Origin of the sequence: Methylobacterium sp. Leaf94 (assembly GCF_001426045.1) — a bacterium.
GTDB lineage: Bacteria > Pseudomonadota > Alphaproteobacteria > Rhizobiales > Beijerinckiaceae > Methylobacterium.
Genome location: NZ_LMRM01000023.1, coordinates 117,467 through 173,438 on the forward strand (window position 1 = coordinate 117,467; position 55,972 = coordinate 173,438).

Annotated in this window: 48 protein-coding genes (1 of these 48 only partly in view); 22 read left to right on the forward strand and 26 right to left on the reverse strand. The window is 72.4% G+C overall.

Going from position 1 to position 55,972, the window contains the following annotated elements; genetic code table 11:
• From ASG63_RS13510 to ASG63_RS13520, 3 genes are all read left to right on the forward strand, one after another.
• Positions 1-27, forward strand: the final stretch of a protein-coding gene (locus ASG63_RS13510) for a sensor histidine kinase (RefSeq protein WP_056217019.1). Its footprint begins 1,914 nt before the window's first position; only the last 27 of its 1,941 coding nucleotides appear in the window; its start codon lies off the left edge, out of view; it ends in the stop codon at positions 25-27.
• Positions 28-116: 89 nt separating this feature from the next.
• Complete coding sequence (locus ASG63_RS13515) at positions 117-845, forward strand: peptidoglycan-binding domain-containing protein (RefSeq protein ID WP_056217021.1); 729 nt, start codon at positions 117-119, stop codon at positions 843-845.
• Between the two features lie 31 nt (positions 846-876).
• A complete protein-coding gene (locus tag ASG63_RS13520) occupies positions 877-1,218 on the forward strand; it encodes a DUF1491 family protein (RefSeq protein WP_056217024.1) in 342 nt (113 codons plus the stop codon).
• Between the two features lie 32 nt (positions 1,219-1,250).
• On the opposite strand, the gene ASG63_RS13525 is transcribed toward ASG63_RS13520, so the two are convergent.
• The 4 genes from ASG63_RS13525 to ASG63_RS13540 all read right to left on the reverse strand — a co-directional run bounded on the left by ASG63_RS13525 (position 1,251) and on the right by ASG63_RS13540 (position 7,368).
• Positions 1,251-2,375, reverse strand: a complete 1,125-nt coding sequence (locus tag ASG63_RS13525) for a DUF2336 domain-containing protein (protein ID WP_056217028.1) — start codon at positions 2,373-2,375, stop codon at positions 1,251-1,253.
• A 151-nt stretch (positions 2,376-2,526) separates the two neighbouring features.
• Positions 2,527-4,167, reverse strand: a complete 1,641-nt coding sequence (locus ASG63_RS13530; RefSeq protein ID WP_056217032.1) for a heme biosynthesis protein HemY — start codon at positions 4,165-4,167, stop codon at positions 2,527-2,529.
• A 135-nt stretch (positions 4,168-4,302) separates the two neighbouring features.
• Positions 4,303-6,513: a hypothetical protein gene (locus tag ASG63_RS13535; RefSeq protein WP_056217035.1), complete on the reverse strand. Its 2,211-nt coding sequence runs from the start codon at positions 6,511-6,513 to the stop codon at positions 4,303-4,305.
• Between the two features lie 129 nt (positions 6,514-6,642).
• Entirely contained in the window at positions 6,643-7,368 is a 726-nt protein-coding gene (locus ASG63_RS13540) for a uroporphyrinogen-III synthase (protein ID WP_056217038.1), read from the reverse strand.
• A 161-nt stretch (positions 7,369-7,529) separates the two neighbouring features.
• Here ASG63_RS13540 and tsaD point away from each other — a divergent pair, with 161 nt between their 5' ends.
• From tsaD to ASG63_RS13565, 5 genes are read left to right on the forward strand one after another with little or no spacing between them, the layout of a single operon-like run.
• The gene (tsaD, locus tag ASG63_RS13545; protein ID WP_056217040.1) at positions 7,530-8,573 is read left to right on the forward strand and encodes a tRNA (adenosine(37)-N6)-threonylcarbamoyltransferase complex transferase subunit TsaD; all 1,044 of its coding nucleotides are present in this window, start codon (positions 7,530-7,532) and stop codon (positions 8,571-8,573) included.
• The gene (locus ASG63_RS13550; RefSeq protein WP_056217043.1) at positions 8,566-9,444 is read left to right on the forward strand and encodes a GNAT family N-acetyltransferase; all 879 of its coding nucleotides are present in this window, start codon (positions 8,566-8,568) and stop codon (positions 9,442-9,444) included. Before tsaD ends, ASG63_RS13550 begins: the two co-directional genes overlap by 8 nt.
• A complete protein-coding gene (locus ASG63_RS13555; protein ID WP_056217045.1) occupies positions 9,441-10,430 on the forward strand; it encodes an NAD(P)H-dependent glycerol-3-phosphate dehydrogenase in 990 nt (329 codons plus the stop codon). Before ASG63_RS13550 ends, ASG63_RS13555 begins: the two co-directional genes overlap by 4 nt.
• Positions 10,427-10,891, forward strand: coding sequence for an opioid growth factor receptor-related protein (locus tag ASG63_RS13560; protein WP_056217050.1), 465 nt, complete (start codon positions 10,427-10,429; stop codon positions 10,889-10,891). The genes ASG63_RS13555 and ASG63_RS13560 overlap by 4 nt, the downstream gene beginning before the upstream one ends.
• A 48-nt stretch (positions 10,892-10,939) precedes the next feature.
• Complete coding sequence (locus tag ASG63_RS13565; RefSeq protein ID WP_056217054.1) at positions 10,940-11,356, forward strand: EVE domain-containing protein; 417 nt, start codon at positions 10,940-10,942, stop codon at positions 11,354-11,356.
• Positions 11,357-11,368: 12 nt separating this feature from the next.
• Here the strand turns inward: ASG63_RS13565 and ASG63_RS13570 are convergent, their stop codons facing one another.
• Together ASG63_RS13570 and ASG63_RS13575 are read right to left on the reverse strand one after the other, a co-directional pair.
• Positions 11,369-12,028, reverse strand: a complete 660-nt coding sequence (locus tag ASG63_RS13570; RefSeq protein ID WP_056217057.1) for a response regulator — start codon at positions 12,026-12,028, stop codon at positions 11,369-11,371.
• The gene (locus ASG63_RS13575) at positions 12,025-13,509 is read right to left on the reverse strand and encodes an ATP-binding protein (RefSeq protein ID WP_056217060.1); all 1,485 of its coding nucleotides are present in this window, start codon (positions 13,507-13,509) and stop codon (positions 12,025-12,027) included. The genes ASG63_RS13570 and ASG63_RS13575 overlap by 4 nt, the downstream gene beginning before the upstream one ends.
• Before the next feature lie 49 nt (positions 13,510-13,558).
• Between ASG63_RS13575 and ASG63_RS13580 the strand changes: the two genes are divergently transcribed.
• Together ASG63_RS13580 and ASG63_RS13585 are read left to right on the forward strand one after the other, a co-directional pair.
• Entirely contained in the window at positions 13,559-14,503 is a 945-nt protein-coding gene (locus ASG63_RS13580) for a DUF6925 family protein (RefSeq protein ID WP_056217064.1), read from the forward strand.
• Positions 14,504-14,721: 218 nt separating this feature from the next.
• On the forward strand, positions 14,722-15,693 hold the full coding sequence (locus ASG63_RS13585) for a hypothetical protein (RefSeq protein WP_156394189.1): 972 nt from the start codon (positions 14,722-14,724) through the stop codon (positions 15,691-15,693).
• Between the two features lie 101 nt (positions 15,694-15,794).
• On the opposite strand, the gene ASG63_RS13590 is transcribed toward ASG63_RS13585, so the two are convergent.
• Positions 15,795-17,510, reverse strand: coding sequence for a DEAD/DEAH box helicase (locus tag ASG63_RS13590; RefSeq protein ID WP_056217454.1), 1,716 nt, complete (start codon positions 17,508-17,510; stop codon positions 15,795-15,797).
• 248 nt (positions 17,511-17,758) lie between these two features.
• Between ASG63_RS13590 and ASG63_RS13595 the strand changes: the two genes are divergently transcribed.
• On the forward strand, positions 17,759-18,847 hold the full coding sequence (locus ASG63_RS13595) for an NAD(P)/FAD-dependent oxidoreductase (RefSeq protein ID WP_056217072.1): 1,089 nt from the start codon (positions 17,759-17,761) through the stop codon (positions 18,845-18,847).
• Between the two features lie 240 nt (positions 18,848-19,087).
• On the opposite strand, the gene ASG63_RS13600 is transcribed toward ASG63_RS13595, so the two are convergent.
• The 4 genes from ASG63_RS13600 to ASG63_RS24230 all read right to left on the reverse strand — a co-directional run bounded on the left by ASG63_RS13600 (position 19,088) and on the right by ASG63_RS24230 (position 21,157).
• Positions 19,088-19,513 carry a GFA family protein gene (locus tag ASG63_RS13600; protein WP_056217075.1) on the reverse strand — a complete coding sequence of 142 codons (426 nt, stop codon included), beginning with the start codon at positions 19,511-19,513 and terminating at the stop codon, positions 19,088-19,090.
• Between the two features lie 82 nt (positions 19,514-19,595).
• Entirely contained in the window at positions 19,596-20,318 is a 723-nt protein-coding gene (locus ASG63_RS13605) for an FAD-binding oxidoreductase (protein ID WP_056217077.1), read from the reverse strand.
• Positions 20,311-20,916, reverse strand: a complete 606-nt coding sequence (locus ASG63_RS13610) for a sulfite oxidase-like oxidoreductase (RefSeq protein ID WP_056217080.1) — start codon at positions 20,914-20,916, stop codon at positions 20,311-20,313. The genes ASG63_RS13605 and ASG63_RS13610 overlap by 8 nt, the downstream gene beginning before the upstream one ends.
• A 76-nt stretch (positions 20,917-20,992) precedes the next feature.
• The gene (locus tag ASG63_RS24230; protein ID WP_082559306.1) at positions 20,993-21,157 is read right to left on the reverse strand and encodes a YqaE/Pmp3 family membrane protein; all 165 of its coding nucleotides are present in this window, start codon (positions 21,155-21,157) and stop codon (positions 20,993-20,995) included.
• 174 nt (positions 21,158-21,331) lie between these two features.
• On the opposite strand from ASG63_RS24230, the gene ASG63_RS13615 reads away from it, so the two are divergent.
• Both ASG63_RS13615 and ASG63_RS13620 read left to right on the forward strand, forming a co-directional pair.
• Complete coding sequence (locus ASG63_RS13615) at positions 21,332-22,300, forward strand: DUF2336 domain-containing protein (RefSeq protein WP_056217083.1); 969 nt, start codon at positions 21,332-21,334, stop codon at positions 22,298-22,300.
• 13 nt (positions 22,301-22,313) lie between these two features.
• On the forward strand, positions 22,314-23,060 hold the full coding sequence (locus ASG63_RS13620; protein ID WP_056217087.1) for a hypothetical protein: 747 nt from the start codon (positions 22,314-22,316) through the stop codon (positions 23,058-23,060).
• A gap of 61 nt (positions 23,061-23,121) precedes the next feature.
• On the opposite strand, the gene ASG63_RS13625 is transcribed toward ASG63_RS13620, so the two are convergent.
• The 5 genes from ASG63_RS13625 to ASG63_RS13645 all read right to left on the reverse strand — a co-directional run bounded on the left by ASG63_RS13625 (position 23,122) and on the right by ASG63_RS13645 (position 30,541).
• Positions 23,122-24,426: a DUF4167 domain-containing protein gene (locus tag ASG63_RS13625; protein ID WP_056217091.1), complete on the reverse strand. Its 1,305-nt coding sequence runs from the start codon at positions 24,424-24,426 to the stop codon at positions 23,122-23,124.
• A 473-nt stretch (positions 24,427-24,899) separates the two neighbouring features.
• Positions 24,900-25,766 (reverse strand): peptide chain release factor N(5)-glutamine methyltransferase, encoded by an 867-nt coding sequence (gene prmC, locus ASG63_RS13630; protein WP_056217093.1) that lies wholly within the window; start codon positions 25,764-25,766, stop codon positions 24,900-24,902.
• A gap of 23 nt (positions 25,767-25,789) precedes the next feature.
• Complete coding sequence (gene prfA, locus ASG63_RS13635; protein WP_056217096.1) at positions 25,790-26,875, reverse strand: peptide chain release factor 1; 1,086 nt, start codon at positions 26,873-26,875, stop codon at positions 25,790-25,792.
• A 99-nt stretch (positions 26,876-26,974) separates the two neighbouring features.
• Positions 26,975-29,239 (reverse strand): phosphoenolpyruvate--protein phosphotransferase, encoded by a 2,265-nt coding sequence (ptsP, locus tag ASG63_RS13640; RefSeq protein ID WP_056217099.1) that lies wholly within the window; start codon positions 29,237-29,239, stop codon positions 26,975-26,977.
• 66 nt (positions 29,240-29,305) lie between these two features.
• A complete protein-coding gene (locus tag ASG63_RS13645; protein ID WP_056217102.1) occupies positions 29,306-30,541 on the reverse strand; it encodes an aspartate kinase in 1,236 nt (411 codons plus the stop codon).
• 221 nt (positions 30,542-30,762) lie between these two features.
• Between ASG63_RS13645 and ubiG the strand changes: the two genes are divergently transcribed.
• The 3 genes from ubiG to ASG63_RS13660 all read left to right on the forward strand — a co-directional run bounded on the left by ubiG (position 30,763) and on the right by ASG63_RS13660 (position 33,202).
• A complete protein-coding gene (gene ubiG / locus ASG63_RS13650) occupies positions 30,763-31,545 on the forward strand; it encodes a bifunctional 2-polyprenyl-6-hydroxyphenol methylase/3-demethylubiquinol 3-O-methyltransferase UbiG (protein ID WP_056217106.1) in 783 nt (260 codons plus the stop codon).
• A 50-nt stretch (positions 31,546-31,595) separates the two neighbouring features.
• Entirely contained in the window at positions 31,596-32,156 is a 561-nt protein-coding gene (locus tag ASG63_RS13655; RefSeq protein ID WP_056217108.1) for a YbhB/YbcL family Raf kinase inhibitor-like protein, read from the forward strand.
• Between the two features lie 71 nt (positions 32,157-32,227).
• Positions 32,228-33,202 (forward strand): NADPH:quinone oxidoreductase family protein, encoded by a 975-nt coding sequence (locus ASG63_RS13660; RefSeq protein ID WP_056217110.1) that lies wholly within the window; start codon positions 32,228-32,230, stop codon positions 33,200-33,202.
• Positions 33,203-33,287: 85 nt separating this feature from the next.
• Here the strand turns inward: ASG63_RS13660 and ASG63_RS13665 are convergent, their stop codons facing one another.
• The 3 genes from ASG63_RS13665 to ASG63_RS13675 all read right to left on the reverse strand — a co-directional run bounded on the left by ASG63_RS13665 (position 33,288) and on the right by ASG63_RS13675 (position 35,921).
• The gene (locus ASG63_RS13665) at positions 33,288-34,301 is read right to left on the reverse strand and encodes an adenosine kinase (protein ID WP_056217114.1); all 1,014 of its coding nucleotides are present in this window, start codon (positions 34,299-34,301) and stop codon (positions 33,288-33,290) included.
• Positions 34,302-34,591: 290 nt separating this feature from the next.
• A complete protein-coding gene (locus ASG63_RS13670; RefSeq protein ID WP_056217117.1) occupies positions 34,592-34,918 on the reverse strand; it encodes a hypothetical protein in 327 nt (108 codons plus the stop codon).
• Positions 34,919-34,994: 76 nt separating this feature from the next.
• On the reverse strand, positions 34,995-35,921 hold the full coding sequence (locus tag ASG63_RS13675) for a sulfite oxidase heme-binding subunit YedZ (protein WP_056217121.1): 927 nt from the start codon (positions 35,919-35,921) through the stop codon (positions 34,995-34,997).
• A gap of 247 nt (positions 35,922-36,168) precedes the next feature.
• Here ASG63_RS13675 and ligA point away from each other — a divergent pair, with 247 nt between their 5' ends.
• Complete coding sequence (ligA, locus tag ASG63_RS13680) at positions 36,169-38,628, forward strand: NAD-dependent DNA ligase LigA (RefSeq protein WP_056217124.1); 2,460 nt, start codon at positions 36,169-36,171, stop codon at positions 38,626-38,628.
• A 90-nt stretch (positions 38,629-38,718) separates the two neighbouring features.
• Entirely contained in the window at positions 38,719-39,594 is an 876-nt protein-coding gene (locus ASG63_RS13685; protein ID WP_056217127.1) for a 3'-5' exonuclease, read from the forward strand.
• Positions 39,595-39,656: 62 nt separating this feature from the next.
• On the opposite strand, the gene ASG63_RS13690 is transcribed toward ASG63_RS13685, so the two are convergent.
• Positions 39,657-41,861: a 3-hydroxyacyl-CoA dehydrogenase NAD-binding domain-containing protein gene (locus ASG63_RS13690; RefSeq protein WP_056217129.1), complete on the reverse strand. Its 2,205-nt coding sequence runs from the start codon at positions 41,859-41,861 to the stop codon at positions 39,657-39,659.
• Between the two features lie 118 nt (positions 41,862-41,979).
• Between ASG63_RS13690 and ASG63_RS13695 the strand changes: the two genes are divergently transcribed.
• Positions 41,980-42,780, forward strand: coding sequence for an EAL domain-containing protein (locus ASG63_RS13695; protein ID WP_056217457.1), 801 nt, complete (start codon positions 41,980-41,982; stop codon positions 42,778-42,780).
• A 30-nt stretch (positions 42,781-42,810) separates the two neighbouring features.
• On the opposite strand, the gene ASG63_RS13700 is transcribed toward ASG63_RS13695, so the two are convergent.
• The 3 genes from ASG63_RS13700 to ASG63_RS13710 all read right to left on the reverse strand — a co-directional run bounded on the left by ASG63_RS13700 (position 42,811) and on the right by ASG63_RS13710 (position 46,614).
• A complete protein-coding gene (locus ASG63_RS13700; RefSeq protein ID WP_056217132.1) occupies positions 42,811-43,311 on the reverse strand; it encodes a hypothetical protein in 501 nt (166 codons plus the stop codon).
• A gap of 101 nt (positions 43,312-43,412) precedes the next feature.
• On the reverse strand, positions 43,413-44,621 hold the full coding sequence (locus ASG63_RS13705; protein WP_056217135.1) for an acetyl-CoA C-acetyltransferase: 1,209 nt from the start codon (positions 44,619-44,621) through the stop codon (positions 43,413-43,415).
• A gap of 205 nt (positions 44,622-44,826) precedes the next feature.
• Positions 44,827-46,614, reverse strand: coding sequence for an acyl-CoA dehydrogenase C-terminal domain-containing protein (locus ASG63_RS13710; protein ID WP_056217139.1), 1,788 nt, complete (start codon positions 46,612-46,614; stop codon positions 44,827-44,829).
• 284 nt (positions 46,615-46,898) lie between these two features.
• Here ASG63_RS13710 and ASG63_RS13715 point away from each other — a divergent pair, with 284 nt between their 5' ends.
• Positions 46,899-50,258, forward strand: a complete 3,360-nt coding sequence (locus ASG63_RS13715; protein ID WP_056217461.1) for a tetratricopeptide repeat protein — start codon at positions 46,899-46,901, stop codon at positions 50,256-50,258.
• A 162-nt stretch (positions 50,259-50,420) separates the two neighbouring features.
• Entirely contained in the window at positions 50,421-50,858 is a 438-nt protein-coding gene (locus ASG63_RS13720) for a DUF3429 domain-containing protein (RefSeq protein ID WP_056217143.1), read from the forward strand.
• Between the two features lie 129 nt (positions 50,859-50,987).
• Here the strand turns inward: ASG63_RS13720 and pdeM are convergent, their stop codons facing one another.
• Genes pdeM through ASG63_RS13735 form a run of 3 tightly spaced genes read right to left on the reverse strand, consistent with a single transcriptional unit; the run spans position 50,988 to position 55,235 of the window.
• Complete coding sequence (gene pdeM, locus ASG63_RS13725) at positions 50,988-51,701, reverse strand: ligase-associated DNA damage response endonuclease PdeM (protein WP_056217147.1); 714 nt, start codon at positions 51,699-51,701, stop codon at positions 50,988-50,990.
• Between the two features lie 43 nt (positions 51,702-51,744).
• Positions 51,745-54,276: a ligase-associated DNA damage response DEXH box helicase gene (locus ASG63_RS13730; RefSeq protein WP_056217149.1), complete on the reverse strand. Its 2,532-nt coding sequence runs from the start codon at positions 54,274-54,276 to the stop codon at positions 51,745-51,747.
• Entirely contained in the window at positions 54,273-55,235 is a 963-nt protein-coding gene (locus ASG63_RS13735) for an alpha/beta hydrolase (RefSeq protein ID WP_056217153.1), read from the reverse strand. Before ASG63_RS13735 ends, ASG63_RS13730 begins: the two co-directional genes overlap by 4 nt.
• A 332-nt stretch (positions 55,236-55,567) precedes the next feature.
• On the opposite strand from ASG63_RS13735, the gene ASG63_RS13740 reads away from it, so the two are divergent.
• Positions 55,568-55,915 (forward strand): DUF6460 domain-containing protein, encoded by a 348-nt coding sequence (locus ASG63_RS13740; RefSeq protein WP_056217156.1) that lies wholly within the window; start codon positions 55,568-55,570, stop codon positions 55,913-55,915.
• Positions 55,916-55,972 lie beyond the last annotated feature (57 nt).

Below are 55,972 nucleotides of genomic sequence, written 5' to 3' on the forward strand. Positions count from 1 at the left end.
TACGTTCCGCTGCGGCGCGCCGGATGAGTGCGCCGCGATCCTGCCGGCACCGGATCGTCCGGACCCCGCTTCGCGCGGGGCCCGGACACCGTTGCGATCAGCCCTGAGGAGATCGAATGCGCGAGCCGCAAGCACGCCGCGACCAGCGAGAGATCGTCGTTCCGTCCCGCGGCCGCGAGGCCCGGCCCGCTGTCCGGCGACGGCCGGCCCCCGGCCGCTTCGCCGGGCTCGGCGGCTTGGCGGGGTTCGGGGCGCTGGCGGGAGGCGCGGGCCGCGCGGTCCTGCGCCATCCCGGCGAGGCCCTCGGGGTCGCCGTCGTCCTCGGCGCCGTGTCGATGATCTGCCTGAACGCGCTCGGCTACCAGATGGGCCGCCATCCCGCGCCGATCTTCCCCAAGCTCCCGGCCAAGCCGGCCCTCGCCCGGACGGCCGAGGCCCCGAAGCCCGCGGCCCCCGTGGTCGCGAAGGCGGAGGCGGGCAAATCCGACCCGTCCGGCAAGCCCGAGGTGTCCAGCAAGCCCGAGTCCTCGAAGGCGGAGCCGTCCCGGGCGGAGGCGGCGCGCGCGCCGCGGGACGGCATCGGCGAGATCATCCGGGCCGGCGAGCCGGCGGGGGCGGAGACCACCGCCTCGGTGGCGACCCTCGGGGGCCTCTCCATCGCCCAGGCCCAGCGCGCCCTGGTCAAGCTCGGCTACGGGCCGCTGAAGGCCGACGGCCTGATGGGCGCCAGCACCCGGGCGGCGATCGAGAAATTCGAGCGGGACCGCAAGCTTCCGGTGAAAGGCGAGCCCTCGCCGCGGACCTTCCGCGAGCTCGCCACCCGGGCGGGCGCCGCCCGGGGCTGATCCGGCGGGGCGGCGTGCTATAGACCGGCACATGGTACGCCTGCGCTCGGATTTCTGGGTTTCCGCCCATCTTCGCCGCCTCGACATCGAGGGCATCGCCGCGGTGCAGCGCCGCCGCGGCTCCCCCGAGGCGGGGGCGATCTTCGTGAAGGTGGATCGCCTCGACGGCCGGGCCGATCTCTACGGCCCGGCCCCGCAATCCCTCGTGGACACCGAGTCCCACGGCGACCGCCGCTTCGTGGCCCTGCTCAGCGAGGCCCCGCCCGCCGACGTGGAGGTGCGCCTCGGCAAGGAGCTGCGCTTCGACGACGATCTCTGGATCGTCGAGATCGACGATCGCGCCGGACGCCACCGCCTCGATCTCGCCGAATAGGCGGCGTCCCGCGCGGGCTTCGCGGGGCCGGATCAGGTCGCCTGGCGCTGCCGGCTGGGCAGGGGCGTGCGCAGGGGCGGGCGCTCGCTGGCCGTGGCCTGCGCCCGGGGGCGCTGGGCGTCCGGGGCATGGTAGGGCTGGTGACCCGCCTGCGAGGCCCGCTCCGGCGGGGTCCAGGCCAGGATCGCGGCCAGGAGGTCGCGCGCGGCGACCCGCGGGAGGGTCCGGAACAGCTTGACCAGGCTGAACACGCGGTCGACCGACTGCGCCACGGTCTCGTTCAGGGTGAGGTAGATGTAGACCGCCTCCTCCTCGTGCAGGCCGGCGGCGCGCAGGGCGACCGTCAGCAGCTCGTAGCGCAGCGAGGGATCGGGGGTGGTGGCGAGGAAGCCCTTGGGCAGGCCCAGCATCTCGGTGAGGGCGGCCACGAACCCGGCCACGTCGCCCCGGGCGGAGAAGCCGGTGAGCACGGCGCCGGCCTCGCGCGGTGCCGGCGGATTCGGCCGCAGGGCCGCCGTCGCCATCATCGCGTGGCCGATCGCCTCGCGGCGGGTCTCGTCCGCCAGCAGGAACAGCGGCGCCACGTCGGCATGGGCGAGGTCGTGGCGGGCGAGGAGCGTCCGGCCGAGGTCCGGCTGCTTGCGCGCGCGGGCGACGAGGCGGGCCAGCAACTCGCCCTGGAGGGTGGCGGCCGGATTGGCGGCCAGCGCCCGGTCGATGCCGGGATTCTCGCGGGCGATCAGGTCCAGGATGGTGGCGCGGCTGAGATCGTGCCGGCTGGCGATGGCGGGGCCGAGATCGGCGTCCTCGGCGAGGGCGGCCTGGATCATCGCCTGCGTGAGGATGGGAGCCTGGGCGAGGACGGCGTCCCGGGCGCCGCCGCCACGCTCCACCAGGGCGGCGAGGAGGGCGGGCGGCGTGTCGGGAAAGGGCGCGAGCTTGCGGGCGACGATCTCGGCGGTCTCGGCGTCGACGATCGGGATCAGTCCTCCGGCCAGGGAGGCGAAGGCCGCCACGGTCTTCCGGTCCCGGACCGTGGCCGAGAGAAAGTGATCCGTCTGCACCCGAAGGATGACGGGTTTCAGATCGAGGCTGTCGAGACGCGACAACTCGATCAGGCCGGAGAGGTCCGGCGCATCGTCGAAAGATGGGGACATGGCACTTCGGTTACGCAGAACTCGCTGATCGAGAGGATTAGCGGAATTGCGTGAACCGACCTTTAAGGACGGTCGCTTGGGACCGTCCCTGCATGCGCCATGCTGGCCCCGAGCCCGGCGGCGCGACCGGGCTCGGCGACCGGGGTCGCCCTCAGCCGGCGCGGCGGGGCTGGGTGTCGCCGGCCTTCGGCGGGGGAAACACCACCGGGGTCGGCGACTTGGCGGAGAGCGGACCCGAGGCCGCGGCCGGGGACGGGCCGACCGGGGTGGAACCCGACGCGGGGTGCGCGGCCGCGGTCGCCATCCCGGCGGCCACCGGCGCCGTCTCCTTGGCGGCGGACGGGAACAGCACCGTCGCGGGCTTGGGTTCGGCCGCACCATCCGCCCTCGGCGAGGCCACCGTCATCGGCTTCGGCGAGGACGCCGGCGGAGCGGCCGGCATCGGGGCCGCGAGGACGCCCTCGGGGGCCGTTGCGTCCTCGTCGTGCGGCGCCTCGGGGCCGGCGATCAGCTCGGTCGGCGTCTTCCAGACGAAGGCGTCCAGGCGGCCGCTCACCGGCGAAACGGGCGCCCAGGTCTCGGACGCGACGCCGTCGGCGATCCAGAGCGGATCGCGCGGGGCGTGCGCGGCGCGGGAGAGCCATTCGCGGGTCCGGCCCGAACCAGAGCCGTGCTCGGCCTCCTCGATGCGGGCCATGGTCAGGCAGGCGCGGACCGTGGGCCGGTCGGCGAGGAGGGGCGCCAGGGCTTCGCGGGCCTGGCCGAACTCGCGGGCCTCGTAGGCCGCCTGCGCCATGGCGAGGCGGGCCTCCGGGTGCCAGGACGAGATCTTGGCCAGGGTCTCGGCGCGGGCCATGCGGTCGCGCACGGAATCGCCGGTGCGCAGGTTCAGGTAGGTCTTGGCGAGGTCCGGGTGCGGCCCGGCGCGCCAGGCGGCCTCGATGATCTTGGCGCCCTTCCGCAGGTCGCCCCGGCGCACCATCAGGCGCGCGGCGAGCACCGCGGCCGGGACGAGGTCGGGGGCGAGCTTGACCGCCTTGAGCACGCGCTCGGTGGCGGCCTCCGGCTCGCCGGCCTCGCGCTCCTGCGCGGCGGCGGTGAGCAGGACGGCGCGCTGGCGCCGGGCGGTCGACTTGTCGATGAGGCCCAGGGAGGCACGGCGCTCCACGGTCTCGTTGGCCCCGCTCCAGTCGCCGTCGGCGCATTGCGCCTCCAGGACGGCCTCGTTGGCCCAGGTGACGCTAGGGGCCAGGCGGGCGGCTTCGGCGGCGTAGGCGCGGGCGGAGGCGTCGTCCTCGCGGCGGCGGGCCTCGACGAACAGGCCGCGCAGGCCGAGCACGCGGGTCTCGGGGTCGTTGACCATGCGCTGGAAGGCCTGCTCGGCGGCCTCGCGGTCGCCGGAGATCTGGGCGGCCTGGGCCTTGAGCAGCAGCGTCAGCGGCTCGGCGCCGAGCAGGCGCTCGGCGTCGTTGGCGTGGCGGCGGGCGGCGAGGGGATCGCCCGACCCGACGGCGACCATGCCGCGGGACAGGGCCGAGAAGCCCTTGGCCCGGCGCCGGTCGCGCGAGCCGCGCACCAGCGTCTCCGGCAAGGTGATGAAGCCCCGCACGATGGCCCAGATGAAGCCGATCAGGATGGCGGCGATCAGGACGCCGATCAGCCCGATGGCGAGGCTGGTGGCCACCTCGTAGCCGTTCCACACGATGGTGACGGTGCCGGGATGGTCGGCGACCCAGGTCGCGCCATAGGCGGCAACCGCGAGAAGGGCCAGGAAGGCGAGGGCGCGCCACATGGGATCAGAAACTCCTGGGAGTGGCGTCGGCCGGTCCGGCGACACCGAGAGTCGGGGGCAGGAGCGTTGGGCGCTCCCGCGCGAAATCCGGGTGGCCGCGCATCCCGCCGGAGGACAGGGCGCGCGGCCGCGCGCTCAACGGGAGGCGCCGGTTGCGGGCAGGCCCTTGAAGGCGTCGGCGAGCAGGCCCTGGGCCGCGTCGGCGGCGGCGACGCGCGAGGCCAGCTTGGTCCCGAAATCGCCGGCCTCGGCCCGGTCCGCCTCGGGCAGCGCCGCGAAGGCCTCGGCGGCCTCCTTGATCGCGCCGCGGTCGAGGGCGTCCTGCACCTTCGGGGCGGTGTCGGGGGCCGCCGCGCCGGGGGTGCCGCCGGCGGCCGGGGTCTCGACGCGCCGGACCTGGACGATCGACTCGGCCATGCTCATCAGCTTGGTCCCGATGTCGCCGGTCTCGGCCACGGCCTTGGTCTGGGCCGCCCGGCGCTTCGCCGCGATTCGCTCGGCGACGGGGCGGAACTCGGCCGCGAGCGAGCGGGCGGTCGGGGCCCCCTTGTCGGCGAAGGCCGCCACCGCCGTGAGGCGGGCCGGGTCGCCCGGCTCCAGCCCGCGCAGGGCCGCGAGCGCGTCCGCGTAGGGGGCGCCGGTGTTGAGGGCGGTGACGATCCGGTCGGCCGACACGACGCGCAGGGCGGCCTGCAGGGTCGCGGTCTCGGCCCGCTCTGAGACGGCCTTGTCGAGGCCGGCGATCTTGTCGGCCTGGGCCTGGAGCTGGCGCTCCACCGCCTTGGCCGCCTCGGCCGCCTGGGTCTTGTTCGCGTCGACGACCTTCTCGCTCGCCTGGGTCGCGGCCTGGACCGCCTCGGTGGCGGCCTGGACGCGAGCCTCCAGCGACTGCTGCAGGGCGGCCACCTTCTGGCTCAGCGCCTGGGCGGCCTCGGCATTGGCCTTGGTCTTGGCCTCGACGTCGCCCTGGAGGGCGGCGAGCTTCGGAGCGAGATCGGGCTGCGCGGCGGGCTTCGGCGCGGACTCGACCTTGTCCTCGATGGCCTTCAGGCGCTGTTCCAGCGCGGCGAGCTGCGGTCCCGCGGATTGGGTCACCGCCATCCGGGCGTCGCCGCCCTGGTCGCGGCCTGGTTCTTCCTGGAGCGCCGAGACGCGCTGGTCCAGGGCGTCGAGGCGGGCGACGAGATCGGCCGGCACGGCGGCCGGGGCCGAAGCAGCGGTGGGCGCTCCCTCGGCCTGAGCCGGCGCACCGCCCTGGGCCGCGTTCGCCTTCTCGAGGGCCTGGCGCGCCGTCGACACCGCCTCCGGAACGGCCTTGAGGGCGGCCTCGTTCGCGGCGATCCGCTTGTCCAGGCCGGCCACCGCATCCTTCGGGGCGAGGGCGGCGATCCGCTGGTCGAGGGCGGTGATGCGGGCATCCTCGCCCGGGGCCATCAGGCCGCTGCGCGCGACGCCGAACAGGAGGCCGGCCCCCACCACGCCGCCGAGGAGGCCGGCGGTGACGAGGGAGCCGAAGCCGGCCCCGGACGAAGCAGCCGGGGCAGCCGCGGCGGCCGGGGTGATGCGGGGCGTCGTCGGACCACCCGCCTTCGGGAGCTCCGAAGCGGTTTTGGAATCGGACGTCTTGCTTTCAGAGGTCTTGCCGTCGGCCGGCTTGCTCGCCATTCCCCCGGCAGCACCCGCAGCACCCGCAGCACCGGCAGCACCGGCAGGCTTCGCCGGTGGCACGGGGTCCGGCATGCGCTTGGCCTTCAGGTCGATGATCGGGCCATCGGTCACGGACTGGCCCGGACGCGCGCCGGGCTGCGGTCCCGCGAATCCGCCGGAGCGGGGCGACTCGGATTTCCCGGCGTCGGCCTTCGGTGACTCGGCCTTCGAAGCATCGGTTCTGGCAGCGTCAGTCTTCGACGCATCGGGCTTGAGGGCCTCCGGTTTCGGCGCATCGGCCTTGATCGTCTCGGTCTTCGCGGCGCCGACAGCGAGCGGATCGGGGCGGGTTAGGTCCGGCTTGGAGGCATCCGGCTTCACGGCGTCGGCTCTGGGAGCATCGGATTTGACGGTGTCGGCTTTGCCAGCGTCGGGCGTGAGGATCGCGGCCTTGGCGGCTTCCGTCTTCACGGCGTCCGTCTTCGTGCCTTCCGTGACCGGCTCTGCCTTTGCCGGCTCACCTTTCCCCGGCTCACTCTTGCCGAACGTACCCGGCGTGCCGCCGGGCTGACCCGGCTTGGCCGAGGCCTCGACCTTCGGCGGAAGGGAGCCGCCCGGCGTGGCGGGCTTGCCGGGCTCGGCCGGCCGGTTGCCGGTGGGAGAACCCGGGCGGTTGGGGTCGCTGTTGGGTGGTTTCACGGTTCAAGGCTCCCTTCCCGTCTCCCGCCGCCCGACCCGTTCGGCGCATCCGGCGCCCGGTGGGTCGAGGCTGGCGGCGCAGCTTCTTGCGCTCGTCCTAGCACCAGGGCCGCCGCCGGAGCGAGGCCCTTATCGAAATCCTGTTGGCCCGGGGGCCGGCAATCCCGCGAGGAGCGCGTCCTCCCCGGGGCGGTCGGGCACGAAATGGACCGCGACCCCCGCGGTGACCAGGGGCGCGGCGACATCCGCCGACAAGCAGTAATGCGTCAGGTCTCCGAAGGCTCCGCCGAGCCCGGCCGCCGTGGCGAGATCGTGTGCCGCCTGCGCGCTGCGCCGGGAGTAGTGGAGCGCCCCGTCGAGGCGCCGGCCTGCGAGGGCGTCCGCCGCCGCATCGGGCAGCCGCGCCACCCCCCGCGCGGCGTAGAGTTCGCATACCGCGAGGCGGTATCCGGCCGCGATCAGGGAGGCGGCGGGCTCGGCCTTGCGCTCGGCCCCCGCCGCGTGGACGAGGTGCGCGCCCAAGGGCAGGGAGGCCCGGACCAGCCGGGCCAGGGCCCGCGCGTCGCCCTCCGCCTCGCGGACGTCCGCGAAGCCCAGCTCCCGCGCGAGGGCGGCGGTCCGGGCTCCCACCGCGAAGGTCGGGACCGCGCGGAGGCGCGCGCGCTCCGCCGGCGTCAGCGCCGCCGCCGCGTTGGCGCTCGTGAGGATCAGCCCGGCGAAGGTCTCCTCCGGCAGGCGGAATCCCGTCGGTGCGACGGTGAGGACCGGGGCGAGGAGGGGCCGGTGTCCCAGGGCGGCGAGGCGCGCGCCCGTCCGCGCCGCCCCCGGTTCCGGCCGCGCCACCCAGATCCGCATCCCGCTTCGCGCTCCCAGAACCCCGCGCCCATCCATGCCGGTCTCGCCGCCGCTGGCAACCCGTCGTTGCCGCCGGAGGAGGCGGACGATAGGGTGCGGCGCATCCCCCGGGCCACCCCGCACCCTTCCGACGAGGCCCCTTTCGAGATGATCCGCCGTCCATGAACGTCCTCGGCATCGAAACGACCTGCGACGAGACCGCCGCCTCCGTGGTCGCCCCCGGCGAGAACGGGCGCGGGCGCATCCTCTCCAACGAGGTGCTGAGCCAGATCGCCGAGCACGCGGCCTATGGCGGCGTCGTTCCCGAGATTGCGGCCCGCGCCCATGTGGAGGTGCTCGACCGGCTCATCGACCGGGCTTTGGACAGCGCCGGCCTGACCCTGGCCCAGGTCGACGGCATCGCGGTGGCGGCCGGGCCCGGCCTGATCGGCGGCGTGCTCATCGGCCTCGTCACGGCCAAGACCCTGGCGCTGGTGGCGCGCAAGCCCCTGATCGCCGTGAACCACCTGGAGGCGCATGCGCTGACGGCGCGGCTCACCGACGGCATCGGGTTCCCCTACCTTCTGCTCCTCGCCTCCGGCGGGCACACCCAGCTCGTGGCGGTGCGGGGGGTCGGCGATTACGTCCGCCTCGGCACCACCATCGACGACGCCATCGGCGAGGCCTTCGACAAGGTCGCCAAGCTCCTTGGCCTCGGCTATCCGGGCGGCCCCGAGGTCGAGCGCCTGGCCGAGACCGGCGATCCGGAGCGCTTCGCCCTGCCGCGGCCGATGCTGGGGCGGCGTGAGGCCAACTTCTCCCTGTCCGGCCTGAAGACCGCCCTGCGGATCGAGGCGGAGAAGCTGGCGCCGCTCTCCTCCGTCGACGTCGCCGACCTCTGCGCCGGCTTCCAGGCGGCGGTGGTCGACGTGGTGGTCGACCGCCTGCGGGTGGCGATGCGCGACTTCGCCTCCGTGGCCGGCCATCCCACCGCCCTGGTGGCGGCCGGCGGGGTGGCGGCCAACGGCGCGATCCGCCGGGCGCTCACCACCCAGGCCGGCGAGGCGGGCCTCGCCTTCGTGGCGCCGCCCCTGGCCCTGTGCGGCGACAACGGCGCGATGATCGCCTGGGCGGGCATCGAGCGCCTGCGCCTCGGCCTCGTGGACGACCTCACCGCGCCGGCCCGCGCCCGCTGGCCCTTCGCGGAGCCGAAGGCGGTTGCCTGAGGCCGCGCGGCTGCGCTGGCGCGACCTCGTCGAGCGACGCCTGCCCGAGGCGGCCCGCCCGGACTGGCCGGTGCACCGCGACCATTGCTTCGCGCGCATCCTCCTCGACAACACCTGCGGCGGCCCCTGGCGCGAGAGCGTGCCGGCCCCGGCCTGGGCGAACCTGCCCCTCGGCCAGCTCGCGGCCGCCACCGAACTCGGCGAGGCGGTCCTCTTCGGCCGGGCCGACCTGCGCGCGCTGAACCGGCGCTCGTTGGCCCTGCGCGGCAAGCTGCGGAAGGCCGACGCGGTGGCGCCGCCCGAGGGCCTTCGCGACGGAAACCTCCTGTTGCGGCCCTGGCAGGCGGGCGACGAAGCGCGCTTTGCCGCCCTCAACGCCGACCCGGAGGTCATGCGCCACTTCCCCGCCACCAAGGACGCGGCCGCGAGCCGGGCCGAGGCGCGGACCTGTGCCCGGCGCTTCGCGGTGGACGGCTTCGGCCCCTGGGCCGTCACGGTGGAGGGACGCGGGTTCGTCGGGATGATCGGCGGCGCGCGTCTCCTGCGGCCCATGCCGTTCCCGGGCGGCGAGCGGCCGGGCGAGACCGTCGAGATCGGCTGGCGCCTGGCGCGCGAGGCCTGGGGCCACGGGATCGCCACGCGGGGGGCTCGCCTCGCCCTCGCCGACCTGTTCGGCCGCTGCGGCCTCTCCGGGGTCGTCGCCTTCACGGCCGAGGGAAACACGCCCTCGCGCCGGGTGATGGAGCGCCTCGGCATGCGCCCGGAGGGCGGCTTCCCGCATCCGGCCCTGCCGCCGGGGCATCCGCTGCGTCCGCATCTCCTGTATCGTCTGCGGGCGGACCACGTCACATCGCGAGGGACCAGCGCATGAAGCGGATCGGAGTCGTCGGCGGCGGTGCCTGGGGCACGGCGCTGGCCAACGCGGCGGCCGCGGCCGGGCACGACGTGACCCTGTGGCTGCGCGACCCGGAGGCGGCGGCGCGCCTGCAGGACACCCGCGAGAACGCCCGCTACCTGCCCGGCGTGCCCCTGCACCCCCGCATCGCCGTCACCGCCGGAGCTTCCGACCTCGCCGAGGCCGGGACGGTGCTGATGGTGACGCCGGCCCAGACCCTGCGCGGGGTTCTGGCCGACCTGGGCGCCGCCTTCGCGCGCCAAGCCGCCATCGTGCTCTGCGCCAAGGGGATCGAGCGCGGCACCGACGCCTTCATGAGCGAGGTCGCGGCCGAGCAGCTGGGCGCCGCCGCCCCGGTGGCGGTCCTGTCCGGCCCGAGCTTCGCCGCGGACGTCGCCCGCAACCTGCCCACCGCCGTGACGCTCGCGGCGGCGGATGCCGGTCTCGCCGCGCGCCTGGCCGGCACCCTCTCGGGGCCGACGCTCCGGGTCTATCACACCGACGACGTGCGCGGCGTCGAGATCGGCGGGGCCGGCAAGAACGTCCTCGCCATCGCATCGGGCATCGTTGCCGGACGCGGTCTCGGCGAGAGCGCCCGGGCCGCGCTGATCGCCCGGGCCTTCGCCGAACTCATGCGCTTCGCCCGGGCCTATGGCGGCCGGCCGGAGACGCTGATGGGCCTGTCGGGCCTCGGCGACCTGGTGCTCACCGCCTCCTCGCCGCAATCGCGCAACTTCGCCTTCGGCCAGCGCCTCGGCGCGGGGGCCTCGCCCGAGGCGGCCGCCGGCGGCAAGCTGGCGGAGGGCGCCTTCACGGCCGCCGCCCTGGTCGACCTCGCCCGCGCCCGGGGTATCGAGATGCCGGTGGCCGAGGCGGTGGCCGCCATCGTCTCGGGCGGCGCCAGCGTCGACGGCGTCATCGCCGCCCTGCTGGCGCGGCCGCTGCGGGGAGAAGCCGAGTGAGCCAGCACCCCATCCGCGCCTTCCTGACCGGCTCCGGCAACGACGGGGCCGGGCGGCGCCTGAGGGAGATCCTCGCCTTCGACGACGCCCATATCGAGGGCGTGCACGACTTCATCCAATGGTGCTTCCCCCTGCACGAGGCGAGCCTCGCCGTACCGGGTGCGCCGGTGCTGAGCCGGGCCGAGGCCGAGGCGATCCGCGCCGATCCGGCCGCCCTGTCGGGCCTGCGCGCCGCCCTCGGGCGGATGACCCGCTTCTATGCCGAGACCGACGGCTGGCTGCGGCCGCACGACCATAACCATCTACGCATCACCCGCATCCTCTCGGCCCTGTCCGATCTCCTGGGGGCCGAGGCGGCGACTGAGTTCCACGCCTTCGTCACTGCCCGGAACGCGAAGGCCGGCGCCCCGATCAACGCCACGAGCCTGCGCTACTGGGAGGCCGCGCTCCGGGGGGCCTGACGGCCACGCTTGGCCGGTGCTATGGAGCCGGCGTCTCTGGAGAAGCGCATGGCCTATTGGCTCTACAAGTCCGAGCCCTCGACCTGGTCCTGGGAGCAGCAGGTCGCCGCGGGCGGCGCCGGCACGCACTGGAACGGCGTGCGCAACCACGTCGCCAAGAAGCACCTCATGGCGATGGAGGTGGGCGAGCGCGGATTCTTCTACCACTCCAACGAGGGCAAGGCGGTGGTGGGCATCGTCGAGGTGATCCGACCCTACTACCCGGATGATTCCGACGCGACTGGCCGCTTCGGCATGGTCGATCTGCGCGCCGTCGAAGCGCTGCCCCGCCCCGTGACCCTGGAGGCGATCAAGGCCGAGCCGCGCCTCGCCGCCATGGTGCTCGCCAACAATTCCCGCCTCTCGGTCCAGCCCGTGACGGAGGCCGAGTGGGCGGTGGTGCGCGCGATGGGCGGCCTCGGCTGAGCCGCCGTCCGCTCAGCCCTGGCGCTGCGCCTGCGTCACCGCCAGGTGGATCAGCTCCGCGAGGGTGCGCAGGCCGAGCTTCTGGCGCATCATCGAGCAGGCGTTGGTGATGGTCTTGTAGCTCACCGACAGGTCGCTCGCGATGGCGCCGTAGGACTTGCCCTGCGCCAGGCGCTGCAGGATCTGCAGTTCGCGCGGCGTCAGCTGGGTCTCGGGCGTGCGCTTCGGGTCGGTGCGGAGCATCGCGACCTCGGTGGCCAGGCGCGGATCGAGGTAGGGGCGGCCGGACCGGACCCGTTCGAAGGCCTCGAACAGCTCGCCGGAGGCGTGGTCCTTGAGCACGTAGCCGAGGGCTCCGGCCTCCAGGGCCCGCGCGACGATGACCGGATCGTTGTGCATGCTGAAGACGAGGATGCGCACCGCCCGGTTGGCGTCGCGCATCCGCCGGATCAGTTCGAGGCCGGCGAGGCCGCTGCCCTGGAAGGTCAGGTCGCAGATCACCGTCCCGGGACGCAGGCGCAGGAAGCTGCGATAGCCCGCGACCACGCTGGTGGCCTCGATGATCCGCTCGATCCCCGCATCCTCGAGCACCCGCCGGCAGCCCTGGAGTACGATCGGGTGATCGTCGATGACGAGGGTCGGCGCCTCGGTGGTGGTGGCGATCGCGTTCATGCGCTGGGAATCGGACTCGTGTCGACGTCCCGCTCATCATCGAGCGGAATCATGATCCGGACAACCGCGCCGGGCTGATCGTTGTCAAGCATGAACGTGCCCCCGAGGGCTTCCACACGCTCCCGCATCCCCGAAAGACCGAGTCCAAGGCTGTGACCGGTCGGAATGCCGGTGCCGTCGTCGCGGATGGCGAGGCGCAGGACCCGCCCGGCGGTGGTGGCCTCGTCCCGCACCTGGACGGTGACGTTCCGCGCCCCGCCGTGCCGCACCGCGTTGGTCATGCTCTCCTGCATGCAGCGGAACACGGTCAGGTCGGTCACGTCGCCGTAACCGCGGGCCAGGCCCTCGAAGCTCCCGGCGAAGCGCGTCCCGGTGTGACGGCGCCGGAAATCGCGCAGCAGCAGATCGAGGCATTCCGGCAGGGGCACCTGCCCGAGGGCGTGCGGCCGCAGCCGGTTGAGGAGGTCGCGGTTCCGGGTCTGGACCTGGCCGACGATGCTGGCGATGTCCTGGGCGCGCTGCTTCAGGCGCGCCCGGTCCGGCGGCGCCTCGGCCTCGGCCATGCGGACCACCGAGGCGGCGGTCGCTTCCAGGGCGAAGAGGCAGGGGCCGAACTCGTCGTGCAGCTCCAGGGCCGTGCGGCGCCGCTCGTCGTCCTGTGCCGACAGGAGCTGGCGGTTGAGCCGCCCGTTGGCGGCCCGCGTCTCCGCCAGGGCCTGGGCCACTCGGTTGAACCGGGTGGCGATGGCGGCGAGTTCGCGCGAGGCCGGCGGTTCGAGCCGGACGGTGTAATCCTGCTGCTCCAGCTGGATCAGCCCCTCGGCGAGGTCCGTCAGCGGCGCCAGGACGCGGCCGAACGCCACCGTGAGGGCGCCGAGCAGCCCCAGGCTGAGGCAGAGGCTGGCAAGCGAGAGCGACAGGGCATAGACCCAGACCTCGTCGATCTCGTCGTGCGGCTGGGTGGTGATGCGGGCGGTGCCGATGCGCCGGCCCTGCGCCACGATCGGCAGGTCGTGCTCGCGGATCGCCGGGGCGATCAGGGCCGCGAACCAGGCCGGCGCCGCGTGCGGGTCGTGCCGGACCCGGCCGAGGCCGCCGGTGACGACCTTGCCGGCGTCGTCCAGCACCGTGACGCGGACGTGGCGCAGATCGTGGATGCGCAGGTTCAGGGTCTGGAGGATGCCGGCGGGCGGCCCCGCCCGGGCGAGGTCGATGGTATCGGACACCAGAAGCTCGACATTCGTCATCGCGGCCTGCATCTCGACCTCGACGGCGGAGCGGGCGTTGACGACGATGACCGCGCACGAGACCAGGGCGGCCAGGACATCGATGGCGAGGACCAGCACGATCATCCGGGTCCGCGTCGGCCACGACGCCCAGAGCGACCGGCGGCCGGCCTCCGCCGACGCCGCAGGCGGGGCGCCGTTGCGGTGGGGCAGGCCCCATCGGGATCGGGCTGCGGAGGCGGCGTCGTGAGGCATGGCGACTCGGGTGGCGGCCGTCGGGGAAAGCGTGCGCGGTCGTCGCCCCGTGTGTAGCGAACCCGACGCCGAATGGCAGCGTCCCGATTCGGTTTCGGGCCTCGTGGCCGGAGCCCTGGCCGATCCGGAGACCACCTGGACGATGGGGGGATTCGGCGCGCTCGCCAGCGTCGGGCGCGCCGGCGATCAGGTCGTCGCCGCTCCGGCGGACGGCCGCCTCGGCTGGATCACCCCGTTCGGCGCGATCGCCCTCGCGCCAACGGAGGCGATTCCCGTGGCCTACGAGACCGCCTTCACCGGAGGCTGGAGCCACGCCGTCGCCCTGTGTCTGCCGATGGCGCTCTGCCCCCGGACGGGGGCGGGGCCGATCCGCGCCGCCGGACGCGACGACGGGGCCCTGCGCCCGCGGAATCTTGGGGATAAGTGGTTCGACCTCGGCCTCGACCTGCCGCAGGGCCGCCTGCTCCTGCGTTCCGCCGACCCGGACGCGCTCGCGCGCCTCGCCGCCCTGGCCGGACGGACCGCCGCACACGATCCCGAGGCGGTTCGGAGCCTGATGGCCGCCGCGGACGTGGTCGTCACCACGCCCCTCGGCCGGATCGAGGTCTATGCCGGCGCGGACCCGCAGTCGGGTGGCCCGCGGGCCTTCCTCGACCCGAGGATCCTGGCCCTGGGCCGCACCCACGCCGCCACCGCCCCGATTCCCACCGGGCTGGTGCCCGTCGCCCAGTTCACGCCGCCGCATCCCTGCCGGGACGGGCAGGGCCGGCCCCGCCCCTTCGATCATCGGACGCATGCCGCCTTCCAGGCGATGCTGACCCGCTGGGGCGACCAGGAGCGGGTCCGCTTCAAGGCGCGCCTGGTCGCGGGCGAGCCCTTCGCGCCCATGACGGCGAATCGTGCGACGCGCGCCGTCTCGCGCCTCGTTCACGTCCAGGCTGCGGCGGCGGCGAATCAGGACGGGACCAAGTCCTGCCCAGACACCTCGCGTTAAACCTGTTGGATCTATTCAGATTCGTGACGCGTCTGATCCGAGCCTGTTCAAGGATTGGGTTAAGGACATCTTCATGCCCCATTGCGGCGCCTCTTTCGTTACACGCAGGCGTCGCCCCTCGGGCCTCGCCGCGCCGGTCGTGCCCGACCAGCGCCGCGTGATCGACCGGCAACGGTCAATCCGAACCTCTTGAAGCGTGCGAGATGTCTGAGACCCTGATGTCCGTAACGATCGATCCCTCCGAGACCCGGCGCCCCGTCGCGCCGGCGCCCCGCCCGTCCCGGGTGAAACTCCGGGTGGTGCTCCTCTCCGGCGCCGGCATCCTGGGCCTTGCCGGCTTCACCGCCTTCGCCTTCGCGACCCTCGGCAACCTCGCGGGTCCGCAATTCACCCGGCCGACTCTCTCCACGGCGTCCGCGCCGCCCGCCAGTCTCGGACACAACGCCTCCGAATGGCCGGACCTGCGCGATGGCGTCCCGGCCCTCGCGCCGGCGAGGCCGAAGTCCGTCGCGGCCCCGCCGGATCAGCCGTCCGCGGCTCCGACGGCCGAGCGTCCGCCGGCGGCGGTCGCCCCGCCCGCGGCGCGGGTCACCGAAGTGAGGCCCCTGGAAGTCAGGACCGTGGACGCGAAGCCCATCGGCGTGACGGTCGCCGAAGCGCGGCCGCCCGCGGCGCGGGCGCCCGAGGCGATTCCGGTCGAGAAGCCGGCGGCGGTGCCTGTCGCCGCGAAGCCGGCGCGCCTGCCGCCGATCGAGAGCGCGGCGGTGCTGCCGCCGGCGCGTCCGGCCTCGCTGGTCCCGGTGACGCGCACCGCCACCCTGATCGCGCCGCTGCCCAACGAGACGACCCGGTCGCGGGCGACGAACGGCACCTTCACGGCCCTGACGCCGGAAGCGCCGAAGCACAGCCCGGTCGCCAAGGCGACGGAGACCAAGCCTTCGGTCGTCAAGTCTTCGAGCGTCAAGACTTCGGTCGGCAAGCCCGTTGTTGCCAAGCCTCTCGTTGCCAAGGCACCGAGCGGCACGCCGGAGACTGCGTCGGCGCCCCCGGTCGCGCAGGCGGAGCCCGAGCCGGAGCAGACGGAATTCCTGGGCGTGAAGGTGCCGTCGCTCGCCCCGGCCGGCCGCAAGATCGCCGAGAGCGTCGAGGCCCTCGGCAATGCGGTGAAGAACCTGCCCGATCACTTCTAGCGCAAGCGCCCGGCTTCGGGCGCCCTTCGTCGGATCGGAGCGTCCGGCTTCGGGCGCCCTTCGTCGAGGTGGAGCGCCCGGTTTCGGGCGCCCCTGTCAGGTCAGCGCGCCCGGCTGGCGCGGGGCTTCTTGGCGATCTCGCGCTCGTGGCGCGCGCCCCGCGGGCTCTTCAAGCCCTTGGGTCCCTTCTCCTCGCGAACCGGCTCCTCGTCGAGGATCGGTTCAACCTGGATCTCGGGCGAGCCGTTCTTGGCGAAGGTCTGGGCGAAGCGCGAGGCGGCTCCGCCCCGGACCTCGAACTTCGTCTCGCGATCGAAGATGCGGATCGCGCCGATCTCCTGGCGGCCGATATTGCCGCGCCGGGTCAGCATCGGCAGCAGGCGGCGCGGATCGGCGTTGTCGCGCCGGCCGAGGTTGAGCCGGAACCACACGGCCGGGCCCTGGGCGTCGATGCGGTCCACGTCGGCGGGATCGTAGACTGGGCGCGACTTGCGCTCGGGGCCGGCGCCCGGATCGGTGACGTCCTCGGGGGCGGGCAGGCGGGAGCGGTAGATCCGCGCCAGAGCCGCGGCGAGTTCCTGGGGCGTGCGCTGCGCCATCAGGGTCTCGGCCATGGCCACGTCTTCCTCGGCCGGCTCCTCGGTGAAGATCGGATCCTGCCACATGCGCTCGCCGTCGAGGCGACGGATCTCGTCGGCGGTGGGCGGGCCGGCCCACTCGAACGAGACCTTGGCGATCATGAGCATCTGCTCGGCCCGGCGCCGCTTCGAGGCCGGGATCAGCAGGAGGCTGGTGCCCTTGCGCCCGGCGCGGCCGGTGCGGCCGGAGCGGTGCTGCAGCACCTCGGCATCGTGCGGCAGGTCGGCGTGGATGACGAGGCTGACGGTGGGCAGGTCGATGCCGCGCGCGGCAACGTCGGTGGCGACGCAGACCTTGGCCCGGCCGTCGCGCAGCGCCTGGAGGGCGGCGTTGCGCTCACCCTGGCCGAGTTCGCCCGAGAGCGCCACGGCCGAGAAGCCGCGCTCGGTGAGCACCGCCTGGAGGTGGCGCACCGCGTTGCGGGTGTTGCAGAAGATGATCGCCGTCGGCGCATCCATGAAGCGCAGGGTGTTGACCACCACGTGCTCCAGCTCGCGCGGCACCACGCGGATGGCCTTGTAGGTGATGTCCGCGTGGCCGCGCTCCTGGCCCTTCACGGCGATGCGCAGGGCGTCGTTCTGGTAGCGCTCGGCCAGGGTCGCGATCGCCTTCGGCAGGGTCGCGGAGAAGAGCAGCGTACGCCGCTCCTTCGGGGTCACCGAGAGGATGAATTCCAGGTCATCGCGAAAACCCAGGTCGAGCATCTCGTCGGCCTCGTCGAGGACGACGGCGCGCAGATCCTGCGTCGCGAGGTTGCGGCGCTCCAGGTGGTCGCGCAGGCGACCCGGAGTGCCGACGACGATGTGGGCGCCGTCGTTGAGCTGGCGGCTCTCGCGGCGCGGGTCCATGCCGCCGACGCAGGAGATGACGCGGGCGCCGGTCTCCGCATAGAGCCAGGACAATTCGCGCTCGACCTGCAGCGCGAGCTCGCGCGTCGGGGCGATGACGAGGGCGAGGGGCGCGCCGGCGGGGCCGAAGCGCTCGGCGTCGCCGAGCAGGGTCTCGGCGAAGGCCAGGCCGTACGCGACGGTCTTGCCCGAGCCGGTCTGGGCCGAGACGAGGAGGTCACGGCCTTGCGCGGCCGCCTCGATGACGGCGCTCTGGACGGGCGTCGGGTCTTCGTAGTCGCGCGCGGTCAGCGCTCGGGCGAGCGGGGCCGGCAGGGTGGGGAAGGGCACGGTGACGGAAGCCTTAGCGGGCAAGCAGGCGGAGAACCCGCCGGGGAGCCGTCGCGACGGGCGCGATCCTCTCCAAACCGACGTGATTCCGGCCTCGAACGGTTACGGATGGCGTCTCTTGTAGCCGGAACTGCGGCGCAGCGCCATGACCGCGGATGCATGCCCCTCCACCCCTGGGCGCCCGGACCCGCAGCGGACGCGCCTCGTGTTGTGTTCCCCGTGCCTCTCGTGCTCATCTCCGGCCCGTCATGGATATCCTCGTCGTCGGTGCCGGAATCGTTGGACTCGCCGTGGCCCGTGCCCTCGCGCGCCGGGGCCATGCCGTCATCGTGGCCGAGGCTGAGGGGGCGATCGGCACGGGCATCTCGGCACGCAATTCCGAGGTGATCCACGGCGGAATGTACTATCCGGCGGGTTCCCTGCGGGCCCGTCACTGCGTCGCCGGCGCGGCCATGCTCGCGGCCTTCTGCGACAGCCACGGCGTCGCCTACCGGCGCTGCGGCAAGCTCATCGTGGCCACCGCGGACTCCGAGCGCGACGCCGTCGCGGCGCTTAAGGCGCGCGGCGACGCCAACGGGGTTCCGGATCTGGCGCTCCTCGACGGGGCCGAGGCCCGGGCCCTGGAGCCGAACCTTGCCTGCGTGGCGGCGCTGCACGCGCCCGGCACCGGGATCGTCGACAGCCACGGGCTGATGCTGGCGCTCCAGGGCGACCTGGAGGATGCCGGAGGCGCCATCGCCTTCACCAGCCGGGTGACGCGGATCGCCCGGACGCGCACGGGCTGGAGCGTCACCGTCAACGGCGAGGCCCTGCCGTTCGAGGCGGTGGTCAACGCCGCCGGCCTCGGGGCCCAGGGGGTCGCCGGCGCGGTCGAGGCCTATCCCGCCGCGCGCATCCCGCGCCAGGTCCTGGCGAAGGGCAGCTATTTCGGCTGTACCGGCCGGCCGGCCTTCTCGCGGCTGATCTATCCGGCGCCCGTCGAAGGCGGTCTCGGGATTCACCTGACCCTCGATCTCGCCGGCCGCATGCGTTTCGGCCCCGATGTCGAGTGGGTGGAGAGCCTGGACTACCGGGTCGATCCCGCCCGGGCCGATGCTTTCGCCCGGGCGATCCGGCGCTACTGGCCCGGCCTGCCCGACGGGGTGCTGACCCCGGACTATGCCGGCATCCGCCCGAAACTGACGGGACCGGGCGAGTCCGCCGCCGATTTCCGGATCGACGGCCCGGCCGAGCACGGGCTCCCCGGCCTGGTCCACCTCTTCGGCATCGAGAGCCCGGGCCTGACCTCGAGCCTGTCCCTGGCCGAGGAGGTCGCGGATCGGCTCGTCGGGGGCTGAGCGAAACGGCGCACGAGCCCGCGACGCTGCCGAGCGGGCCGCCCGCGCCAGCCCCGTCGCCGCGACGGCAGTCGATTCGCTCGACGCTGTGGCCTTGCCCCGCTGCGATCGTCGCCCGCTTCCACGCGCCCGCCCGCGCGCCCTGACCACCGGCACCATGCCTCGGGGCCTGGGGCATGCGTCCGGCCGCGACCGTCGGGCCGCGGCCGCGGCCGGATTCGTTGCGGCGGGGAGGGGCGACTAGCGCGCGGGGACGAAGCGCAGCGTGCCGGCCAGCCGGCTCGATCCGCCGGTGTCGTTCGGGTGGTTGACGCCATCGACCACCGGGATCTCGGCGAAGTCGAAGGGACTGAGCCCGTCGAGGCAGGCGACGTTGACGCCGTACTGGTCGGGATTCGAGCGGCGCTGGTGGTGCGTGTAGATCCCGCAGCGCGAACAGAAGAAGTGCTGCGCCACGCCGGTGTTGAAGCGATAGCGGGTCAGCAGGTCCGCGCCCTGCAGGATCTCGACGCCGCCGGTCTCGGCCGAGACGACGACCGCCCCCCGCATCCGGCAATACGAGCAGGTGCAGCGCCGGACCGTGTCGAGACCCTCGCTCAGCGTCGCACGGAACCGGACGCCGCCGCAGTGACACTGCCCCTCGCGCTGATCGAGCTGCGCTGACATGGCGTCTTCCTCCGTCTGCCGAGACCTTCCAGGTCCGTGATCCGTGGCGGGACCGGGTCGGCCCGCGCCCCGCGATGGCAACTCAGCCGCCGAAGCGCTCGGTCCGGACGCGGGCGGGGTCCACCCCGGCGTCGAGGAGGAGGTCCGCCACCGCCCCGACGAAGGGATTGCCGCCGCAGAGATAGGCATGGCGCGTCGGTCCGAGCCGGTCCAGCGCCTCCCCGATCATCGCCGCGTCGACCCGGCGGCCGCCGGCGCGGGTCAGGTTGAGCATCAGCTGGAAGTGCGGTTCGTCGCGGGCGCGCACCGCCAGCTCCTCGGCGGCGATGATCTCGCCGGCGTCGCGCACGGAATAGATGAGGAGGGCGGGTACCGCCGGCGCCTTCGCCGCGCGGTGGCGCAGCATCGACAGGAGGGGCACCACGCCCGACCCGCCGCCCGCCAGGAGAAGGGGCCCGCCATCCTCGGGGCGCCAGACGAAGGAACCGCCGATCGGGCCGCGCAGCTCGATCGTGTCGCCGACCGCCGCCACCGCGTCGAAGAAGCCCGAGACCTCGCCGTCCGGCAGGCCCTCGATCAGCAGTTCGATGGTGCCGTCGCCGTCCGGTGGCGAGGCGATCGAGTAGCTGCGCTGGGCCTGGTAGCCGTCCGGGGCGGTGAGGCGCACGTCGACGTGCTGCCCGGCCAGCATCGGCCGATCGAAGGCGACCCGGAAGCGGTAGCTCTTCACCCGCCGCGTCACCGGCCGGATGGCCGTGAGGATCGCGGTCTGCCAGGGGAGGGGGCCCGGGGCGGGATCAATCACCGGTGAAGCGCTGTTCGCGCCAGGGATCGCCGTACATGTGGTAGCCGCGCAGCTCCCAGAAACCGCCCTCGTCCCGCTGGGTGAAGCGCAGGCCCTTCACCCACTTGGCGCTCTTCCAGAAATACAGGTGCGGCACCAAGAGCCGGGCCGGGCCCCCATGGTCCACCGGGATCGGCGCGCCGTCGTAGTGGGTCGCCACCATGCCCTTGCCGCCCGTCAGGTCGGCGACGGGCACGTTGGTGGTGTAATCGTCGTAGCCTTCGGCGAGCAGAAAGGCGCTCGGCGCCGCGATGCCGGCATCGGCCAGGAGGTCGTCGAAGCGCACGCCCTCCCAGGCGGTGTCGAACTTCGACCACTTCGTCACGCAATGAATGTCGCCGCCCCAGCGGGTGCGGGGCAGGGCGTTGAAGGCGTCCCAGCTCCAGCTCTTCAGGGGCCGCGACCCCTCGCGCAGGGTGAACGACCAGGTCGCGAGGTCGATGCGCGGGTTGGGGCCGATCTGGAGCACCGGGAAGTCCTCCGTGAGGTACTGGCCGGGGGGCAGACGCTCGCGGGTCGCCTCGGGCGGCTTGCGCCCCGTGAAACCTCGTGTGCTCATGCTCCCCTCGCGCTCGTCGGACCGTTCGCGGCGACCGTGGCTCGACGATCAGCCCGCGCAGCAGGCTAACATTCCCTCAGCGATCGCGCAGCACCAGCCACAGGGCGTGAATGGTGCCAGGCAGCACGCCCATCAGCGTCAGAAGGATGTTGAGAAGGAACTGCAGGCCGATGCCCGTGGTGATGAGGACCGCGATCGGCGGCAGGAAGATCGCGAGGATGATGCGGACGAGGTTCGACACGGTCACTCCGGGTAGGCGGCGCGCGCGGAAATGCGATCGCAACCGCCCAACCGCAACGGGATCGTCGCGGCCAGGTTCCCCCGCCGGGCCGACGGGAATTTCAGTTTCTTAATCTCTGCGTCCCCAGGATGGTCTGGACATTGCCGAAGGACGGACCGCGCAGGAATTCCGCGTATGATCGAAACCCTCATGCGCGATATCGAGCAGGTGGTCCGCTCCGGCGGCCTGCTCCAGCGCGGACGGGTGCTGCAACGGCTGTCGATGCTCTTCACGGAGCGGGCCGCCGGGCTGCGCGAGGCGCAGGTGGAGGTGTTCGACGCGGCGATGCTGCCCCTGGCCCGCGCGGTCGATGGGGCCGCCCGCGTCCTCCTGGCGGACGGCTTGGCGGATGTGCGCAACGCACCGCGTGCCGTGGTGCGCGACCTGGCCTTCGATCCGGATATCGCGGTGGCCCGGCCCGTCCTTCAGCGCTCGCCGCTCCTCGACGAGGCCGACCTCGTCACCGTCTCCGAATCGCGGGGGCAGGAGCACCTGCGGGCCGTTGCGCAGCGGCCGACGCTCGGCGAGCGGGTCACCGACGTCTTGGTGGCGCGCGGCGACCGGCAGACGGTGCACGTGGTCGCGGGCAATGCCGGCGCGCAATTCTCCGGCGCGGCCTACACCACGCTCGGGGAACGGGCCCGTGGCGACGCCGTCCTGCGGGCCATGCTGGTGACCCGCGCCGCGCCGCGGGGACAGCCTGCGGCGTTGGCGGCCGGCCTGCGGGGGAGCCAGACCCTTCCGCGCGCGACGGATGCGGATGAACGGCGCATCGACGATCTGGTCCGGGCCGGCGACCTCGACACGGCTTTGGCCGAGGTCGCGCGCCTCGCCGCGGTGTCGCCCGCCTTCGCCCGGCGCGCCTACGATGCGGTGGACCACGATCCCCTGCTGTTTCTCCTGCGCTCGATCCGCCTCGGGTTCGGAACCCTGAAGCTGTTCCTGCGGACGAAATCCGGCCCGGTGCGGCCGCCCGAGGCCTGGACCGGGATCCAGAGCGCGTTTCAGGCCCTGTCGGTGACCACGGCGCAGCGCGTGGTCCGCCTCTCGGCGCAGGCGGGCGGCGCGCCGGACGCGCGGGATCCGTCGGGCCCGGGCCGCTGATCCGGGGGCCCAAGTGCTCGTCGAGCTCCTCCACCTCCTCGTCACGCCGGTGCCCTTCGCCCATCGCCGGAGGGGCCACCTGCGCGAGAGCGTCCTGCTGATGTCCCGGGGGCGCCGCTGCCGCAGCGCCTGGGCCCCCCATCTCGCCGCGGCGCGGGCCGCGATCCTGGATGCCTGCGACGGGCTTCCGCAGCGGCGCGTCGCCGTGGTGCTCGGCTCGGGCCTCCTCCAGGATGTCCCGCTTGCGGACCTCGCGGCGCGCTTCGCGCGCGTCGACCTTGTGGATGCCGTGCATCTCTGGCCGGCCCGCCTTCGGGCGCGGGCTCATCCCAACGTCCGGCTTGTCACCGCGGACCTCGCCCTCCGAACCGATCGGACCGATCGGCCCGATCCTTTGGCCGCCCTGTGCGGCGGTGCGGACGTCGACTTCGTGGTCTCGGCCAATCTCCTGTCGCAGTTGCCGATCCTGCCCCTGGACCGGCCCGGCTTCGTGCCGCCGGATCGCGGAAACCGGATCGTCCGGGCCCATCTCGACGGCCTCGCGGGTTTGCGGGCCCGGGTCTGCCTGGTCACGGACGTGGAACAGATCGAGGAGGACCGGACCGGACGCGTGACCGAGCGGCTCGACCTGCTGCACGGGGTGCGCCTGGGGACGCCCGACCGGCGCTGGACCTGGGACCTCGCGCCCTTCGGCGAGGCGACGCGCCACCGCCGGCTGATCCATCGGGTCGAGGCCTTCCTCGACTGGCGCGGCCCCTAGAAACGCGAAGAAGCCGCCCGATGGGGGCGGCTTCCAGTCGGTTCGCGCAGTGGGACCGCGCTTACTCGGTGACCGGTGTCGGATCGTCGGCGCCGACGACACCGTCCGAACCCTCGAACCGGGCGCGGCGGCGGCGGCGGGGCTTGGGGGCCGGTGCACCGTCATCCTGTGCCGCCGAGGTCGAGTCCTCGGGAGCGTCGTGCTGTCCCGCCGGCTCGGCGACGGGAACCGGACGCGGCGGCGTCATCAGGAAGGCGGGCAGGGCGGCCACGTCCTCGGCCGGACCGGCGGCATCCCGCTCGTCGCGGCGTCGGCTGCGCCGGGGCGGCGCCTCGTTCGCGCGGGCGGCCCGGGGCGCGTCCTGGCGACCAGATTCCTGGCGCCCGGATTCCTGCCGTCCGGAATCCTGGCCACCGAACTCACCGCGCGGGGCCTCGTTCACCGGACTCTCCGTGCGCCCGTTCTCGTAACGGGGCGCGTCGGAGCGGGCCGGGGCGGGACGGAAATCCTGTCGCGGCTGATCCTGACGCGGCTGATCCTGACGATTGTAGTCCTGGCGAGGGCTCTCCTGACGAGAACTCTCCTGGCGAGGGCTTTCCTGGCGAGGGCTCTCCTGGCGATTCTGGTCCGCCCGGGAATCCTGGCGGTTGCCGTCTTGCCGGTTCGAGTCCTGCCGGTTCGAATCCTGTCGCGTGTAATCCTGCCGGCTGTTGTCTTGCCGGTTGCCGTCCGGGCGACTGAAGTCGTCGCGACGGTTGTTGTAGTCGGGCCGGTTGCCGTCGCGCTGATTGTCGAAGCGCTGCGGACGGTCGCCGCGATTGGCGAAGCGGTCACGGCGGTTCTGCCGGTTGCCGTCCGAACCGGAATCCTGTCGGTTCGAATCCTGCCTGTTCGAATCTTGCCGGTTCGAATCCTGCCGGTTGTAGTCCGAGCGGGCGTTCTCGGGGCGGGACTCCGGGCGTGCGTCCTGCCGGGGCTCGTACGCCGTCGGCTGAGGCTGCTGGCTCGGGTCGCCGTAATCCTCGTTGTAGGCATTCGCGCCGTAGCTCGAGGCCGCGTAGCCCTGCGGGGCGCCCTGGCCCTCGTCGTCCCCCTCGTCGCCCTCGTCGTCGAAGCCGCGGGCGTAACCGCCGACCTGCTGACGGGTCTGTTCCTGGGCGCCGGAGATGATCCGGAAATAATGCTCGCCGTGCTGGAAGTAGTTCTCTGCCGCCACCGGGTCGCCGCTGGCCTGCGCATCGCGCGCGAGCTGGGCATACTTGTCGGCGATGTGTTGGGCGGTGCCGCGAATCTTGACGTCCGGTCCGTTGGACTCGTAGGAACGCGTAAGCGGATTGGGACCTTTGGGGCGGTTGCGACCGCGCATCCGTCTATTCTGGTTTGGTCTCATCGGTCTCGATTGACCCTCGTTCGTCTCGGAGCGTCTGATGATGCGGCGGGTTCCAGGCGGCCATGACGCGGCCTGTCATCAGGCTCGTCGCTGGCGCCGCGTGATCCGGGTCCGGTGTGTCCGTGATCGATTTCGCCGTGCTTGCCGTCTCTGTCCGTTGACCAAGGCGCGCTCTGAGCGTCCAGGCGTCCTTCGGTTTTCAGGCACGAAGTTGACCAAGCTCCTGCGCCTCTGCCCGCGCGCGCCAGCCTGATCGTGGGGAGACCGTCTAAGAGCGTCGCGGACCAAAGCCGCCACCCGTCTTACCACGACCCATCTTAATGGATCGTTCGCGATCTGCGTTGGACATTAGCGGCTCGCCGAGGGGGCAACAAGCGTTTTCTGCCTCGATACATCCAACGGGCGCAGTTTTTTCGCGTTTCCCGCAGGATTTTCGGGTCGACGTCCGCTCAGACCGGTCCGAAGCGGACGACGCGGGCGTGCCCGGCGAGATCGTGATGACGTACGGCGGGGCCGAGCCCGGCCTGCGTCCCGAGCATCCCGACGGCCTCGGCCTGATCGTAACCCACCTCGAAGGCGAGCGCGCCGCCGGGGGCGAGGCGGACCGGCCCGACGCTGAGGGCCTCCACGACGCTCCGATAGGCCCCGAGTCCATCCGGGCCGCCGTCGAGGGCCGCCATCGGGTCGTGACCCCTGACTTCGATGTCGAGCCCACGGATCGTGTCGCGGGCGATGTAGGGCGGGTTCGACACGATGAGGTCGAAGGCCCCGCCGAGACCCGCGGTCCAGTCCGCGCAGACGAAGGCCGCTCGGGTTCCGACGCCGTTCCGCACCGCATTCGCGCGGGCCTGGACGAGGGCCGCGTGGGAGCGGTCCAGGCCGATGCCGGTGGCGTTCGGCAACTCGCTCAGCAGCGCCACGAGGATGCAGCCGGAGCCGGTGCCGAGGTCGAGCACCCGCAGCGGGCGCCCGCGGTCGGGATGCAGGGCGAGGGCGGCCTCCACCAGGGTCTCGGTGTCCGCCCGCGGGACGAGGGTCTCGGGTGCCAGCCCGAAGGGCAGGCCCCAGAATTCCCAGGCGCCGACGATCCGGGCCACAGGCTCGCCAGCGACGCGTCGCGCGACGGCCCCTTCGAGCGTCGCGGCCCCCTCCGGGCCGAGGGGCCGGTGGCCCCGCAGGATCAGGTCGGTCGCGCTGAGCCCGAGGAGGTCGAGCAGGAGGAAGCGGGCGTCGCGCGCCGGCAGGCCGTGGGCGGCGAGCGCCTCGCTCATGCGCCGCAGGGCGTCGGTGCGGCTGAGCCCCGGGTCGAGGCGCATCGGCTCCGGCCCGTCCACGGGGCTCAGGCCATGCCTTCGGCGGCCAGCAGCTCCGCCTGGTGCTCGGTGACGAGGGCGTCCACGAGCTCGTCCAGCGCCACGCCGGCCAGGACCTCCTCGAGCTTGTACAGGGTCAGGTTGATGCGGTGGTCGGTGACGCGGGCCTGGGGGAAGTTGTAGGTGCGGATGCGCTCCGAGCGGTCGCCGGAGCCGACCTGCGACTTGCGGTCGGCGGCCCGGGCCGCGTCCTTGGCGGTGCGCTCGGCGTCGTAGAGCTTGGAGCGCAGCAGCGACATCGCCCGGGCGCGGTTCTTGTGCTGCGAGCGCTCCTCCTGGACGAAGATCACGATGCCGCTCGGCATGTGGGTGATGCGGATGGCCGATTCCGTCTTGTTGACGTGCTGTCCGCCGGCGCCCTGCGAGCGCATGGTGTCGATCTTCAGGTCCGCATCGTTGATGACGATGTCGACCTCCTCGGCCTCGGGCAGCACCGCCACGGTGGCGGCGGAGGTGTGGATGCGCCCCTGGGTCTCGGTATCCGGCACGCGCTGCACCCGGTGGGCGCCGCTCTCGAACTTGAGGCGCGCGAACACGCCCTTGCCCTTCACCTCGGCGATCACCTCGCGATAGCCCCCGACGGTGCCCTCGCTCTCGGAGATCACCTCGACCTTCCAGCCCTTGGCGTCGGCGTACCGGCCGTACATGCGGAAGAGGTCGCCCGCGAACAGGGCCGCCTCGTCGCCGCCGGTGCCGGCGCGGATTTCCAGGATGGCGCTCTTCTCGTCGGCGGAATCCTTCGGCAGCAGGATGAGCTGGAGTGCGCGGTGCGCCGCCTCCAGCCCGGCCTCGGCCTCCGGCTTCTCGTCGGCCGCGAGCGCCCGCATCTCGGAATCGCTGCCCGGCTCGTCGATCAGCGCCTCGATGTCGGCGAGGTTCTGCGCCGCCGCGCGATAGGCGTGGATGGCGGCGACGACGCCCTCCAGCTCCGACAGTTCGCGCGACAGCTGCACGAAGGTGTCGGAATCCGCCGAGCCGGCGCTCAGCGTGGCGGTGACGATGTCGTGGCGCGTCAGGATCGCGTCGAGACGCTCTGCAGGAATGGGGGTCATCGCCCGTGGAAAACTCTCATCTGAACAAGGGCTCGTCGGGCCGGAAGCCGGGTCGACGACGGGGCCGCGGCACGACCCATGAAGATAGGCACGCCGACGCTAGATGGGCACACCCTGCGCCTTCGCGAAGGCCGCGAGGGCGGGGCGGAGGGTGGCGCCGTCTCCGGCGCGGGTCAGTTCGGTGTCGAGCAGCGCCGCCACCGCCTTGACGTCGAGGCCCAGCACCATGGCCTTCACGGGGCCGATGGCGGCCGGCGACATCGAGAGGGCCCGGAATCCGAGGCCGATCAGCGCCATGGCCTCGAGGGGACGCCCGCCGATCTCGCCGCAGACGGTGACGGGGCAGCCGGCGGCGGCGGCGCGCTCGGCGATGACGCGGAAGGCGCGCAGGGCCGGGACGCTCAGGGTGTCGAAGCGGTCCGCGACCCGGCGGTTCTCGCGGTCGACGGCGAACAGGAACTGCATCAGGTCGTTGGAGCCCACCGACAGGAAGTCGGCGGCCCTGGCGATCTCGTCGATCTGGAACAAGAGGGAGGGGACCTCCACCATCACGCCGAGCTTGCAGTCGCTCGGCAGGGCATGGCCGTGCCGGCGCAGATGCGCCTTCTCGCGCTCGACGATGGCCTTGGCGCGGGTGAACTCGTCCACCGTCGCCACCATCGGGAACATGATCTTCAGGGGCCGGCCGCCGGAGGCCTTGAGAAGGGCGCGGAGCTGCACCCGCAGCAGGGCCGGCCGGTCGAGGCCGATCCGGATCGCCCGCCAGCCCAGGGCCGGGTTCTCCTCCTCGAGGGCCGGCATGTAGGGCAGGATCTTGTCGCCGCCGATGTCGAGGGTGCGGATCGTGACGGGCAGGTCGCCGGTGGCCGCGAAGACGGCCTCGTAGAGCGCCTGCTGCTCGGCGGCCGAGGGCATGCGCTGGGCCACCATGAACTGCAGCTCGGTGCGGAAGAGGCCGATGCCGTCCGCGCCCGTCTCGTGCAGGTGGGTCAGGTCGATGAGGAGGCCGGCGTTCAGCTGCAGGCCGATCGTCGTCCCGTCGAGGGTGACGGCCGGCACGTCGCGGAGCGCCCGGTACTGCTCCTGCCGGCGGGCGCGCAGGCGCACCATCTCGGCATAGGCCGCCTCGATCTCCGGACCGGGCCGGACCTGGATCTCGCCGGTGGCGCCGTCGACGATGATCGCGTCCCCGGCATCGCAGAGGGCGGTGGCGTTGGCGATCTCGCCCACCGCCGGGATGCCCAGCGCCCGGGCCACGATGGCGATGTGGCTCGTCGGCCCGCCTTCCTCCAGCACGACGCCCCGGAGCGCCGTGCGGTCGTAGTCGAGGAGGGCGGCCGGACCCATCGAGCGCGCCACCAGGATCGCGTTCTCGGGCAGGACGCGCTGCGCGCCGTTGCCCTCGGCGCCGATCAGCGTGCGCAGCAGACGGTTCGCCAGGTCGTCGAGGTCGTGCAGGCGGTCGCGCAGGTACGGGTCGCTCTGGCGCATCATCCGGGCGCGGTTGTCCGACTGGACGCGCTCGACGGCGGCCTCGGCGGTGAGGCCCGAATGCACGGCCTCGCGCATCCGGCGCAGCCAGCCCTTGTCGTGCGCGAACATGCGCACCGTCTCCAGCACCTCGCGGGATTCGCCGGTGCCGATGCTGTCGCCGCGTTCGACGAGGTCGTCGATGGCCGAGCGCACCTCGCCGATGGCCTGTTCCAGGCGCTCGACCTCGCGCTCGACGTTCTCGGCGATGAGCTGCTTGATGACGATACGCGGCTCGTGCAGCACCACGTGTCCGAGTCCGATGCCGTCGGCGAGGGCCACGCCGCGCTGGGTCACCGGGCGGCGCGCGGCCGAGCCGGCCCCCGGCGCCAGTGCCTGCAGCTCGCCCGAGGCGATCATCTCCGAGAGCACCATCGCGGTGGTCTGGAGCGCCTCGATCTCCTCCTCGGAATAGACCCGGTAGGTCTTGTTCTGGACGACGAGGACGCCGAGGGTGTTGCCGGCGCGCAGGAGCGGCACGCCCAGGAAGGCGTGATAGGCCTCCTCGCCCGTCTCCGGCCGATAGGAGAAGGCCGGGTGGGACTGGGCGTCGGAGAGCGACAGCGGCTCGGCGGTCTTGGCGATGAGGCCGACGAGGCCCTCGTCGGCCCGCAGCCGGGTCAGGTGGACCGCCTCGCGGTTCAGACCCTCGGTTGCAAACAGTTCGAGGATGTTGTCATCGCTGAGCACATAGACCGAGCACACCTCCGCGATCACGTTGGCGGCGATCAGCGTGACGATGCGGTCGAGACGAGCCTGTGGACTGACCGGCTCCGCCATCGCTTCGCGGAGGCGGCGCAGAAGCAGGCGCGGGCCTCCGGGCGCAGCGGGCATGGTCTCCTCGATCCGGCTTCGGCCTCGTGTCCGGTTGGCGCGCAGGCGTTCGCGCGCCCCGGGTCTTCAGGCCTGGTCGAGGCCGTATAGCGAGTGGAGCGTGCGAACGGCAAGCTCCGTGTAGGCGGCATCGATCAGCACGGAGAACTTGATCTCCGAGGTGGTGATGGCCCGGATGTTGATCCCCTTCTGCGCCAGGGCCCGGAACGCCTTGGCGGCGACGCCCGCGTGGCTGCGCATGCCGACGCCAATGGCCGAGACCTTCACCACGTCGGTGGCACCCTCGATCTGCGCGAATTCGATCGCGCCGCTCTGCGCGTCGAGGATCTTGCGCGCCCGGTCGTAATCGGCCGACGGGACCGTGAAGGTCATGTCGGTGGTCGATTGGTCGCCCGACACGGTCTGGATGATCATGTCGACGTTGATGTTGGCGTCGGCCAGCGGTCCGAAGATCGCGGCGGCGATGCCGGGGCTGTCCTTCACGCGACGAAGCGTGATCTGCGCCTCGTCCCGGGAGAAGGCGATCCCGGTGATGATCTGCTGTTCCACGATGTCGTCCTCGTCGCAGATGAGGGTGCCGGGCCGGGCGTTTTCCGGCGGATCGAAGCTGGAGCGCACCGTGGTGGGCACGCGATGGACCATGGCGAGCTCGACCGAGCGGACCTGCAGGACCTTGGCGCCCAGCGACGCCATCTCCAGCATTTCCTCGAAGGTCACGCGCTCCATGCGCTGGGCCTTCTGCACCACGCGCGGATCGGTGGTGTAGACGCCGTCGACGTCGGTGTAGATGTCGCAGCGCTCGGCGCCGATGGCGGCGGCGATGGCCACCGCGCTGGTGTCGGAGCCGCCGCGGCCCAAGGTGGTCACCCGGCCGCTGGCCTCGTGCATGCCCTGGAAGCCGGCGATGACCGCGACCTCCCCGCGCCGGAAACCGGCATCGAGGCGGGCGCCGTCGATGCCCTCGATCCGGGCGGAGCCGTGGGCGTCCGAGGTCAGGATCGGGATCTGCCAGCCCTGCCAGGAACGGGCCTTGATGCCGTTCTTCTGCAGGGCGATGGCGAGCAGCCCGGCGGTGACGAGCTCGCCGGAGGCGACCACCGCGTCGTACTCGGCCTCGTCGTAGATCGGATTCGCGTCCTTGACCCAGGCGACGAGTTCGTTGGTCTTGCCGGACATGGCCGAGACCACGACGGCCACGTCGTAGCCGGCGGCGACCTCGCGCGCCACGTGGGCCGCCACGTTGCGGATGCGCTCGACATTGGCGACGGACGTACCGCCGAACTTCATCACCAGACGGGGCATGTTCTCACCAGACGGAGCCTGTCGCGCCCGCGACGCATCGCTTGAGCCGGGGATCGAGCGTGACCTCGGAATTCGGCGGGCCGCGGGACGGATTTCCCGGAACCCGCACGGCCTGCCGCGTCGCTTGGCTGCTGTACCGGACAGGGCTTCGGCGGGTACAAGGGCCGCCCGGGCGTGTCAACAATGGGACGCGCCCACCTCGCACGAGACATGCCGAGACGATGACCGGACCCACAGGCGCCTCCATCGACCGCGACGAGGTCGCCCGCTTCGAAGCCATCGCGGCGACCTGGTGGGACGAGGCCGGACCGATGCGGGTGCTCCACCGCTTCAACCCCGTCCGCCTCGCCTATATCCGCGACACGGCCTGCCGGCATTTCGGACGGGACCGCAACGCGCCCTTCGCCCTGGAGGGGCTGACCCTGGTGGATATCGGCTGCGGCGGCGGCGTCCTCTCCGAGCCCCTGGCGCGCCTCGGCGCCCGGGTCACCGGACTCGATCCGGCGCCGACCAACGTCAAAGTGGCCCAGGCCCATGCCGACGCCGAGGGCGTGCCGGTGGATTACCGCGCCCGCACCATCGAGGATGTGGTGGCCGGGGGCGAGCGCTTCGACATCGTGCTCGCCATGGAGGTGGTGGAGCACGTGGTGGACATGCCGGCCTTCGTGGCGCAGGCGGCCCGGGCGGTGAAGCCCGGCGGCCTCCTGTTCGCCGCCACCCTCAACCGGACCCTGCGCTCCTTCGCATTGGCGATCGTCGGGGCCGAGTACGTCCTCGGCTGGTTGCCCAGGGGCACCCATGACTGGGAGAAGTTCGTGCGGCCCGACGAGCTCGCCCGCGCCGTCGAGACCGGCGGCCTCATCGTCACCGACACGACCGGGGTGGTGCTCAATCCCCTGGATGGCTCGTGGCGGGCGAGCCGCGACACGGCCGTCAACTACATGATCACGGCGCAGCGCCCCGGCGCATCCGGGCCCCCGGCCGCAGGCGGGCATTCGGCCTGAACCTTCGGGCGCGCACGCGGTTGGTCGGCGTACCCCGTGGGAGACCGACCTTGCTCGAAAAGATTCCGCACGCCGTGGGCGCCGCCCTGTCCGGCCTGAAGGCCGGGCTCGACAAGACCGCCTACCGGACCACCTTCGCCACCGTGCCCGAGGGCCTCGGCCTCACCAGCCTCGCCTTCGCGGACGGGACGGCGATGCCGGCGCGCTTCACCGCCGACGGGGCCGGCGGGTCACCGCCCCTGGCCTGGACCGGCCTGCCCCCCGGCACGGCGCGAATCGTCCTCCTCTGCGAGGATGCCGGCAGCCCCACGCCGAACCCGTTGGTCCACCTGATCGCCTGGAATTGCGATCCCGGCGCACCCCTGGCGGAGGGCGCGGCGAGCCAGGCCGAATCCGGCCTCGACCTCGGCAAGAACAGCTTCCTCAAGCCGGGCTGGCTGCCGCCCGACCCGCCCACCGGCCACGGTCTGCACGCCTACCTGTTCCAGGCCTACGCCCTCGACGGGACGCTGGCGCTGCCCGAAGATCCCGGCCGCGGCGCGCTGCTGGAGGCCATGGCGGGGCGCGTCCTCGCCAAGGGCTGCCTCGTCGGGACCTACGAACGCCCCTGACGGCGTCGACCGCTTGCGCGGGCGGCTCCGTCGGTGCAAGCGCCGATACGACGACCAGGGGAGGTTTGAGCATGAAGGCGCTGCTGTGTACCCATCTCGGAGGTCCGGAGGATCTGGACCTCGCCGACCTGCGGGACCCGGTGGCCGGTCCCGGCGAGGCCGTGGTGCGCATCACCCTGGCGGCGCTCAACTTCTTCGACACCCTGATCATCGCCGGGCGCTACCAGGTGAAGCCCGAGTTGCCGTTCTCGCCGGGCGGCGAAGCCTGCGGCGTCATCGAGGCCCTGGGCGAGGGCGCCGCGGGCTTCGCGGTGGGCGACCGCGTCATCGTTCACCAGAAATACGGCACCTGCCGCGAGCGGATCGCCGTCGCCACCCGGCACCTCACGCCGGTGCCGGCCGGGGTCTCGGACGCGCAGGCCGCCGGGCTCACCATCACCTACGGCACGTCGCTGCATGCCCTGCGCGACCGGGCCCGCCTGCAGCCCGGCGAGACCCTGGCGGTGCTCGGCGCCTCCGGCGGCGTCGGGCTCGCGGCGGTGGAACTCGGGGCGATCATGGGCGCGCGTGTCATCGCCTGCGCGTCCTCGCCCGAGAAGCTGGCAACGGCGCAGGCCCATGGCGCCACGATGGCGGTGGATTACGCCGCCGAGAACCTGCGCGAGGCCCTGCGCACGCTGACCGCGGGGGCGGGCGTGGACGTGATCTACGACCCGATCGGCGGCGACTACGCCGAGCCGGCCCTGCGGTCGCTCGGCTGGAAGGGCCGCTACCTCGTCATCGGCTTCGCGGCCGGCGACATCCCGCGGATTCCGCTCAACCTGGCGCTCCTGAAGGGCATCGACATCCAGGGCGTGCACTGGGGCGTCTTCGTCGAGCGCGAGCCGGAGGCGCACCGGGCCAACCAGGAGCAGCTTCTCGCCTGGGTGGCGGAGGGGCGCCTCACCGCGAAGGTCCACGGCGAATACCCCCTCGCCGATTACGAGGAGGCCCTCGGCATCCTCAAGCGGCGCGAGGCCGTCGGCAAGGTGCTGCTGCGGCTGTGAGGGGAGGTCGCCCGAGCGGTTCGGCGGCCCGCCTCCCTCGGCCCGCGAAGGCGGACGGTGGGACGGTCCCGCCGAAGGGCCCGCCTCAGAGCAGGCCCTGCGCCTTGGCGAGGGCCACGAGGTCGTGCTGGGGCCGGGCGCCGATGTGCTGGATCACCTCTGCGGCGGCGAGCGCCCCGAGGCGGGCGCTGTCGCGGTGATCGAGGCCGCGGGCATGGCCGGCGAGGAAGCCCGCCGCGAACAGGTCGCCCGCGCCCGTGGTGTCGACGAGCTCGTGGACCGGCGACGCGGATACGGCCTGCACGGCGCCCCCCTGGATCACGAGCGCACCGTCCGCCGAGCGGGTGACGAGGCCGAGCAGATCCCGGCCGCGGGCCGCGCTCTCCTCGCGCAGGGCGCGGATCGCGGCCTCGGCGTCGTCGGTCTCGTAGAGGCTCTGCAGCTCGCCGATATTCGCGAACAGGATGTCGATGCTGCCGTCGCGGATCAGGCCCAGGAACTCCTCCCGGTAGCGCCCGACGCAGAACGCGTCAGACAGGGTGAGGGCGGCGGCGTTTCCGGCGTCGTGGGCGATGGTCACGGCCTTGCGGAACGCGTCCTTGGCGGCCGGCGGGTCCCAGAGGTAGCCCTCGAGGTAGACCACGCGGGCGGCGGCCACGGTGGCCGCGTCGACATCGGCCGGCGACAGGCCCTGGCAGGCGCCGAGATAGGTGTTCATGGTGCGCTCGCCATCGGGCGTCACCAGGATGAAGCAGCGGGCGGTGGCCGGTCCGTCGGTGGCGGCGGCGACGGGGAAGCGGACGCCGGTGGCCTTGAGATCGTGGGCGAAGAGGCCGCCGAGCTCGTCGTCGCGGACCTTGCCGACGAAGCCGGTCTTCGCCCCGAGCATCGCCGCACCCACGGCCGTGTTGGCGCCCGAGCCACCCGACACGATGGTGGCCGGACCCATGGCGGCGAAGAGCGACTCGGCCCGCGCCTCGTCGATCAGCTGCATCGCGCCCTTCGGCACGCCCTGCGCCGCGAGGAAATCCTCCTCGGTGCGGGCGATGAGGTCGACGATGGCGTTGCCGAGAACGAGGAGGTCGAGGGATTCGGGCATCGGGCCGTCCAGTCTGGCGGTGAGCGGAAACTGCGCCGGGCTGTGGCACCGCCCCTGGCGGGGGTCAAGCGACGGCCGCCGCCAATGCGATCACCTGTTCGAAGCGTCACGGCGGAACTCCCCTCGCACCGCCCCGTCATCCCGGGGCCGCGCAGCGGAGCCCGGGATCCAGAACCATAGGTGGTGCAAAACCTTCCGCAGTCGGCGTTTCTGGATTCCGGGCTCGCCTGCGGCGCCCCGGAATGACCGCGCACCCTGCGATGTGACCGTGCCGAAGGCGCCGCGCGTTCCTACTGCAGCGTCTTCACCTCGCACTGCGCGTAGTCGCTGCTCGCCTTCACGTAGGCGTTCAGCGCCTTGACGTAGGCTTCCGCCAGGGGTCGGAACGCGGCGGCCTGCTCGTTGTAGGCCTTGATCGCGTCGTTGTAGCTGTAGGCTTCCCAGCCCGGGCAGCCGCCTTTGGCGTCGAGGCAGGCGGGCTTGACCGGCAGCGGGGGCTTGGTCGGACGGGCCGTCGCCGGGGGCGGCTCCGGCAGGGTACAGGCGGCGCGGGCCGCGTTCATCGACAGCAGGGTGCCGAGGCCGAGGGCCGCAGCCCGCAAGATCCGTGTCCGCATGCGGGTTTTCCCCTCCGTGACGACAGGCGCTACATGCGCGTGCGGTCGCCCCGGAGCAAGTCCGTGCCGGCGGCCGTCAGCGCGCGGCCACGGCCTCCCGTGCCGCAGCCTGTGCCGATGCCGGGGCGGGGCGCGGCGCCGGTGCGCGCTTCGGCTTGCCGCGTCCGCTCTTGTCCATCCGCGCCCGGACGGCATTGAGCACCGGCACCGCGAGGCCGAGGGCCAGCACCCACCAGGCCGGCCGGATGGTGTCCGGCACGTCGAGATTGGCCGAGAGGACGAGGCTCGCCGGGATGCCACTCGCCACGCCGTACCAGGCCGCTTCGAGCAGTGCGGTCACGAGGGCGGCCCCCAGAGCGAGGCCCGCCAGGGTGAGCGGGTTGGTCGGCCACCCGAAGCGCTGCATGGCGCGGTGACCCATCAGCAGCAGGAAGGCGCCGGTCCAGAAGACCGGATCGGACACGTCGATCTTGGCCTGCAGGTAGTAGTGGATCAGGCCCAGGATCGCGATGAGGTAGACGGACTTGTGCAGGCGCGGCCAGGCCTTGCCGAGGCGCCGGATCATCCCGTCCGTGGAGGTGACGCCGAGCACCACGAGGCCGAGAAGCGCCACGAAGCCGATGGTGAGGTAGATCCGCGACGCGATCTCGGTGACGACCTTGGTCAGCACGAAGTTCTGGTCCACCACGTAGAGTAACAGGTGGATCAGCCCGTAGGCCAGCACCGTCAGGCCAAGCATGCGCCGGACCAGGATGAGCTTCGGCGCGTGGGCGATGCGGCGTAGGGGCGTCACCGCCAGCGACAGCATGAGGAAGCGCACCGCCCACTCGCCGGTACCATGAAGCAGCGCCGTGATGGGCTTCGCCCCGAGGGCATCGGCCGCGTAGGCGCCGGCGAGCCACAGGCCCGGGGCCAGGGCGAACAGGAAGGTGGCGAGCTTCAGGCCGGAGACGCGTCCGGCGCGGTCGCGCCAGGGCGCGGAGAAGGCGGGCAGGGCTGGCATGGCGATCCGGGATCGGGGAAGCGGTTGAATCGAAAGATAGGGGCCGGGGAGGATCCGTGAGGCGGCGCGGGGTCGCAGCCGGCCTCGACGAGCCACCGGGGCGTCGGGGTGTCGCGATGTATTCGCTTGGCGGCCGCGGGGGTTACAGGCCTGTGCAGAGCTTCGGGCAGCCCGGAACCTTGGCCGGTGCCGCGATGGTTGACGATTGCTATAAGCCGACGCCGCGCCAACGATCACGAAGCCCCCCATGCCCGCAGACAGCCCCGCCGACAGCCTCGAGACCATGACCGCCGAGACGGCGCGGACCGAGCACGCGGACCTCTCCGAACGGATCGCCGAGGCCGATCGGCTCTATCACCAGGAGGATGCCCCCGAGATCACGGATGCGGCGTACGACGCCCTGCGCCGGCGCCTGGAGCAGATCGAGGCGCGATTTCCGGATCTCGCCGGAACGGGGGCCGCCAGCGCTTCGGTGGGCGCCAAGCCCTCCGAGAAATTCGCCAAGGTGCGCCACGCGGTGCCGATGCTCTCGCTGGGCAACGCCTTCGCGGACGAGGAGGTGGCGGAGTTCGTGGCCCGCGTCCGGCGCTTCCTGAACTGGCCGGAGGGCGATCCCCTGGCCTTCACCGCCGAGCCGAAGATCGACGGCCTCTCCCTGGCCCTGCGCTACGAGGACGGGCGCCTCGTCACGGCGGCAACCCGGGGCGACGGCGAGGTCGGCGAGGACGTCACGGCCAATGCTCGCACGGTGTCGGACATCCCGCAGCGGCTCGCCGGGACGGACGTGCCGCCGGTCTGCGAGGTGCGCGGCGAGGTCTATCTCAGCCACGCGGATTTCGCCGCCATCAACGCGCGCCAGGAAGCCGCCGGGAAGGCCCTGTTCGCCAACCCCCGCAACGCGGCGGCCGGGTCGCTGCGCCAGCTCGACCCCGAGATCACCCGCGCGCGCCCGCTCAAGTTCTTCGCCTATGCCTGGGGCGAGGTGGTGCCGGCGTTCGACGGCACGCAGCACGGGGTGCTGGCGCGGTTTTCGGACTGGGGCCTGCCGGTCAACGACCGGACGAAGCTCTGTGCCGATTCGGACGCGATGATCGCGCATTACCGGAGCATCGAGGCCGAGCGCGCCGACCTCGGCTACGACATCGACGGCGTCGTCTACAAGGTCGACGACCTCGCCCTGCAGCGCCGCCTCGGCTTCGTCTCCCGCTCGCCCCGCTGGGCGCTCGCCCACAAGTTCGCGGCCCAGAAGGCGCTCACGGTGGTCGAGGACATCGAGATCAATGTCGGGCGCACCGGCTCCTTGAATCCGCTGGCCAAGCTGCGTCCGGTCACGGTGGGCGGCGTCGTGGTGTCGAACGCTACCCTGCACAACGAGGGTTACGTCCAGGGCGTCGGGGCCGACGGCGAGCCGATCCGCGACGGGCGCGACATCCGGGTCGGCGACACCGTCGTGGTGCAGCGGGCCGGAGACGTGATCCCGAAGGTGATGGACGTGGTGTTGGAGAAGCGCCCGGCCGGGTCGAAACCCTACGCCTTCCCGACCCACTGCCCCGCCTGCGGCAGCCGGGCGGTGCGCGAGATCAACCCGCGCACGGGCAAGCCCGACGCCGTGCGCCGCTGCACCGGGGGCTTGATCTGCCCGGCGCAGGGGGTCGAGCGCCTGAAGCACTTCGTCTCCCGCAACGGCTTCGACCTCGAGGGCTTCGGCCAGACCTATATCGAGGTCTTGTTCGAGGCCGGGCTGGTGCGCCAGCCCGCCGACCTGTTCCGCCTCGACTTCGAGCCCCTCAAGGCCGCCATCGTGGCGCGGCGCGAGGCGCTCTCCGCCGAGCGCCGGGCGGAGGGCACCCCCGCCCCCAAGAAGCCGACCAAGAAGAAAGGCGAGGAAGAAGACAAGGCGATCAAGAACCTCCTCGCCTCGGTAGAGGATCGCCGCAGCCTGCCCCTGAACCGCTTCCTCTTCGCCCTCGGTATTCCGGAGATCGGCGAATCCACCGCCAAGGCCCTGGCCAAGCGCTTTCCCGACATGCCCGCCCTGATGGCGGGCGTCGCCGCCGCGGCGGGCGACCAGGCCGGAGCGGACTGGATCGAACTCTCCGCCCTGTCCCGCATCGGACCGACCACCCGCGACCGCCTGCTGGAGCTGGGCTATCCCCGCGCGGGTGGCGAGCCGGAGGCCGGAGAGGACGAGGAGGCGGAGACCCAGCCGCAGGGGCGGGTGCGCCTGTCGGCCCCCCAGCGCGCCAGCCTCCTGAGCCATTACGGCGACGCGGACGCCATCGTGGCGGCCCTCGCGCGGGCGGCCGAGCAGCGCCCGGGGGATGCCTATCGCCACTTCGCCGACGACGGCGAGATCGGCCCGGTGGCGACCGACTCGCTCATCGCCTTCTTCGCCGAACCGCACAACGACGCGGCGGTCCGGGCCCTGCTCGCCGAAGTGAAGACTGAGCCGATGGCGGCCCCGGCCACCGCCACGGCCTTCGCCGGCAAGACGGTGGTGTTCACCGGCAGCCTGGAGCGGATGACCCGGTCCGAGGCCAAGGCCACCGCCGAGCGCCTGGGCGCCAAGGTCTCGGGTTCGGTCTCGGCCAAGACCGACCTCGTCGTGGCCGGGCCGGGCGCGGGCTCCAAGCTGACGGACGCCCAGAAGCACGGCGTCGAGGTCGTCAGCGAGGAGGCATGGCTGGCGCTCGTCGCCGGCGCTTGAGCCGGGATTCGTGGGCGCCTAGACTCGGGGGTGCCCGCATCCGCGGGCGCTTGGCCGCGTCCGGCCGGGACAGGGCCCCGCGATTCCCGCATGACCGTCATCGCCCTCGACTTCGAGACCGCCAACGAGCGGCGCGACAGCGCCTGTGCCGTCGGCCTCGCCTGGATCGCCGGCGGCCGGGTGGTCCGGCGGGAATCCCGGCTGATCCGCCCGCCGGAGCTGCGCTTCTCGCCGGGCAACATCCGGGTCCACGGCATCCTGCCGGCGGACGTGCGCGGCCAGCCGGACTTCCCCACCGTGATGGCGGAGTTCCTGCCCGACCTCACCTCCGGGCTGATCCTCGCCCACAATGCCGGCTTCGACCTCGGGGTGCTGCGGGCGTCCCTGGCCGCGCATGGGCACCGGCCGCCGGCCTTCGCCTATCTCTGCACCCTGCAGATCGCCCGGCGGGTGTTTCCGGCGGAGGAGGGCTGCGGCCTCGGCAAGGTGGCGACGCGCCTCGGCATCCGCTTCGCGCACCACGATGCGGGCGAGGATGCCTATGCCTGCGCGGAGATCGCCCTGGCAGCCGTGCGGGAGACCGGCGCGCCGGACGTGCCCGGGCTGTCGCAGGCGCTGCGCCTGCCGATCACCACGGTCCCGGCGGGTCCCGATCTCGCCCTGCCTCCGCGCGGCCGGCCTGGCTCCCTGACCGAGCGGGCCCGCCTCGCCGCGGGCGCCCGTCCGGCCTCGGCGCCGGGCCTGCATTTCGCGGTGCGCGGCAGCAGCGGCAACCGCTACGCCGTGACCCTGGAGGATCGCACCGGCGGGCCTCACCTGCGCTGCACCTGCATGGCGGGCCGCTACGGCACCCGGTGCCGCCACGTGAAGGCGCTGCTCGCCGGCGACATCACCGACCTGCTCTCGAGCAACCACGACGACGTCGCGGTGCTGCGGGTCCGGATGACGGCCGCGTCGGTGGGGTGAGGCGGTCGCCGCCGCACCCGTCGTGAGGTCCGCCCGGAGTCGCGCCGGGCGGCGCCCCCGCCTTACGCCGCCTTCTTCGCCGCCGCGTCGCCGTAGAACGTGCCGCCGCGGGCAGCCATGTCGAGGAGGTTCTGCGGCACGGCGAAGCGCGGCCCGTGCTTGGCTTCCAGCCCCTGCGCCAGCGTCACGAAGGCCTGGGCGCCCATGAAGTCGATGTAGGACAGGGCGCCGCCCGTGAAGGGGGCGAACCCGAAGCCCAGGATCGAGCCCACATCCGCCTCGCGCGGATCGGTGACTACGCCCTCGCCGACGGTGCGGGCGGCTTCCAGGGCCTGCACCACGAGAAGGCGCTGCTTCAGTTCCGAGAAGTCGACCGCGTCCGGATCGATTCGGGTCGCCTGCAGGGCGGCGAGGCCCGGCCACAGGCGCTTGGGCGCGCCCTCGGGGTAATCGTAGAACCCCTTCCGGTTCTTGCGGCCGAGCCGACCCTCGCCCTCGACGAGGGTGGTGAGCAGCGCCTTCTGCGCCGGGTCGATGCCGTCGGCCCCGAGCTGCGCCTCCGTCGCCTTGACGATCTTCAGGGCGAGGTCGACCGCGACCTCGTCGGTCAGGGAGAGCGGGCCGACCGGCATGCCCGCCTGGCGGCCGGCATTCTCGATCATCGCCGCCGGGATGCCCTCGTTGAGCATCTTGTGGCCTTCCAGCAGGTAGGCGCCGACGCAGCGGTTGGCGAAGAACCCGCGCGCATCGTTGACGACGATCGGGGTCTTCTTGATCGCACGGACGTAGTCCAGGGCGGTGGCCAGCGCCGCGTCGCCGGTCTGGTCGCCCCTGATGATCTCGACCAGCATCATCTTCTCCACCGGCGAGAAGAAGTGGATGCCGACGAACTGTTCCGGCCGGGCCGAGGTCTTGGCGAGCCCGGTGATCGGCAGCGTGGAGGTGTTGGAGGCGAAGATCGTCTCCGGCCGGATCACGGCCTCGACCTTGGCGATGACCTCGGCCTTCACCGCCGGGTCCTCGAACACCGCCTCGATCACGAGGTCGCAGGCGGCGAGGTCGGCGTAGTCGGCGCTGGTGCGGATGCGGGCGAGGAGGGCATCGCGGTCGGCGGTCTTGGCCCGGCCCTTGTTGATCTGGTCGGTGACGAGCTTGTGGGCGTAGGCCTTGCCCTTCTCGGCCGCCGCCACCGACTGGTCGACGAGGACGACCTCCATGCCCGCCTGGGCGGTGACGTAGGCGACGCCCGCGCCCATGAAGCCCGCGCCGACGACGCCGACGCGGCCGACCTGGGTGGCCGGCACGCCCTTCGGGCGGCGCGCGCCCTTGTTCAATTCGCCCATGGAGAGGAACAGCGTCCGGATCATCGCGGCCGCCTCCTTGGTCCGCAGGATGTGGGCGAAGTACCGGCTCTCGACGCGCAGGGCCTGGTCCATCGGCAGCTGCAGACCCTCGTAGACGGAGGCCAGGATCGCCTTGGCGGCAGGGTAGTTGTCGTGCGTCTCGCGCCGGTAGATGGCGTTGGCCGGCGGCCAGATCATCATCCCGGCGGGCGAGTAGACCTTGCCGGAGGGCGCCTTGAACTTCGGCTGGTCCCAGGGCGCGACGGCCGAGCCGCCGGCGGCGATCCAGGCCTTGGCCTTGGCGACGATCTCGTCCTTGGCCGCGACCTCCTGGGCGAGGCCCATGTTGCGGGCCATCAGCGGACGGATCTGCTCGCCCTTGAACAGCATCTGCAGGGCGTCGCCGGTCTGCATCAGGCGCGCGACGCGCTGGGTGCCACCGCCGCCCGGGAACAGGCCGACCTTGATCTCGGGCAGGCCGACGCGGGTCTTCGGATCATCGGACAGCACCCGGTAGTGGCAGGCGAGGGCGAGCTCGAAGGCCCCGCCGAGGCAGATGCCGTTCACCGCCGCCGCAAAGGGCTTGCCGCAGGTCTCGAGCTTGCGGAAGACGAGGCTGAGCTTGCGCGACTCCGCGAAGAAGTGGCGCATCGCCTCTTCCTCGCCGCGCTCGGCCTTCAGGGCCTCGTAGGCGCGGCCGAGGCCCTGGAGCATCGTCAGGTCGGCGCCGCCCGAGAAGTTGTCCTTGCCCGAGACGATGACGCAGCCTTTGATGGCGGGATCCGCCACGACGGCGTCCACCACCTGGCTCAGCTCGTCCATCACCGCGTCGGTGAAGACGTTCATGGAGCGGCCGGGCATGTCCCAGGTCGCCAATGCGATCCCGTCGGCGTCGGTTTCCAGTCGGAAGTTGGTGAGATTCATCGCTGATCCTCGAATGTGCGGCGGGTGAGCGGCTTCGGTGGCAAGCTTAAGCTCTTGTCAAAACTTGCAGTGGCATCTCGAATTGCCGGGGGGCATGTTGCTGCGACAGGACAAGACCATGACTGCTCGGATCGGCTGCCAGGGCTGCCGCGAGGGAGCCGAACTCGACTTCACGTTCACGATGGCGTTCCAGCCGATTCTCGACCTCGCGGCCCAGCGCGTCTGGGGGTACGAGGCCCTCGTGCGTGGCCCGGGGGGTGAATCCGCCGCCTCGATCCTCGGCCGCGTGACGCCCGAGACCGTCTACCGGTTCGACCAGGCGGCGCGGGTCAAGGCGATCGAGCTCGCCGGCCGGCTGTTTCCCACCGACGACGCGACCCGTCTGTCGATCAACTTCATGCCGAACGCCGTCTACGAACCGGCGGCCTGCATCCGCTCGTCCCTGGAGGCGGCCCGCAAGGCGGGGTTCGCTCACGACCGGATCATGTTCGAGTTCACCGAGAACGAGAAGTTCCGCGACACCGCCCACGTCTCGCGCATCGTCGCCGAGTATCGCCGCCAGGGCTTCCTGACCGCCCTGGACGATTTCGGCGCGGGCTTCGCCGGCCTCAGCCTGCTGGCGAACTTCCAACCCGACCTCATCAAGATCGACATGGATCTGCTGCGCGGCATCGACACCGACCAGCGTCGTCAGATCATCGTGGCGGGCATCATCGGCATCGCCCGCTCCCTGGACATCGCGGTGATCGCCGAGGGCGTCGAGACGGCGTCCGAGCTGGACACCCTGCGCGACCTCGGTGCGAACCTGTTCCAGGGCTACCACTTCGCCAAGCCCCACCTGGAGGCGCTGCCCCCGGTCCGCGGCTTCCCGGTGGCCGGCTCTCCGGCGGGCGGGTTCCCCCGCGCGCATGTGGCCTGAGCCGGCCATCGGGATCCCCGCCGGTCCGCCTCAGCGCGCCGGCATCGGCATCGGCGCACCGGGGGCACCCGCCGCACCGTTGGCCGCGGAATCGCCGGCCGAGGCGATCGCCAGCATGTTCAGGAGCTTGGTCACCGAGGCCTGCGAAATCGTGGTCACGGTGGAGGCTGGATCGGCATTGACCGCCTGGAACTTCTGGTAAGTCTTGTCGCCGTAGATTTCGGTGAGGTGCTTCAGTTCGTCGAGGCTGAACTTCTCGGCATAGGCCTTCGACAGGCCGTCGAGCATCGTCTCGCGCTGCTTGTCGAACTCGGCGCGGATCTCCTTGCGCACGGCCTCGGCCTTGTCCTCCTTCATCGGCGCCACGGTCTTCTCGAGGGCGCCCGTGAAGCCGACCTCCAGGTTCTTGATCGTGGTCTTCTGCACCAGGTCCTTGGCGACGGCGATGCGCTCGGCGGCATCGTCGGCGCGGGCGGCCATCGGCAGGCAGAGGGCCGTGGTCAGGCAGAGGGTGGCGAGCAGGCGCGTCATCTTGGCGTGTCCTCAGAGATTCTTGTCGTGAGCCCGGCGCCGGGTGGCGGCGGGCGCCGCCCTCTACCCCACTTGGCCCGCGTTTGGGAGGCGGCGCAGGCTCACACCCGTTCGATGATGGTGGCGGTGCCCATGCCGGCACCGATGCACAGGGTCACCAGGGCGCGCTCCTTGCCGGTGCGCTCCAACTCGTCGAGCACGGTGCCGAGGATCATCGCGCCGGTGGCGCCCAGCGGATGGCCCATGGCGATGGCGCCGCCGCAGACGTTGATCCGGGCCGGGTCCACGTCGAAGGCCTGCTGGAAGCGCAGCACCACCGCGGCGAAGGCCTCGTTGACCTCGAACAGGTCGATGTCGGACAGGCTCATGCCGGCCCGCGCCAGGACCTTCCGCGTCACGTCCACCGGGCCGGTGAGCATGAGGGCCGGGTCCGAGCCGATATTGGCGAAGGCGCGGATGCGGGCGCGGGGCTTCAGGCCCGCGGCGCTGCCGGCCTCGCGCGATCCGATCAGCACGGCGGCGGCGCCGTCGACGATGCCCGACGAGTTGCCGGCGTGGTGGACGTGGTTGACGGTCTCGACGTCCGGATGGGCGTCGATCGCCACGGCGTCGAAGCCACCCATCTGGCCCATCTGGACGAAGGAGGCCTTGAGCTGGCCAAGCGACTGCATGTCGGTGGCGGGCCGCATGTGCTCGTCGTTGGCCAGGAGCGTGATGCCGTTGATGTCGCGCACCGGCACGACCGCGTCGGCGAAGCGGCCCTCGGCCCAGGCGGCGGCCGAGCGCTTCTGCGATTCGACCGCGTAGGCGTCGCAAACGTCGCGGCTGAAGCCGTATTTCGAGGCGATGAGGTCGGCCGACACGCCCTGGGGCATGAAGTACGACTTGATTGCGATGGCGGGATCCACGGGCCAGGCGCCGCCGGAGGCGCCGAGGCCGACGCGGCTCATGGACTCGACGCCGCCGCCCACCGTCAGGTCGTGCTGCCCGGCCATCACCTGCGCGGCGGCGAAGTTCACCGCGTCGAGGCCCGAGGCGCAGAAGCGGTTGATCTGCACGCCCGGCACGTGCGTGCCGTAATCGGCCACCAGGGCCGCCGCCCGGGCGATGTCGCCGCCGGCCTCGCCCACCGGATCGACGCAGCCGAGCACCACGTCGTCGACGCGGCGCGTGTCGAGGTCGTTGCGCTCCTTGAGGGCGCGGAGCGCCACCTCGGCGAGGCGCAGGGCCGTCACCTCGTGCAGCGACCCATCGGGCTTGCCGCGGCCCCGCGGGGTGCGGACGTGGTCGTAGATGAAGGCCTCGGGCATGCGCGTTTCCCTGTTGTCCGCCCGTTCGGGGCGACGGCGTTCAAAAATCCGGTCCGGATCCGTCAGTCCGGGGCCGCGACGCGGAGCCCGGAAGCCAGAACCGCAGGTCGTGGCGAGGTCGCCCGCGCCGGCGGTTCCGGATTCCGGGTTCGCCCTATGGGCGCCCCGGACCGACGCGGCGTCTTCGGATCGCGGTCGTCCCGGTCTAAAACGCCTCGGCGCCGAGCGCCATCGTCGTCTCGGCGCCGGCCTTGATCCGCACCAGCCGGGTCGCGGTCTCGGGCAGCATCCGCTCCATGTAGAAGCGGCCCACCACCAGCTTGGCGGCCATGGCGTCCGAGGCGGCTTCGGCCTGGCGGGCCAGGGCGGCCTTGGCGATGCGCGCCCACATGTAGCCCATGGCCACGAGGCCGAGGAGGTGCATGTAGTCGGTGGCGCCGGCCCCCGCATTGTCGGGTTTCGTGAAGGCGTTCTGCATGAACCACATGGTGGCGCCCTGCAGGTCGTTGAGCCCGGCCTGGAGGGGGGCGACGTAGGGCGTCATGCCCTCGTCCTCGCCGTGGTCCTTGAGGAAGGTCTGCACCTCGCCGAGGAAGCTCATCATGGCCCGGCCGCCGTCCTTGGGCAGCTTGCGCCCGATAAGGTCCATGGCCTGGATGCCGTTGGCGCCCTCGTAGATCATCGCGATGCGGGCATCGCGCACGAACTGCGACATGCCCCATTCCTCGATGTAGCCGTGGCCGCCGAACATCTGCTGGGCCTCGACCGCGTTGGCGAAGCCCCGGTCGGTCAGCACGCCCTTCACCACCGGGGTCATCAGGCCCATGTGGTCCTCGGCGGCCTGCCGTTCGGTCGCGTCGTCGGACCGGTGGCCGATATCCGCCTGGAGGGCGGTCCAGAGCACGAGGGCGCGGGCGGCCTCGTTGAAGGCGCGGATGCCCATCAGGGTCCGGCGCACGTCGGGATGGACGATGATCGGGTCGGCGGCCTTCTCGGGCGCCTTGGCGCCGGTGAGGGCGCGGCCCTGAAGCCGGTCCTTCGCGTAGGCGACGGCGTTCTGGTAGGCAACCTCGGATTGTCCGAGACCCTGGACGCCCACCGCGAGGCGGGCCTCGTTCATCATCACGAACATCGCGTTCAGGCCGCGATTCTCCTGCCCGACGAGCCAGCCCTTCGCCCCGTCGTAGTTCATCACGCAGGTGGAATTGCCGTGGATGCCCATCTTGTGCTCGAGGGAGCCGCAGGAGACGGGATTGCGCGCGCCCAGCGAGCCGTCGGCGTTCACCAGGACCTTCGGCACCACGAAGAGCGAGATGCCCTTGGTGCCGGCCGGCGCGCCCTCGATGCGGGCTATGACGAGGTGGATGATGTTCTCGGAGAGGTCGTGCTCGCCGGCCGAGATGAAGATCTTGGTGCCGGTCAGGCTGTAGGAGCCGTCGCCGTTGGGCACCGCCTTGGTCTTGAGGAGGCCGAGATCCGTGCCGCAATGGGGCTCGGTCAGGTTCATGGTGCCGGTCCAGGCCCCTTCCACCATCTTCGGCAGGTAGAGCGCCTTCTGCTCTTCCGACCCGTGCACCAGGAGGGCCGCCATCGCGCCCTGGGTCAGGCCGGGATACATGCCGAGGGCGAGGTTGGCCCCGGAGGCGAATTCCTGGATCGCGGTGTTCAGGGTGTGCGGCAGGGCCTGCCCGCCATAGGCCTCGGGCATCGACAGGCCCATCCAGCCGCCGCCCGCATAGGCGTCGTAGGCGGCCTTGAAGCCCTGCGGGGTCGTGACGCTCCCGTCCGGATGCCGGGTGCAGCCTTCCCGATCGCCGGCGGCGTTCAGGGGGGCCAGGACGGTCTCGGCGAGCTTGGCGCCCTCGTTGAGCACCGCCTCCATCACGTCGGGAGAGGCGTCCGAGAAGCCGCGCAGGTTGTCGTAGCGGTGGAACCCGAGCACGTCGTTCAGCAGGAACAGGACGTCCTCGACCGGTGCCTTGTAGCTGGGCATCGCGCATCATCTCCCGGAAACGGTTGCGTTCCTGGTCGGACTTCCGGCCGCCGGCGCACCTGATGGTTCACATATAAACTAATCTGCGGCGGACGAAAGGGGGGCGCGCGGGGTGCCAACGGGAATCGGTCATCCGCCACCAATCGGTCAGGTCTTAACCGCCTGTTTACCAAGACTACCAAATGTCGGGGCGGACGGATCTGCCGTTAACCCCTCCCTCGCTTTTCGTGTGGCGGGGGGCGCTCGCGGATCGAACCATGGACTTCGCCGGGTCAGGTTGGACGATGACACGCAACGCGACGCTCGACCTCGAAGGCTTCGATCCGGACGTTCTCGAAGCGGCACGGGATGTCGCCCGCCGCGCCGGCATTCCGGTCGAGACGTGGATCGCCTCCATCGTCGATCCCCGGGCGCTCGCGGACAAGGCTGAACCCGAATCACGGAGCGCGCAACCGCAGCCGGCCCCGGTCGCACCGGCCGAGCCGACACCCGTCGCCGCCGCACCGGCGCCGGTCGAGGTCCGGCCTTCGAGCGCCGCGCCCACCGGGTCGACCGGCAAGAACGCGGCCCTCACCGAGATGATGCGTCGCCTGGACGGCATCGACCAGCGCATCGGCGCCGAGGCGCCCGTGCCGCCGGCGCCCGCCGCCCCGAAGGTCGAGCCGGCCAGCCCGCCGCCCTCCGAGATGGCCCAGCGGCTCGCGGAGATCGAGCGCCGGATGACGGAGATCGGCGCGCAACTGGCTGCGCCCCGTCCCCTCGGCCGCCGCGGCCGCCCGGTCGTGACCGAGATCCGCGACGCGGTCACGGAGATTCGCCAGCGCCAGCGCGAACTGGACGGTACGCCCGCCGCGCCCGCCGCGCCCGCCCAGGCCGCCGCCCCGGCCCCGGTCTCGAACGCCGCCCCGACCCTGGCCGCCCCCGTCATCGCCGAGCTCCAGAGCGAGACGGTGCGGCTGCGCGAATCGATCGGCAGCCTCGCCAGCAGCCGCGACGTCGGCGCGCTGGAGACGGCGATGCAGACCCTGGCGGCCGGTGTCGAGAAGGCGCAGGCCCCCGGCGACCTCGCCGCCATCGCGGCCCCCATCGAGGCGATCCGTGTGCAGGTCGAGCGCCTGGCCGAGGACGTCGCCGACAACGTTCACGCCCGCGTCGCCGCCGATGTCGAGCGCCTAGCCGCCAAGATGAACGGCACGTTCCAGGGCGCGCCCTCCGGCATCGCCGAGCAGGACGTGGTCGCGGGGCTGTTCCGGGAACTCGACGAGATCCGCCGCCTGATCGGCGCCCTCGCCGGACCCGAGCGGATCCAGAGCCTCGCCAACGGCCTCCAGGCCATCAGCACCCAGATTTCGCAGCTCCAGGCCGGCATGCCCGGCGAGACCGCCAGCATGGCGGAGCTCCGCCCCCTGCTGGAGGAAATCCGGATCGGCCTGCGTTCGAACGCCGAGGCCGGCATCGGCGAGCAGATCCAGGAGATGGGCGCCAAGCTCGACGCCCTGCGCGGCGCGGGCCCCATAGCCGCCCACCAGGATTCGGACGTCATCCTGCACCGGATCGATGCCCTGTCGGAGAAGGTCGACCGGGTCAGCATCAATCCCGTGGGCGACCTGATCGGACGCCTCGAAGACATCGGCGCGACCCTGCGCCGGCCGGCACTGCCCGACGAGAACCTCGCCTCGATCCACGGCATGCTGCACGAGCTGACGGTCAAGCTCGATCGCATCGGCACGGGCGAGGGCCCCCGCGACGAGGGCCTCGACGCCCTGGAGCAGCAGGTCCTGGCGCTGGCCGAGCGCATCGACACCCGGGACGCCGATCCGGCCCTGGCCGGGCTCGAGCGCACCATGACCGACCTCCTCGACCAGGTCTCGGCCCTGCGGGCCGAGGCGCCGATGGAGGCCGCCGTCGAGCGCGCCGCCCGCAACGCGGTCGCCGAGACCATGGGCGCGGCCGCCGAGACCGGCGAAGTGGCCCTCCTGCGGGCCAGCCTCGCGGATCTGCGCGCGCATCAGGTCGCCTCCGAGCAGCGGATGCAATCGACGCTGACCGGGGTCTACTCCGCCCTGGAGCGCCTGGTCGGCCGGATCGGCACCGGCGACACGGATGCCGCCCTCCTGACCGGCGCCCGGACCCCGCGGGACGCGTCCGCGAAGGACATCCTGGCCCGGGAGATGCTGGCGCGGGATCTGGCGTCGCGGGACACGGCCAAGGATTCCCTCCGGGAGCCGGGCGCCGAGCATCTCGCCGGGGGGGCACCGTCGCGCCGGCCGGATGCGGCCCGGACCGAACGCCCCCTGGTCTCGGGTCCCGATCTTCCGCTGGAGCCGGGCGCCGGACGCCCCGGCCGTGAGCGCCCGGGCAGCCGGGTCGAGGCGAGCGAGGCCGCGGGCGCGGCCGACAGCGACATCAAGACCAGCTTCATCGCCGCCGCCCGGCGTGCCGCGCAGGCGGCGCAGGCAGAGGCCGCCGGGCAGGCCGAGGCGCAGGAGGGCGACGGTGTCCGCACCGGTCCCGACGCCGCGCGCCGCGACGGTCGCCTCGCGCGCTTCCGCGAGGGCATCGACCGCCGCCGCAAACCGCTCCTCCTCGGCCTCGCCGCAGTGGTGCTCCTGCTCGGCGCTCTCCAGGCCGTGACCGCCCGCCGGACCGCGGACACCGCGTCATCGGCGACCGAGCCGGTCGCGACGCGCTCGGCGCCCGCCGACATCGCGGCGGCGGCACCCGATGCCGGCCCCGCAGCCGAGGCGGCCGCCAAACAGCCGGACGCCAAGACCCAGGACGCCAAAGCGCCGGATGCGAAGGGCGCGACGCCCGCCCCGGCCGATCCGCAGACGACGCAGAGTCTCTCCGAAAGCCCGCCCGCCAAGGGCACGGTGCCGGCCGTGGCCGCTCGGTCCGCGGTGCCGCGCGTGACGACGATGGCCGGACTGACCGCGGACCTCGCGGCGGTGCCGCCGAACCTGGTGAAGCTGCGCCAGGCCGCCCTCGGCGGCGACGGCGCCGCCGCCTACGACCTCGGCATGCGGGCGGCCGAAGGGCGCGGCATGACGCGCGACCCGGCGCTCGCCGTGAAGGTGTTCGAGCAGATCGCCGCCAGCGGCTTCGCGCCGGCGCAGTACAAGCTCGGGAGCCTGTACGAGAAGGGCGTCGGCGTGACCCGCGACCTGGCTCAGGCGAAACTCTGGTACGGCCGTGCCGCCGAACTCGGCAATGCCCGCGCCATGCACAACCTCGCGGTGATCTACGCCGAGAACCCGGTGGCCGGCGGCAAGCCCGACTTCGCCACCGCCTCCCTCTGGTTCAAGCGCGCGGCCGAGCTCGGCGTCCGCGACAGCCAGTACAACCTCGCGGTTCTCTACGCCCGGGGGATGGGCGTGCAGCAGGATCTCGGACAGTCCTTCCTGTGGTTCTCGGCCGCCGCCGCGCAGGGCGACGAGGACGCCGCGAAGAAGCGCGACGACGTCGCCTCGAAGCTCGACGCGAAAGCCCTGGGTGCCGCGCGGGCGCAGGTCACGGCCTTCAAGCCTAAGGTGCCGGAGCCCGCGGCCAACGAGATCCCGGCCCCGCTGCCCACCGAGAACTCAATGAGCCTGCTCGGTGCGGCGCCGCCCTCCGGCAACGTTCCGCCGGCCCGCCGGATCTGAGCGGCCGCGCGGGGGATGCGAGCTTCTGACGCCCTCCCGCTTTTGCGCCGAACCCCCGGTTCCCGGCGTTGTCGCAGCGGTGATCGCCGGACCGTCGTGATCGGGTGACCCATTTCGAAGCGCAGGTCGCCTCCATCGGGCGGCCCGACAAGCGGAGAGCCGATGGCGCGCGTGACGACGGTTCCACCGGCCGCCCTGATCCTGGGGATCGCCGGGCTGATTCCGTTCCTAGGCTTCGCCCTCCTCGCCTATAGCGGCTCCGATGGCGGCCTCGGCACCATCGGCCTCAGCCCCCGCCTCATGCTCTCCACCTACGGCGCCGTCATCGCATCGTTCCTCGGCGGCATCCGCTGGGGCGCGGCGGCCGCGCGCAATTCGGGCGGCGCGGACTACGCCATCGCGATCCTGCCCTCGCTGATCGCCTGGGCGGCCCTCGCCGCCCCGATGCCCTGGGATCTGCGCATCCTCGGCATCCTCGTGCTGGCCTGGGGCCTCATCGACCAGGACCTGCCGCGCCGCGGCCTCGTCCCGGTCTGGCTCGGCCGCCTGCGCCTGGCCCTGTCGGGGGTCGCCGGGGTCTCGCTGCTCATCGCGGCCTGAATCCCGTTTGGCTCCTCGCACCGTGTCCGGTCGATCGCTTCGGTTGGCTCGCTCGGAACGGGCCCCGTCTCCCGAAAGGAGAGGGGACCGGCGCACTGAAAACGCCGGAGGTCTCGGCCGGAGAGAGGCTCAGTCCTTGCTCAGCATCGCCTTGCCGATGGCGAAGACGCGGCCGTCGCCGAGGAGGTGTGCCGTGAAGCCGGCCGGAAACAGCGGCTCGAAGGCGGCGTTGCGCACGTTGAGCCCCCCCGCATAGGCGCCGAAGGCCGGCATGATCAGCCGGCGCCCGTCGGTGACGAAGCAGCGCCGGCGCACGGCCCGCCCGCGCATCGCGACCTTTCCGCAGGGATGCAGGTGGCCGGAGACTTCGCCCTCGGGCGCATCGACGGTCGGTTCGTGCCGCAGGGTCAGGGCGCCCACCCTCAGCGTCTCGGCGTAGCGGCCGCCGACGCCCTCGCTGACCGCATGGTCGTGGTTGCCGGCGATCCAGACCCAGTCGCGCCCCTCCTGCAGGGCCGCCACCATGGCGCGGTCGCCCGGCTCCATGCGCTCCGGTCCGCGGGAATCGTGGAAGGAATCGCCCAGCGCGACGACGCAAGCGGGGTCGAGCCGCGCGATCACCTCATGCAGGCAGGCCAGGGTCTCGCGGGTGTCGTAGGGCGGCAGGAACTGCCCGGAGCGAGCCGCATAGGCCGAGCCCTTCTCCAGGTGGAGGTCGGACACCACCAGGGTGCGGTGCGGGGCGAGCCAGAGGCCGCCGCAGAGGTCGAGGGCGAGGGTTTCGCCGGCAAGGGTCAGGCCGGGGGCCCGGATGGTCTTCTCAAGTCTCTGGCCGAGCGCCAAAACCGCGTCCTCTGCGTTCGGGGCAGGGCGTTTCACCACGCGCTCAGGCCAGCGCTTCTTCGAGCAACTGCGCCTCGGCTTCGGCCAGAATCTCGTCGGCGCCCTCGCCGTAGACCCGTTCGCGCCCGATCTCGAGCATCACGGAGACGGAGAGCGGCGAGACGCGATCGAGCGCCTTGTGGATGATTCGCCCCTGGATGCGCCTCAACATCATACCGAGGCGCTTCACGTCGAGGAGTCCGGTTGCCGCATCCTGCCGCGCCGCCTTGAGCAGGAGGTGGTCCGGCTGGTGCTTGCGCAGCACGTCGTAGACCAGATCGGTGGAGATCGTGACCTGCCGGCCGGTCTTGGCCTGGCCTGGATAGCGCCGCTCGATCAGCCCGGCGATCACGGCGCATTGCCGGAAGGTGCGCTTCATCATGGCGGATTCGTCCAGCCAGGCCTCGAGGTCGTCGCCCAGCATGTCCTCGGCGAACAGGGTCTCGAGGAAGTCCGGTTCCCGGCCGATGCGTTCGCCGACATCGCGGTTGAGCCAGATGGCGATGCCGTAATCGTTGGCGGCAAAGCCCAGGGGCCGCATCCGCGCCCGTTCCAGACGGCGGGTGAGCAGCATGCCGAGGGTCTGGTGCGCGAGCCGCCCCTCGAAGGGAAAGGCCGTCAGGTAGTAGCGCCCGGCGCGGGGAAAGGTCTCCACCAGCAGTCCCGTGGGACCGGGCAGGACCGAGCGGGTCCGCTGCTGCAGGAGGTAGTCCGAAACCTGGCGCGGCAGCCGGTCCCATTCGAACGGATCGGCGATCAGGGCACGCACCCGCGCCGCCAGGAAGGTCGAGATCGGGAACTTCGCCCCCGCATAGGACGGGATCGCCGGGTCGGTGCCCGGCCCCGCGCGGGTCGCCAGGGCCTCGTCCTCGGACAGGCCCTCGAAGCGCAGCACCTCGCCGGCGAACAGGAACGTGTCGCCCGGCGTCAGGGTGTCGGCGAAGTCTTCCTCGATCTCGCCCAGCACCCGGCCACCGCGGGGCAGGATCGCGCCCGGCTTGCCGCGCACGCCGCGGGCGAGCCGGACCTTCACCTTGGCGGATTCGACGATGGTGCCGACGTTCATCCGGTATTGCTGGGCGATGCGGGCATCGCGCACCCGCCACAGGCCGTCCGGCCCGCGCAGGATCTTGGCGAAGCGCTCGTAGGCCCGAAGGGCGTAGCCGCCGGTGGCGACGTAATCGACCACCGCCTCGAAATCCTCCCAGGACAGGGTGGCGTAGGGGGCGGCCGAGACGATCTCGGCGTAGAGCTGCACCGCGTCGAAGGCATCGGCACAGGCCATGCCGAGGACGTGCTGGGCCAGCACGTCGGGGGCGCCGAGGCGGGCGTCGGGCGTGTCCTGGGCGGCGGCCTCCACGGCGTCGAGGGCGGCCTGGCACTCGAGCATCTCGAACCGGTTGGCCGGCACGAGATAGGCCTTCGACGGCTCGTCCATGCGGTGGTTGGCGCGGCCGATGCGCTGCATGATCCGGCTCGCCCCCTTGGGGGCGCCGATATTCACCACGAGGTCGACGTCGCCCCAGTCGATGCCGAGGTCGAGGGTGGCGGTGCAGACGATCGCCCGCAGCTGGCCCGCCGCCATGGCGGCCTCGACCCGCCGGCGCTGGGTGGCATCGAGCGAGCCGTGATGCAGGGCGATGGGATAGTTGGCGTCGTTGATGCGCCAGAGTTCCTGGAAGGTGTACTCCGCCTGGAGCCGGGTGTTGACGAAGACCAGCACGGTGCGGTGCCGCCCGATCAGCTCGTAGATCGCCGGCATCGCCTGCCAGGCGGTATGGCCGGCCAGGGGCAGGGTGAGGCCGGTCTCCAGCATGTGGAGGTCGGGGGCGGCGCCGCCCTTCACCACCACGAGCTCGGCCATGGCCGGGCCGCCCTCTTCCGCTTCGGTGGAGGAGGGGGGGTGTTGAGGAACGAGATACCGGCGCAGCTCGTCCGGCTCGCGCACGGTGGCGGAGAGGCCGATGGCCGTGAGCCCGGGGCTGAGGCGGTGCAGGCGCGCGAGCGCCAGGGACAGGAGGTCGCCGCGCTTCGAGGTGACGAGGGCGTGCAACTCGTCGAGGACGACGCAGGACAGGCCGGCGAACAGGTCCGCCGCCTCGCGATGGGCGATGAGCAGGGCGAGCTGCTCCGGCGTGGTCAGCAGGATGTCGGGCGGTCGCGCGATCTGGCGGGTGCGCTTGTGCGAGGGCGTGTCGCCGGTGCGGGTCTCGACGCGTACGGGAAGGCCCATCTCGGCGATGGGCGCATCGAGGTTGCGGGCGATGTCGACGGCCAGCGCCTTCAGGGGCGAGACGTAGAGGGTGTGCAGGCCCCGCGGCTTCGCCGACGCCGGCCGCGCCGCCAGGGCCGTGAGGCTCGGCAGGAAGCCCGCGAGCGTCTTGCCCGCGCCCGTCGGCGCCACGAGGAGCGCCGAGCGGCCGCCCCCGACGATGTCGAGGAGTTCGAGCTGGTGGGGCCGGGGCGTCCAGCCGCGCGCGGCGAACCACGCGGCGAAGCGTTCCGGCAGGGGGGATGCAACCGCGCGCTTGCTCAGGCCAGGGCCATCAGGAAGCGGTCGATCAACTCCAGCGCCCGCTCGGTCATCGCCCCGGGATAGCGCACGAAGATGTGGCAGCCGCCCGGATAGATCGCCGTGTGTCCGCCGTTGCCGGCGGCCGCCCAGCGGGCCGACATGTACAGCGTGTCGTCGAGGAGCGGATCGTGGGTGCCCACGGTGAACAGGGCCGGCGGCAGGCCCTTCAGGTCGGCATAGACCGGGGAGACGTCGGGCCGGCGCCGGTCGATGCCCTCACGGACGTAGTCGTTGGCGAAGTTGGTGAGGTCCCGGGTGTTCACCACCAGGCGCTCGTCGCCCCAGTTGCGCACGCTCGGGGTGAGGCCGAGGTCGAAGAAGCCGGCATTGAGGTTCGCCCCCCGGAAGGCGCGGGGCAGGCCGTGCCTGTCGCGCAGCCGCAGGAGCACCATCACGGCGAGCTGCGCGCCGGCCGATTCGCCTCCGATGGTCAGGGCGGAGATGCCGAACTCGGCCCGGCCGGGACCCGCGAGCCAGAGGGCGGCGGCCTCGCAATCCTCGAGGGCCGCCGGGTAGGGGTGCTCGGGCGCGAGGCGATACTCCACCGACAGGCAGACGAAGCCGCAGACGTCCGCGATGCGCTCCAGCCACGGGTCCTGCTCGTCGGCCGCGCCCCAGACCCAGCCCCCGCGATGGATGTGCAGGTAGGCGCCGCGCAGCTTCGACCATTTCCGCGCATCGGGGCGGATGACGCGCAGCTGGAGGGGGCCGGCGGGCCCGTCGATGGTCAGGATTTCGGCCCGGGCGCTGCGCGGCATGGCCGGCGAGGCCTGCGTGCCCTGGCGGCGGCGCGCCCGGACCTCGGTGATGGGGATCGACCAGGGATCCGCCTGCGCGGCATGCGCGGCCACGATCTCGGCGTTCAGGCGCCTAGTCTCGGGGTCGATCATCGCCGGATCGAACAGGGCGTGGTCGATCATGGAGCGGTTCGTTTCATGGACGGGTCAGTCTGCGGGGCGAGGGTCGGTCGGGGACGACGCAGATCGCATCGTTAAGATGGGACCCTGCACGCGACGGTGCCATCCGTCCCCCGTGCGAAAACGCCGAACGCTCTCGCATGTGTCGTGTTTCGTGCAAACTGTGTCGCCCGCGTCACGGTTCCGCCGGGTTCGCCGGGTTGAGAGGCGGCACCGCCCGGCCCGAGGGCACGGCCCGAAGATCCGGCCGAGAGCACGGTCAAGAACACCGCGAAGAACACCGCCAAGAACCCGGCCAAGGACATGGCGAAGAACATGGCCAAGGATAGGACCCGATGACGCTCGACCACGATCCGCGCCGCCCGCCGCCCTACGGGGGGCAGCCCTATGCCGGCGCACCGATCCCGGAGCCGGGCCGGCGCTCGGCCCTGCGGCGCTTCCTCGGCGGCTCGCCCGCCGCCGTCTTCATGAAGCTCCTGTTCCTGTCGGTGCTGGTCGGCGCCGTGATGGCGACCCTCGGCGTCACCCCCGGCCTGCTGTTCTGGCACGCCTACGACGCGGTGCGGACCCTGATCGACCTCGGCCTCGCTACCTTCCACGATTTCGGCCGCTGGATCCTGGCCGGCGCGGTCGTGGTGGTGCCCCTCTGGCTCCTGTCGCGCTTCTTCGCGGTGTCGAAGTAGCGCGTCGCCCACGAGAAAGGGGCCGGTGTGTCCACCGGCCCCTCGGGAAAGTCAGGA

Excerpts from the sequence above, each read along its gene's own strand:
- ASG63_RS13585 (WP_156394189.1), top strand. The coding sequence starts at position 14,722 with ATGTCCGTAACGATCGATCCCTCCGAGACCCGGCGCCCCGTCGCGCCG.
- ASG63_RS13710 (WP_056217139.1), bottom strand. The coding sequence starts at position 46,614 with ATGCCCAGCTACAAGGCACCGGTCGAGGACGTCCTGTTCCTGCTGAAC.
- ASG63_RS13700 (WP_056217132.1), bottom strand. The coding sequence starts at position 43,311 with ATGACGCGCCTGCTCGCCACCCTCTGCCTGACCACGGCCCTCTGCCTG.
- ASG63_RS13735 (WP_056217153.1), bottom strand. The coding sequence starts at position 55,235 with ATGATCGACCACGCCCTGTTCGATCCGGCGATGATCGACCCCGAGACT.
- ASG63_RS13685 (WP_056217127.1), top strand. The coding sequence starts at position 38,719 with ATGACCGTCATCGCCCTCGACTTCGAGACCGCCAACGAGCGGCGCGAC.
- ASG63_RS13660 (WP_056217110.1), top strand. The coding sequence starts at position 32,228 with ATGAAGGCGCTGCTGTGTACCCATCTCGGAGGTCCGGAGGATCTGGAC.
- ASG63_RS13600 (WP_056217075.1), bottom strand. The coding sequence starts at position 19,513 with ATGTCAGCGCAGCTCGATCAGCGCGAGGGGCAGTGTCACTGCGGCGGC.
- prmC (WP_056217093.1), bottom strand. The coding sequence starts at position 25,766 with ATGCGCCTCGACCCGGGGCTCAGCCGCACCGACGCCCTGCGGCGCATG.
- ASG63_RS13520 (WP_056217024.1), top strand. The coding sequence starts at position 877 with ATGGTACGCCTGCGCTCGGATTTCTGGGTTTCCGCCCATCTTCGCCGC.
- prfA (WP_056217096.1), bottom strand. The coding sequence starts at position 26,875 with ATGACCCCCATTCCTGCAGAGCGTCTCGACGCGATCCTGACGCGCCAC.
- ASG63_RS13610 (WP_056217080.1), bottom strand. The coding sequence starts at position 20,916 with ATGAGCACACGAGGTTTCACGGGGCGCAAGCCGCCCGAGGCGACCCGC.
- ligA (WP_056217124.1), top strand. The coding sequence starts at position 36,169 with ATGCCCGCAGACAGCCCCGCCGACAGCCTCGAGACCATGACCGCCGAG.
- tsaD (WP_056217040.1), top strand. The coding sequence starts at position 7,530 with ATGAACGTCCTCGGCATCGAAACGACCTGCGACGAGACCGCCGCCTCC.
- ASG63_RS13690 (WP_056217129.1), bottom strand. The coding sequence starts at position 41,861 with ATGAATCTCACCAACTTCCGACTGGAAACCGACGCCGACGGGATCGCA.
- ASG63_RS13515 (WP_056217021.1), top strand. The coding sequence starts at position 117 with ATGCGCGAGCCGCAAGCACGCCGCGACCAGCGAGAGATCGTCGTTCCG.
- ASG63_RS13540 (WP_056217038.1), bottom strand. The coding sequence starts at position 7,368 with ATGCGGATCTGGGTGGCGCGGCCGGAACCGGGGGCGGCGCGGACGGGC.
- ASG63_RS13670 (WP_056217117.1), bottom strand. The coding sequence starts at position 34,918 with ATGCGGACACGGATCTTGCGGGCTGCGGCCCTCGGCCTCGGCACCCTG.
- ASG63_RS13530 (WP_056217032.1), bottom strand. The coding sequence starts at position 4,167 with ATGTGGCGCGCCCTCGCCTTCCTGGCCCTTCTCGCGGTTGCCGCCTAT.
- ASG63_RS13615 (WP_056217083.1), top strand. The coding sequence starts at position 21,332 with ATGATCGAAACCCTCATGCGCGATATCGAGCAGGTGGTCCGCTCCGGC.
- ASG63_RS13525 (WP_056217028.1), bottom strand. The coding sequence starts at position 2,375 with ATGTCCCCATCTTTCGACGATGCGCCGGACCTCTCCGGCCTGATCGAG.
- ASG63_RS13575 (WP_056217060.1), bottom strand. The coding sequence starts at position 13,509 with ATGCCTCACGACGCCGCCTCCGCAGCCCGATCCCGATGGGGCCTGCCC.
- ASG63_RS13565 (WP_056217054.1), top strand. The coding sequence starts at position 10,940 with ATGGCCTATTGGCTCTACAAGTCCGAGCCCTCGACCTGGTCCTGGGAG.
- ASG63_RS13675 (WP_056217121.1), bottom strand. The coding sequence starts at position 35,921 with ATGCCAGCCCTGCCCGCCTTCTCCGCGCCCTGGCGCGACCGCGCCGGA.
- ASG63_RS13705 (WP_056217135.1), bottom strand. The coding sequence starts at position 44,621 with ATGCCCGAGGCCTTCATCTACGACCACGTCCGCACCCCGCGGGGCCGC.
- ASG63_RS13625 (WP_056217091.1), bottom strand. The coding sequence starts at position 24,426 with ATGCGCGGTCGCAACCGCCCCAAAGGTCCCAATCCGCTTACGCGTTCC.
- ASG63_RS13720 (WP_056217143.1), top strand. The coding sequence starts at position 50,421 with ATGGCGCGCGTGACGACGGTTCCACCGGCCGCCCTGATCCTGGGGATC.
- ASG63_RS13695 (WP_056217457.1), top strand. The coding sequence starts at position 41,980 with ATGACTGCTCGGATCGGCTGCCAGGGCTGCCGCGAGGGAGCCGAACTC.
- ASG63_RS13740 (WP_056217156.1), top strand. The coding sequence starts at position 55,568 with ATGACGCTCGACCACGATCCGCGCCGCCCGCCGCCCTACGGGGGGCAG.
- ASG63_RS13645 (WP_056217102.1), bottom strand. The coding sequence starts at position 30,541 with ATGCCCCGTCTGGTGATGAAGTTCGGCGGTACGTCCGTCGCCAATGTC.
- ASG63_RS13715 (WP_056217461.1), top strand. The coding sequence starts at position 46,899 with ATGACACGCAACGCGACGCTCGACCTCGAAGGCTTCGATCCGGACGTT.
- ASG63_RS13570 (WP_056217057.1), bottom strand. The coding sequence starts at position 12,028 with ATGAACGCGATCGCCACCACCACCGAGGCGCCGACCCTCGTCATCGAC.
- ptsP (WP_056217099.1), bottom strand. The coding sequence starts at position 29,239 with ATGCCCGCTGCGCCCGGAGGCCCGCGCCTGCTTCTGCGCCGCCTCCGC.
- ubiG (WP_056217106.1), top strand. The coding sequence starts at position 30,763 with ATGACCGGACCCACAGGCGCCTCCATCGACCGCGACGAGGTCGCCCGC.
- ASG63_RS13665 (WP_056217114.1), bottom strand. The coding sequence starts at position 34,301 with ATGCCCGAATCCCTCGACCTCCTCGTTCTCGGCAACGCCATCGTCGAC.
- ASG63_RS13595 (WP_056217072.1), top strand. The coding sequence starts at position 17,759 with ATGGATATCCTCGTCGTCGGTGCCGGAATCGTTGGACTCGCCGTGGCC.
- ASG63_RS13555 (WP_056217045.1), top strand. The coding sequence starts at position 9,441 with ATGAAGCGGATCGGAGTCGTCGGCGGCGGTGCCTGGGGCACGGCGCTG.